The organism is Nesterenkonia alba DSM 19423 (assembly GCF_000421745.1).
Taxonomy (GTDB): Bacteria; Actinomycetota; Actinomycetes; order Actinomycetales; family Micrococcaceae; genus Nesterenkonia; species Nesterenkonia alba.
Window position 1 is genome coordinate 1 of record NZ_ATXP01000004.1, and the last position, 57671, is coordinate 57671.

The window sequence follows — 57671 nt, forward strand, 5'->3', positions numbered from 1 at the left end:
GAAGGTTCCAGGCCACGAGCTTCTCCTCATCAATTGTGGAGTCCTGTCACCACCCAGAACGGGGCGCCTGGGCAGCCAGCTGCCCAGCCCTGCCAGCCCCAGGCCCTGGGGTGGAGTCGGTGGGCGGTTCATGCTCGGCATCCACGTTAGAAAACAAGCCCTCAACACTGGGACTGTCGTGCCTCTATCAGCGATCCACGATCCGCCCGTGACCAGCTCCTGGGTGACAACACCCCCCGGATCATCACATGACTGGGGGCAAACGATCATGCCCAGAAGCCGGACCGGACAACACCACTTATCCTGCCGGAAAACTGGTGCCCCTAGAAGCTAACGGGTGTCAACTTCTCTGTGTAAGGCCTGGTGGTGGGCCTTTCGAGAGGAGCATGTGTGTCTGTGACGGACGAGAAGAAGGACGCGACGGCGGCGATGGCTGCCGATCTGGTGGCATCGGGCGCTTTGGACGGGTTGTTCGCCAAGATCGATGCCGGCGAGGTGCAGCTGACCGGTGATGGTGGGATGCTGCCGGCGATGATCAAGGCCGCGCTCGAGCGCGGGCTGGCCGCCGAGCTGTCCGACCACCTCGGTTACGACAAGGGCGACCCGGAAGCGAAGTACTTCCCGAACTCGCGCAACGGCACGACGCCGAAGACGGTCGCCACCGAGGTCGGTGACGTGGCCCTGGACGTGCCGCGCGACCGCGACGGGACGTTCACCCCGATGCTCGTGCCCAAGGGCGCCCGCCGCCTGGGCGGGCTGGATGAGATGATCATCAGCCTCTACGCCGGGGGGATGACGGTCCGCGACATCGAGCACCACCTCGCTTCGACGGTCGGCACCGAGTTGTCCCACGAGACGATCAGCAACGTCATCGACGAGATCCTCGATGAGGTCATGGCCTGGCAGAACCGGCCGCTGGAGGCGTTCTACCCCGTCATCTACCTCGATGCGATCGTGGTCAAGGTCCGCGAGGGGGCGCACGTGCGCAACAAGGCCGCGCACATCGCCGTCGGGGTCGACATGGACGGCGTCAAGCACGTGCTGGGCATCTGGATCGAGAACACCGAGGGCGCGAAGTTCTGGGCGAGCGTGTGCGCCGAGCTCGCCAACCGCGGGATCCGTGATGTGCTGATCGTGTGCTGCGACGGGCTCAAAGGGTTCCCCGAGGCGATCGAGGCGACCTGGCCCGACAGCCTCGTGCAGACCTGCGTGGTGCACCTGATCCGCTCGTCCATGCGGTTCGTGTCCTACTCCGACCGCAAGGCCGTCACCGCGGCGCTGCGCCCGATCTACACCGCAGCGAACGCCGAGGCTGCCGAGCAGGCGCTGGCGGCGTTCGAGGCCTCACCCCTCGGGGCGAAGTACCCGCACGCGGTGGCGACGTGGAAAGCGGCCTGGGAGCGGTTCACACCGTTCCTGGCGTTCCCGCCCGAGCTGCGCCGGGTCATCTACACCACAAACTCGATCGAATCGCTGAACTACCAGCTGCGCAAGGTGACCAAGAATCGCGGACACTTCCCGTCTGACGACGCGGTGCGCAAGCTGCTGTGGCTGGCGATCTGCAACATCGAGGACAAACGCGCCCGCGAACGGGCGAAGGAACGCGGCCTACCGGCCAACAAGCGCAGAGCCTCCGGCCGGCTCGTCCAGGGCCAGGTCACCACGAACTGGAAACAAGCCCTGGCCCAGCTCGCACTCGCCTACCCCGAGCGAATCAACCCCTACCTGTAACCCCACCTGACCAGCGCACTTACACAGAGAAGTTGACAGGCTCCCGTCGGGCGCAGCGCACGATCCGCCCGCGCTTCCGTGCACGCCTCGGACTCGCCGGAGCCCCCCTGCTCGGCCTCGCGCTCGGCATCGGCTGGACTCCATGCATCGGGCCGACCCTCGCCGCCATCCTCTCCGTCTCCTGGAACCTCGGCGACCCGATCCGGGCCGGCGTTCTCGGCGTCTCCTACTCGCTGGGTCTCGGCATTCCCTTTGTTCTCCTCGCGCTCGGTCTGGGCTGGGCGGCCCGGTCGATGACGTTCCTGCGCCGTCACATTCGGGGTATCAACATCGCGGGCGGCGTTGTGCTGGTACTGCTCGGACTGCTCATGGTGACCGGGCTCTGGACGCGGCTGATGTCGTCCTTGCAGGGGGTGATGGCGAATGTCCAACTCCCGCTCTGAATCGGACACCCTGCCGGCACGACCGAGCGACCACGTCGACTCGGTCGAGCGGGGTGCTCCCGAAAGTGGTCTCGGCTGGCGCGCCTGGCTGCGCTGGGCCTGGCGGCAGCTCACCAACATGCGCACCGCGCTGATGCTGCTCCTACTCATGGCCGTCGCCGCGATTCCCGGATCGCTGTTCCCGCAACGACAGGCCGACCCGAACGGTGTCGTCCAGTATTACGATGACAACCCCGAGCTCGCTCCCGTGATCGACAACTTCCAGCTGTTCGACGTCTACAACTCGGCCTGGTTCTCCGCTATATACCTGTTGCTGTTCGTCTCTCTCATCGGGTGCATCATCCCGAGGATCAAACACCACGCGAAAGCGTTGCGCTCTCCAGCGCCGAAGACGCCAGCGCGCCTGGAGCGGATGGCCGCCCATTCCTCCCACGAACTGCATCTGGTCGAGGGGCGTACCTCGGACGCGGATATCGAGCAGGCGATCACGATCGCGGCCACCGAGCTGCGTCACCGCGGATACCGCACGGCCCGCTACGATAACGCAAAGACCTGGTCGGTGTCCGCTGAACGCGGACACTTGCGCGAGACGGGCAACCTCGTCTTCCACTCCGCCCTGGTCGGTGTACTCGTAACTGTCCTCCTCAGCAGCGGACTCAACTACACCGGCGACCGTGTCATCGTCGCCGGCACCACTTTCGTGAATGCTGAGAGCGCCTACTCTTCCTTCGCTCCGGGCCGCTTCTTCGACAGGGACTCGCTCACTCCCTACGCGATGACCCTCGACGGGTTCGATGTCGAGTACGTTGAACCCGGCAGGCCTGGTGCGGGGCAGGCGGGGAATTTCGCCGCGCATCTCACCTTTCGAGAGCCCGGCAGCGAGGAGACCCGGGCTGAGACGGTGCGCGTCAACGCTCCCATCACCGTGGACGGCGATCGGGTCTACCTGCTCGGAAACGGGTATGCACCGTTGATCACGATCCGCAACGCGCAAGGCGATATCGTCTACCAGGAGCCGCAGCCATTCCTCCCGCAGGACTCTGCCATGACGTCGCTCGGGGTGGTGAAAGTCCCCGACGGGCTGCCCGAGCAGGTCGGGCTCATCGGGTTCCTCTATCCGACTCAGAGCACGCTGGAAAGCGGGGCGTCCTATTCGGTGTACCCCGACCTCATCAACCCGCGCGTCACGTTCAACGTCTTCACCGGCGATCTCGGCATCGACGACGGCACCCCGCGCTCCGTCTACCAGCTCGACACCGAATCCATGACTCAGATTACCGGCGGGGACACGGGCGTCGACTCGATCGAGCTCACGCCCGGCGATACCGCTGACCTCCCGGATGGGATGGGCACCATCACCTTCGAGGACCTCACCGCGACCGAGGGCGCCGATGAGCCGGTGAAACGATTCGTCTCGCTGCAGATCCAACGCGACACCGGCGCCACTTGGGTGCTCATCTTCTCGATCCTCGCAACAGCGGGGCTCATCACCGGGCTCCTCGTCCCGCGCCGACGGCTCTGGGTGAAAGCCTCCCTCATCACCCCCGCCATTGGCGACCGCAAGCTCCGGATCGAATACGCGGGCCTCGCCCGCGGCGAGGATCCCGGCCTCGAACGCGCCGTCACACAGTTCAGCGAGACCCACCTCTCGATGATCGCCGAGCAGTCGCCGTCACCGCTTTTCAAGAAGGGAACCCCATGACCCAGCACATCGTCCAGAAACCCAAGAAGAAGATCAGCACCTCGATGAAGGCCGCGCTGATCACGATCCCCACGCTCCTGCTGGTCTTCCTGATCATCATCCTCGTCACGCTGCTGAACCGGCCCGAGCGCGCGGTGCCTGAAGGGGCACCGGACAGCGCGGGGAAGGCCACGGTGTCGTTGGTGCAGGAGAACTCGCATGTCCTCGACGATGCCGGGGAGGGGGCGCCGGTGCTCGTCGAGTTCCTCGACTTCGAATGCGAAGCGTGCGGGGCCGTCTACCCGGTGATCGAGGACATCCGGAAGCAGTACGACGGCGAGATGACCTACGTCGCTCGCTACTTCAACACCAACCACGCGAACTCGATGAACGCGGCGCTGGCGGCCGAAGCCGCCGCCCAGCAGGGGAAGTTCGAGGCGATGTACCGCAAACTCTTCGAGTCTCAGCCCGAGTGGGCGGAGCAGCAGGAGTCCCAGGCCGACAAGATCCGCGGCTACGCCGAAGAGCTCGGGCTCGACATGCAGGCCTACGACCAGGCCGTTGCCGACCCCGCGACTCAGCAGCGGGTCGAGGAAGATCACAACGCCGGCCTCTCGCTCGGCGTGCAGGGCACCCCCACCTTCTTCCTCAACGGCGAATTGCTCCAACCCCAGTCAGTCAACGACATCACCGACGCACTCGACGCGGCGATCGCGGAAAGCGAGGGATAGCCGTGGATCTCGAACTGCAGGCTGCACTCGACGAGTTCTCCGTGATCGCCGTCTGGTCCGCGATCACGCTGTATGTACTCGCGTTCATCGCCTTCGCCTACGACCTCTCGCAGCGCGCATCCCTCGCCCCCACCAAGCAGCGCGAGACGGTGCTCGTGGGTGCGGGGGCGAGCTCCGCGCCGCCCGCCCGCGAACCGGCTGAACCGAGCCTGCGAATGCCGGCGTCGTAGCGGTCTCGCCGATACTGGGCGCGCCTCGCCATCGCGTTCACCGGGCTCGGCTTCACTCTCCACCTCGCCGCAACGATCACGCGCGGCGTGGCGGCCGAGCGGGTGCCATGGGCGAACATGTACGAATTCGCGCTCATCGGAACCCTGCTGATCATCGCCGTCTACCTGGCGGCCCTGCGCTGGTTCGACCTGCGGTTTCTGGGGGTGTTCATCGCGGGCATGGTCGTGTTCTTCCTCGGCGGATCTGCGATGTCCTTCTACGTCGAGGTGACGCCTCTGATGGATCCGCTCAAGAGCATCTGGCTTATCATCCACGTCTTCGTCGCATCGCTCGCGACCGCGCTGTTCGCCATCGCAGCAGGACTCTCCACCATGCAACTGCTGCAGGCACGGCGGGAACGACAACGGGCGCGGGGCGCGGGTCTCGCCGGTCTCGGCCGCGGCTACCTCCGCACGCTCCCGAACTCCGAGGCACTGGAGACCCTCGCCTACCGCTTCGCGATCCTCGGGTTCATCTTCTGGACGTTCACCCTCATCGCCGGGGCAATCTGGGCGAACGAGTCATGGGGACGCTACTGGGGCTTTGACGTCAAAGAGGTCTGGACGTTCGTCATCTGGGTGCTATACGCAGGCTACATCCACGCCCGCGCTACGCGCGGCTGGCGCGGCACGAAGTCCGCCTGGCTGTCGCTTATCGGGTTCGCCGCGGTGCTCTTCAACTTCACGATCGTCAACCTCCTATTCAAAGGTCTGCACGCCTACTCGGGCATCAGCTAAACGGTGGCGAGACTCCCCATGTCGAACCAATCACGAAGCTGCGCGGTGCTATCCGCGACAAGTGCCTGGACCGGTGTAGTGTCGCAATCCGCAGGCCCGTGCTCGAATCGACGAGTTGCCATCATGTCAGTATTGACTGTATAGTTCAGTGCATGCTGACCATTGCTGCACGCCTCGATGTCATGAACCGGCTGGGCCGGGCCATGGCAGACCCGACGCGTTCCCGGATCCTGATGTCCCTGCTTGATGCTCCGAGCTACCCCGCGGTGCTGTCCCGTGAATTGGAGCTGACCCGTTCGAATGTCTCGAACCATCTGACGTGTCTGCGCGACTGTGGGATTGTGGTTGCGGAGCCTGAGGGCAGGCAGACGCGATACGAGATCGCTGATCCGCATCTAGCGGCGGCGCTCGTGGCGCTGGTGGATGTGACGCTGGCTGTGGACGAGCACGCTCCGTGCGTGGACGCGGCGTGCACGGTGCCGGGCTGCTGCGCAGCGGGGGCGGACGCGTGAGCGCGGCGTGCGGCTGCGACGAGCCGACCATGACATCCGTCGGCGAGGCTGAGGAGGTAGCGCGTCCGTGGTGGAGGGACCGCGGGATCTTGATGCCGGTGTTCTCCGGTGTCGCGTTTCTCGCCGGCCTGATTACCGAGTGGGCGGGAGCGGACACCCCGGCTCTGGTGCTGTTCTGGATCGGTCTGCTGCTGGGGGCGTCGACGTTCACGCCCGGCGCGATCCGGAATCTTTTCACGAAGGGCAAGCTCGGGATCGGGCTGCTGATGACGATCAGCGCGCTCGGGGCGGTCATCCTCGGCTACGTCGAGGAAGCGGCGGCGCTGGCGTTCCTGTACTCGATCGCTGAGGCGCTGGAGGACAAGGCGATGGACCGGGCCCGCGGGGGCCTGCGGGCGCTGCTGAAGCTTGTGCCGGAGACCGCGACGGTGCTGCGTGACGGGGAGTCGGTGGATGTCGCCGCGAAGGACCTCACGGTCGGGCAGGTGATGCTGGTGCGTCCCGGGGAGAGGATCGCGACCGACGGCGTCGTCCGGGCGGGCCAGTCGAGCCTGGACACCTCGGCGATCACCGGCGAGTCGATCCCGGTCGAGGTCGCACCCGGCGATGAGGTCTCCGCCGGCGCGATCAACGTTGCTGGCGCCTTGGAGGTCGAGACGACCGCGGCGGGCACCGACAACTCGCTGACCACGATCGTGGGGCTGGTCGAGCAGGCCCAGGCCGAGAAGGGCGACCGTGCCCGCATCGCCGACCGGATCGCCCGTCCCCTTGTTCCGGGCGTGCTGATCCTCGCAGCGCTGGTCGCGATCATCGGCTCGCTGTTGGGCGACCCGGAGATGTGGATCACCCGCGCGCTCGTCGTCCTGGTCGCCGCCTCACCGTGTGCGCTGGCGATCTCGGTGCCGTTGACGGTCGTCTCCGCGATCGGCGCGGGCAGCAAGTTCGGCGTGATCATCAAGTCCGGCGCGGTCTTCGAGCGCTTCGGCACGATCCGGCACATTGCCGTCGACAAGACCGGCACCCTCACCCGCAATGAGCCCGCCGTCACCGCGGTCCTCACCGCTGACGGCGTGGGTGACGCACAGGCGCTGGCTTGGGCGGCAGCGCTGGAGCAGCACAGCACGCACCCCCTTGCCGCAGCGATTACCGCCGCCGCACCGGAGGCTCCCGCGGCTACAGATGTGACCGAACTGGCCGGGCACGGCATCGAAGGCACCGCAGGCGGGGCGCGGATCACAGTCGGCAGTCCTCGTTGGCTCGATGCCGGCGGACTTGCAGGCCGGGTCGAGGGCTTGGAGGAGCAGGGTATGACCGTCGTGATCGTCCACCGCGACGGGGCACCTGTTGCCGCGATCGGTGTCCGTGACGAGTTGCGTCCCGAAGTCCCCGAGGTCGTGCGCACCCTCGCCGCTCAGGGCATCGGCGTGACCATGCTCACCGGCGACAACGCCCGCACCGCGCGTGCCCTCGCCGCGCAGGCTGGGATCGACGACGTGCGCGCGGAGCTGCGCCCCGAGGACAAGGCGACCGCGATCGGCGAGCTGTCGAAAGCGGGATCGGTCGCGATGATCGGTGACGGCATCAACGACGCTCCGGCCCTGGCTGCCGCGGACATCGGCATCGCGATGGGGGCGACCGGCTCCGACGCGGCGATCGAGTCCGCCGACGTCGCCTTCACCGGCCACGATCTGCGCCTCATTCCGCGCGCGTTCGACCACGCCCGCCGCGGACGGCGCATCATGAACCAGAACATCGTCCTGTCGCTGCTGATCATCATCGCGCTGCTCCCCCTCTCCCTGTTCGGGGCCCTCGGGCTCGCCGTCGTGGTCCTGGTCCACGAGATCGCGGAGGTCATCGTGATCCTCAACGGGTTGCGCGCTGCCCGCACCCGCACTCCACGGTTGGCGAGCTGATGCTTGCGACCATCGGATCCGCGATCGGCCTGTTCGCGGCGACCAACATCGACGACATCGTCGTGCTCACCGTGCTGTTCCTCGCCTCCAGCCGCGGGAAGCCGCGACCGTGGCAGATCGTCGCGGGCCAGTACCTCGGGTTCATCACCCTGGTCATGATCAGCGTGATCGCCGCACTCGGCCTGACCATCGTCCCCGACGAATGGGTGGGCTTCCTCGGATTGATCCCGCTCGGCATCGGCATCTGGACCCTCGTGCGCGGCCTGCGCCGCAACGGCGACGATGATGACGACGACAAGATCACCGCGGTCGGGCTATGGGGCGTGGCCGGGATCACGATCGCCAACGGGGCTGACAACATCGCCCTCTACACGCCGATCTTCCGCACCAGCACCCCCGCCGACGTGGCGATTATGATCGTCGTGTTCCTCGTTCTCGTCGCCGTCTGGTGCGTCGCCGGACGCCTGATCGGAACCCACAAGGTCGTCACCGAGACGCTGGAGCGGGTCGAGCACTGGCTCGTTCCGGTGGTGTTCATCGGGCTGGGCCTGTTCATCCTGATCGAGTCCGGGGTCGTCTCCCGCCTCGTCGAGGTCATCGCATGACGCCGCCCACGATCACCGGCCATGAGCCCGCGGCCCCATCATCTCCGCACCCGCGGCGATGGCGGCTCGTCGCCGGGGCCTTTCTGCTCGGCGGGCTCGTCATCGCCATCGACCAGGGCACCAAGGTGTGGGCCGAAGCCGCCCTCACCCGAGGAGAGCGCATTCCGCTGATCGGCGACCTGCTCGGGTTGCAACTGGCATACAACCCCGGCGCGGCCTTCTCCTTCGGCGAAGGCTTCACCTGGGTGTTCGCGGTCGTGGCCGCCGCCGCAACAGTCGCGGCGATCGTGTTCGCGTTCCGCGTCCAGCGACCCGCGTGGGCGATCGTGATCGGTGCGCTCGGGGGTGCCGCCGCATCCCACGCCTTCGACCGGCTCTTCCGTGAGCCCGGGTTCGCCCGCGGTCACGTCGTGGACTTCCTCGCCTACGGCAACTGGTTCATCGGCAACATCGCCGACATCGTCATCGTCACGGCCGCGATCGCCGGAGCGTTCCTCATGCTCCGCGAACCCCCAGCCCGTCACCACGACGGTGCCACTCCCGAGGAGTGAAACCCTGTCAGAGTTTCTCCGGTACGGGGTGCTGACCTCGAGTGGTGAGAGCCAGGAGCCTAGCGCCGCGCACACCGCGAAAAGTGCTAACGAAAGTGCTAATGAACCTGTAGGTCGGGGTATCGCGGTGGAGTTATCCACAGGTCAGATGCCGTAGATCGTTGATTTCATGCGGCAGAACGCTAGGTCGAGATTCGCGGCGCGAGGGGGTCGAGGTCAGTTCAAGTCCCCCTCCGCGCACGAAAACCCTGGGCAGCTCTGGGTCAACCAGAGCCCCGGGGTGTTTTCGTCTCAGCACGGCGGCAGCCCAGATGGTGGTGCTAGTCATAGCCCCCGGCCTCTTCGTGTTGGGCCACTTGCTCTTCGCAGGTTCCCTCATAGCCGGGCCAGTCCGCCCTGGACTGAGACATGTTCCAGAGAGCTTCGCGAAGGTCAGCTTCGGTTTCGAACTGTTCGACGCTGTAGGGAAGGCTTGTCTGTTCGCCCTCCCAGCAGGCAGTGAAGGACTCGAACTGATCCCACTCCAACATTTCGATGTAATCGGGGTGGCACTCCGGTTCAGGCATGGCACCTTCGCCGTCCCAATCCTGCGGCCACCCGGCAGGTTCGTGGCCCTCATTTTCAGCCAGCGCCTCGGGATCATCGCACTCAACCCATATCTCGACTGGAACCGGGCCATGGATCATCTCGCCGTTATCGGTGATGACGTCAACCGTCTCCCCGGAGACTTCCGGAGGCCGCTTGGTGGGGTCGTCTGATTCCTCGGTCTCCTCAGAGTTCCCTTCGCCCTCTTCCTCTGCGTCTTCTGTAGCCGCTGAGGTCGTCTCAGCCCCATCCGCGGCGGGGGCGTTCTCATCTTCGGGAGTTGCTTCCGCTGCGCAGGAGGCGACCAGTAGGGCCACTCCCAGCACGGAGAGAGCCGGTGTCAAGGCTGTGTTACGCATATCTCTCACCTTACGTTGCCAGAACATCACGACTCGGGGATATGACAAGGCCCCTCGGCTTGAATCTAGAGCCGAGAGGCCTGATGGCCCTGCTGTTTCTTTCTGCCGGCCCATCCTGCCGAGTGCATACACAATGGCCCTGGGAGTTCTGCTGGCGGCAGGACTCCCAGGGCCGGATGCGTTACCTCACCGCGAGGGTCAGTTATCGACCTTCACAATGTCACCGGTGGCGACGTCGACGTAGACCTCCACGTCATTGCGCAGCTCGATCTCCCAGACGACGACGCCGTTTTCGGTGTCGAGATCAGCTTCGTAGAACTCCGAGTCACCTTCAGATTCAGCGATCTGCACCGCCTCAGTGAATTCGATCTCCACCGACTCCGCCTTGGCGCGGTCGTCACCGTCCAGGGATTCTTCCTCGTAGTCCCAGATGTCGAAGCTCTCCGGGTCGAGCTCGAACTCGTACTCCACCTCAGCAGCGGGGTCGAAGATCTCCACTTCGAAGTAGGCGCCTTCATCCTCTAGTTGCCCGATGACGCCGTCGGGGTACTCTTCGGCGAGGAATTCGGCGACGTCGTAGACTGCACCTTCACCGGAAGCCGCCCCGGTATCGGAGTCATCGGCGGTGTCCTCGGCCTCGTCCTCATCGGTAGCGGCACCGGGGTCCTCGTTCTCTTCGGTGTCCTGGCCTTCAGCCGGTTCATCCTCGGTGCCCTCATCGACGGTTTCGGCCTCTTCTGCGTTCTGGTTCTCTTCTTCAAACTGCGCGGCCTCTTCCGGGGCGCAGGCGGCCAGCGTCAGGCTTGTCACCGCGGCCACCGCAGTCACGGCGGGGATCAGGGGCTTACGAGTGGTCACTGTGCGGACAGTCATGGGAACTCCTTGGGATGTCTCGTTGTTCATGATGACACCAGTGAGTCGTGATCGGCTGTCAAAAAGTTGCAATCGGAGGCAGCCTGTCGTGTTCTTCCCGTCGAAGAGCGGGCGTTGCCGACAGTCTCATCAGTCCGTCTGCCCAGCGGCAGTACAGTGGGAACTATGACTGAGACACCTGCCCAGCTGGCTGAGACTGAGGTCGTTGACTTCTGCTGTGACCTCATCCGTTTTGACACCACAAACTGGGGAGAGGGCCGGTCCAAGGGGGAGCGGGAAGCCGCTGAATACGTGGCCGAGGCACTGCGCCGGGCCGGACTGGAACCGCAGATCTACGAATCTGCACCGGGGCGAGCTAACGTCGTGGCCCGGATGCGGGGTACGGACCCCGACGCCGGCGCATTGGTTGTCCACGGCCACCTCGACGTGGTGCCTGCTCAAGCAGAGGACTGGCAGGTCGATCCCTTCGCCGCGGAGATCCGTGACGGCCTGGTGTGGGGCCGCGGCGCGGTGGACATGAAGAACATGGACGCGATGATCCTCGCCGCAGCCCTGCGGATGAGCCGCGAAGGTCATCAGCCGACCCGTGACATCATCTTCGCCTTCTTCGCCGATGAGGAAGACAACGGAACCTACGGGGCCGGCTGGATGGTGCAGAACCATCCAGAACTCTTCGACGGTGCGACCGAGGCCATCAGTGAAGTGGGCGGGTTCTCCGCAGATATCGCTGGCACCCGTGCTTACCTCATCCAGACCGGAGAGAAAGGTCTGCACTGGACCAAGATGACCGCAACCGGTACCGCCGGGCACGGTTCGGCCGTCCAGCAGGACAACCCGGTGGTCACCTTAGCTGAGGCGGTTGCAGCGATTGGCAACCACACCTGGCCCATTGAGTACACCAAGACCACCCGCGCCCTGTTCGAGCAGCTCAGCGAACTCACTGGGATTCCCTTCGACGAGCACAACCCACAGCAGCTGTTGGAGGCCACTGGGTCCACGGCGAAGTTCATCGCTGCCACCTTGCAGAACACCTCCAACCCCACACTGTTGGAGGCTGGGTATAAGCACAACGTGGTCCCCGGGGAAGCCTCCGCGCTGGTGGACGCCCGCACTCTGCCGGAGCAGGATGAGAAGGTCGCGGCGGTGTTGCGTGAACTCGCCGGGGAAAAAGTGACCTTCGAACTGCTGAACGCGGGGCCCTCCATCGAGCTGCCATTCTCCGGGGCGCTGGTGGAGCAGATGGTTGCGGCCCTGCACGCTGAAGATCCCGAGGCGAAAGTCCTGCCTTATATGCTCGGCGGCGGAACGGACAATAAGCATTTGGCTCAGCTTGGTATCGCCGGTTATGGGTTCGCCCCCTTGCAGTTGCCCCCGGAACTGGACTTCACCGGCATGTTCCACGGCGTGGACGAACGGGTCCCGGTGGATTCACTGCGCTTTGGAGTGCGGACACTGTACCGGTTCCTCGCCGCCCAGTGACTCGGTGAGCTATGGTGGTGCGCCAACGGAGCACACCCCGACGCTTCAGGAGGCAGAATGGCCCACCAGCAGGGAGCCTCAGCATTGACCGCCCACTACACCGAGCACCAGGCCAATGGCACCGGATGGGAGTACCTAGTGGTGACCTGTCAGCCACGGGAGTCCCTGGCCGAAGTGCGGCGGAAGGTGATCGATGCCGCCGAGTACGGGCGGTGGGAACTGCGTCGCTCGGCGCTGTACACCGGCGGGGTGCGCAAGTACTGGTTGCGCCGGCGGATCATGCGTGTCGCCAAAACCCTGTAAGTGTCTTTCTGCGCGGTGCTGACGCGGCGGGTGCGGCGTTGATACTGTTGTCTTCATGAAGACTGATCCCCGCGTCGCACTGAGTGCGCTGACGAATGCTCTCGAAGAGCACCTCTCCGCCGCTGTGAACCGACGTGGAGACGACGATCCCGCCGTCGAGACCGCGTTCTACAGCATCGCTGACGCCTTTGAGGCCTACGAAGACGCGCTTTTTGCCGCCACCGGTGAAGTCACTCCGCTGGATCTCTACGATGAAGAGAACGACGTCGACGATGTCCTCGACGATGAGGACGAAGACGACGACCTCGATGAAGCACCCAGCGACGACTGAGGCGCCTGACACCCCGTGAAATCTTGGCCTCGCCCCGCTGTGCCCGCGATCCCCTCCCTGGGGGAGACCCTCGAACTGACAGACACCCCCACCGGAACCACCACTGCGGTGAACTCCCGCGGAAATCTGGCCTCCCTCTACGTCTGTGGGATCACCCCCTATGACGCCACCCACCTGGGCCACGCCAACACCTATGTGCATTTCGACGTATTAGTGCGCTACTGGCTGGCCTGCGGGGTGGAGGTCAACTACGTGCAAAACGTCACCGACATCGACGACCCCCTGTTGGAGCGAGCCGAGGCCACCGGGCAAGACTGGCGAGAACTCGCCGCGTCTCAAACCGACCTGTTCCGCGCCGATATGCAGGCTCTGCGGGTCATTCCACCGACCACCTACATGGGAGCGGTGGAGATGATCCCCGGAGTGGTCGCCGATGTCGAGAAACTCCTCCGGCTGGGGGTCGCCTACCCTGTGCCAGCCGAAGACGCCGCCGGTGACGACTACTACTTCGACATTGCCGCCGCAGAGGCGAACACTTCCTGGCGGCTAGGAAGCGTGGGTGGCTATGACCGTCCCACCATGGAGGAGCTCTTCCCCGACCGCGGGGGCGACCCGCAGCGCCGAGGAAAGCGTGACAGCCTGGATCCGCTTCTGTGGCGGGCTGCCCGCCCGGGTGAACCCCAGTGGGATGGCGGGAGCCTAGGTGCCGGTCGGCCGGGCTGGCACATCGAATGCTCGGTGATCGCCCGGCGGCACTTGCCGGCCCCCTTTACCCTGCAGGGCGGGGGCTCCGATTTACGGTTCCCGCACCATGAATTCTCCGCCGCCCACGCCACCGCTTGCGACGGGGTGCCATTGGCCGAACACTATATGCACACCGGTATGGTCGGGCTGCACGGGGAGAAAATGTCGAAGTCCCGCGGCAACCTCGTCCTGGTCTCCGAGCTGCTCGCCGCTGGGACGGACCCCCAGGCGGTGCGGACTCTGCTGCTGAGCCACCACTGGCGCGAAGACTGGGACTACACGCCCGAGGACCTTGCCGCCGCTGAGGCTCGGCTACAGCGGTGGAAGACCGCCTTGGCCCGAGCCCCTGAGCACCATGGTGGAGAGCACGACGCCGCAGCCTCGGCACCCAGCGAGAAACCTCACCACGTGGCCGGGCTGGGTGAGCCTGACGAGCTCCAGTACGCACTCCATGCGGCTCTGGCGAATAATCTCAATGCACCGGCCGCGCTGGACACCCTGGATCTCTGGGCGGATGGGCACGTGGCGACCGGCACGGCGCGGGAGCGGGTGGTCGACGTCGTCGATGCCCTGCTCGGCTTGGATCTGAGCTCACCGGGTCACTAGCAGGGGGGAACCGCACGCCGCAGCGGTCGGTTGCGTCCAAGCCCGCTGCGCCCAGCCTCAGAGCTCTCCGCGGAACTCACCCCTTGGTAAGAGGTCCGGATGAGGTTAATCCTGGGGCGGACGACGACGTCGCAGGTAACGTTCGAACTCCTCCGCGATGGCTTCCCCGGAGGCCTCCGGCAGATTCGTGGTGTCGGTGGCTTCCTCTAGTCGCTTGACGTAGTCGGCGATTTCGGCGTCCTCTTCGGCCAGTTCATCGACCCCGCGTTCCCAGGCGGCCGCGTCGTCGGCGACCTCGGAAGTCTCCAGACTGATTCCCAGGATTTCTTCTAATTTACGCATCAGCGCCAATTGAGCCTTGGGGCTGGGGGCCTGCCCTACATAGTGCGGCACGGCCGCCCACAAGGACACTGAAGGAATCCCTGCCTGGTAGGCGGTATGGGCCAGGACCCCCACGATCCCCACCGGGCCCTCATAGGTGGGCTCCTCAACATCAAGCTCCTCACGGACGGATTCATCCTCTGAGGAGAACGAGGCCGGAATAGGGCGAGTATGCGGCACATCGGCCAGCAGCGCCCCCACCAGGACCACTGCGTCAGCGGAGTACTCGGCGGCCTTGGTCAGCAAATCCGCGGTGTAGGACTGCCACCGGAAACTGGGCTCCACCCCGTGGACGAAGAGCACATCGAATTCGGAGCGGGCAGGGGAGGCTTTCAAGATGGTGGTGGAAGGCCAGACGATCTCTCGGTGCCCCGCGTTGCGCACCACCTTGGGTCGGGAGAATTGGAAGTCGTAGTACTCCTCATCGGTGAGCTTCTCCACGACTTCGGCGTTCAGCGCCTGAGCGATGGCCCGTACCGCAGCGGAAGCCGCTCCACCGGCGTCATTCCAGCCCTCGAAGGCCATCACCATCACCGTGGGGCGACGGGGAGACCCGCCCTCGGCGGCGGAGAGCCGGCGCAGGTGGGCAGCAAACCGCCCAGCCCGGTCGATGCTCTCAGCCGGGCTGTCGGGGTGCTCAGAATCCGGTGTCACGTCATCGGAACTCACGTTCTTCACACTAGCGCCAGCCCATCATCGGCGGAAGCGTACGATGGTCCCATGTCAGAACTGCAGGCCGTTTTCTGGGATATGGACGGCACCTTGGTGGATACCGAACCGTACTGGATCGCCGCCGAATATGAACTCGTCGCCGAACACGGCGGGCAGTGGAGCCAGCAACAGGCTCACCAGTTGGTCGGCCAGGCGTTGACCTACAGCGCCGGGATTCTTCAGGAAGCCGGGGTGGACCTTCCTCGGGATGAGATCGTCCACCAGCTGATGGGCCGGGTCATCGACAAATGTGCTGAACGTATTCCGTGGCGTCCAGGTGCCAGAGAACTGCTCACCGAGCTCAATGACCACGGCATCCGGTGCGCGCTGGTGACGATGTCCTGGAGGCCGCTGACCGAGGCAGTGCTCTCCGCACTGCCGGAGGGACACCTGGAGTTCGCCATTACCGGGGACGCCGTCTCCGCGGGGAAACCCGACCCGGAGGCCTACCACGTTGCTTTTGAACGTATGGCTGCTGACCACCCCGCGCGCACCGGGGAGCCGCTGCAGCGTCAGCGGTGCATCGCCATCGAGGACTCGGTACCCGGCACTGCTGCAGCAGCCGCTTCAGGGTTGGTGACCCTGGCAGTACCGCACTACTCGCCGCTACCGCAGAGCTCCGACTGGCACTTAGCCGAGACCCTCGCCGGTCTCGGTGTATCTGAGCTGACCGAGCTGTTGCCGAAGACCCCCGCGGCCGTATGAGTTCACCTGCTCGCGCCATCGGCGCTCACCTGCGTACCGGTGTGCTCAAACCCGGCGAACGGGTCCAGCTCACCGATCCCAAGGGCCGTAAGTCCACTATCACCTTGGCCGAAGGTGGCCAGTGGCACACACACCAGGGTGTACTGCGGCACGAAACGCTCATTGGGCAGCCCGAGGGCATTGTGGTGACCAATGACGCCGGCCAGCCCTACCAGGTGTTGCGTCCGTTGCTCAACGACTATGTGCTCTCGATGCCGCGGGGGGCCACAGTGGTCTACCCCAAGGACTCCGCCCAGATCATCCAGGTCGCTGATATTTTCCCCGGGGCTCGGGTCGTGGAAGCCGGCGTCGGCTCCGGAGCCCTGTCTATCTCCCTGTTGCGTGCGGTGGGGGACACCGGCACCCTGACCTCCTACGAACGGCGGGAAGAATTCGCTGAGATCGCCCGCGGCAATGTCGAAGGGTTCTTCGGCGAGGCCCACCCCGGGTGGAGCATCCGGCTCGGTGACCTGCAGCAGCAAGCCCCTGAGCATCAGCAGCCCGGCAGCGTGGACCGTGTGGTCCTGGACATGCTCGCCCCCTGGGAGTGCTTGGAGGCGGTGAAACACATGCTGGCCCCTGGGGGAGTATGGGTCAGCTATGTGGCGACTGTCACCCAGCTGAGTCGGTTGGCTGAGCAGATCCGCGCCTCCGAAGGATTTACCGAACCGGAGGGCCACGAAACGATGCTCCGCACCTGGCACCTCGACGGTCTGGCGGTCCGTCCCGATCACCGCATGGTCGCTCACACCGGGTTTCTGCTCTCCACCCGGCGTCTGGCTGACAACCAGACCCCGTTGCAGCTGAAGAAACGCGAGAAAGCCAGCGAACCGGCCCCGGAGGACAAAGCCGCCTGGCCCGCTTATGACGAGGATGTGAGCTGGACCGAAGACAGCCTGAAGGCTCGCGTGGTATCGAAGAAGAAAGCCCGGCGCGCCGCCGCCCAGGCGACGCAGAATGCCGAGAAGGCCAAGGAGGTGCCCCGCGATGACCGATGAGACCAGCACCGCGACCGAAGAACAGCTGAAGCACTTGCGTTCCCAACTGAAACGTGCGCACCGTCAGCTCGAGGACCTGCGCTCCCGCTACCGGGAGACCGAGACCCAGCTGCGTGCCGCCGGACGCAACAATGAACGGCTCTCCGGGATGCTGGAGGCTACCCGTGGGCAGATCAGCGAGCTGAAACAGGCTCTGGAGTCCGACGGGCAACCGCCCTTTACCTACGCCACAGTGGTCGCTTACCGTCCGGCCCGTGAACGCACCGAGGGCAAGGAGATCGAAGCGACCACGGCCGCCGGCTGCGATGTGCTGCACTCCGGACGGAAACTGCGGGTGACGATCTCCCCGCTGATCGATCCGGAGCAGCTCATCCCAGGTTCCGAGGTGCTACTCAACGAGAACCTCACTGTGGTTGCCGTTTTGGATCCTGAACGCACCGGGGAGATCGCCCGCGTGAAAGAGGTTCTGCCTGACGGGCGCCTGGTGATCATCGCTCGTGGGGAAGAGGAACGCGTCGTCGAACTCTCCGAGGCTGCTCGGCGTGCCGCAGAAGAGCACGACGACGCCGGCTCGCCCGACCGACCGGGCAGAGACCGTCAGCACCCCGTCCAGTTGGGTGACGCCGTCGTCGTGGATCTACGCACCGGCACAGCCACCGAGGTGGTCCCGCTCTCTGAGGTTGAAGACGTGGTCCTGGAGGAATCACCCGATGTCTCCTACGAGGACATCGGCGGCCTGGCTGAGCAGATCGATCAGATCCGCGACGCCGTCGAACTACCGTTCCTCCATGCCGACCTCTACCGGGAGCACGGGTTGGCCGCACCGAAGGGAATCCTGCTCTACGGCCCACCGGGCTGCGGGAAGACGATGATCGCCAAAGCGGTCGCCTCTTCCTTGGACCGGGAATCCACGGGAGCGAGTTTTCTCAATATCAAAGGTCCCGAGCTACTCAATAAATACGTGGGGGAGACCGAACGTCACATCCGGGTCATTTTCGCTCGCGCCCGGGAGCGCGCTTCGGCCGGCCGACCGGTTGTGGTGTTTTTCGATGAGATGGAGGCGTTGTTCCGTACCCGTGGCTCCGGGGTGTCCTCTGATGTGGAAACCACCATTGTGCCGCAGCTGTTGGCCGAGATCGACGGGGTGGAGTCCTTGGACAACGTCATCATCATCGGTGCCTCCAACCGGGAAGACATGATCGATCCAGCGATCCTGCGCCCCGGACGGCTCGACGTGAAGATCCGGGTTCAGCGCCCCGGGCTGGCCGGAGCCAAAGAGATCCTGCGCATTCACCTGTCCTCCACTGTGCCGTTGCGAGCCGATCTGGTCGCCGAGCACGGCTCCGCCGAGGCCGCCCGGGAGGCACTGATCGACGCAGTGGTCACCCGCCTGTACAAGCAGTCACGGGCCCTGCTGCGGCTGATCCATGCCGACGGGTCCACCACGACCTTCGGTTCCGAGGAGTTCATCTCCGGGGCGGTGCTGAGTAATATTGTCGATCGGGCGAAGAAAGCCGCTATCAAAGAGTTCCTGGCCGCCGATGAAGATCCCCGGGCTAAGGGTCTCACCGAGGCTCAGCTCATCGCCGCCGCTGAAGCTGAACTCGCCGATCAGGTCGAATTGGTCAACACCGCCGATCCCAGTGAATGGGCCCGAATCCAGGGGGTGCCGCCCACTCCGGTGCTGCGGGTGGAGAAGCTCATCGACGCCGCGGGGCTGCGGCAGGCGGTGGGTACATGAGCGTGCGTCGGCTCATCGGCATGGAGACTGAGTACGGGATCCACGCACCCTCGAATCCACGGGCTTCCCATGTGGCGTTGAGTATTGAACTGGTCAACGCCTACGCGGCGGCCGTGACCGAGGCCGGAGGAGCGGTGGCCGGAACCGAATGGGATTACCAGTCTGAATCTCCGCTCGTCGACGCCCGAGGCTGGGTGTTGCCCCGCTCGGCGGCTCACCCCACTCAGCTGACCGACACCGACGAGGCGGTCTCCTATGCGGCCGAACAGGAACCCGGTGCCGGTCCGTTGCGTGATGTGCTCGGCAATATCAGCGGTGGGGATCCCAGCCCGGCAGACGCCGCCGAACGTTCAGTCTTCGACCACGCTCCAGGCTCCGCCCACTGGCGGGGAGACTACTTTCAGCTCAAACCCGGTCAGCCGCAGTTGCTGATGAACCTGGTGTTGGCCAATGGGGCCCGGTTCTATGTGGATCACGCCCATCCTGAGTACTCTGCCCCAGAAACGATCGGGGCCAAACGGGCGGTGCTCTACGACATCGCCGGGGACCGGATCGCCCGTACTGCCGCCCAGCGTCTTTCCCGCGAAGACGGCGCTCCAGAAGTGCTGCTGTACAAGAACAACACGGACAACAAGTCCGTCTCCTACGGCGCCCACGAGAACTACCTGGTTCCGCGGTCAGTGCCCTTCGATGACCTCATCACTGGGCTCATCCCGTTCTTCGTGTCCCGACAAATCCTCTGCGGCTCCGGACGGGTCGGCATCGGCCAACGCGCTCAGACCGCTGGCTACCAGATCAGCCAGCGGGCTGATTTCTTCGAAGAACAGGTCGGCCTGGAGACCACGGTCCGCCGGCCGATCATCAACACCCGGGACGAACCGCACGCCCATCACGACTCGTGGCGACGGCTACACGTCATCATCGGTGATGCCAATATGAGCGAGTACTCCGCCTGGATGCGTGTGGCGACCACTGCCCTGGTCTTAGACCTCATCGAATCCGGACAAGCCCCGAACCTGCGGTTGGCCGATCCGGTGGCTGCCTTAAAGACCATCAGCCACGACCCCGACCTCACCGCCACCGTGCGTACCGACCGCGGGCCCATGACCGCACTGGAGATCCAGCAGGTCTACCTCGAAGCAGCCCGGCAGCGGGCGGCCCAGCTGACCGCACCCTCTTTGCCGCATATCGCCCCGGACACTGAGACTGCTGAGACCCTTGAAGCCTGGGAGGAGTTGCTCAGCGACCTCAGTGAGGATCCCTCCCGCGCCGCAGACCGGGTGGACTGGGTCGCCAAGCTCCAGCTCATTGAGTCCTACCGCCGCCGCGACGGGCTCAGCTGGGATTCGCCCCGGCTGGGCATGATTGACCTGCAGTACCACGATCTGCGTGAGGATAAGGGTCTCTACTACAAGCTGGCCCGGGCCGGGCGGCTGCGCCGGCTCTTCACCGACGACCAGATCGCCTGGGCGGCCCAGCACCCCCCGGAGGAGACCCGGGCCTGGCTCCGCGGGACCCTGGTGGAACACCACAATGACATCGTCGCGGGGGCTTCCTGGGACCAGATCCTGCTCCGCGAGGACCCCGCCAGTCCACCAGTGCGCCTGCACCTCAGTGAGCCCACCGCCGGTTCCCGCGTGGAGGCCGAACCAGTGTTACATCGCGCAGGCACCCCGCGGGAACTCATTTCGTCGCTGGCAGAGCTACTCGAAGGCTCCGACACGTCACAGCACCGGCACTAGCGGTGTGGCCTCTGTGCGCCCGGTGAGGGGACGGCACAGCGGAGACCCTGCGGGAATACCGCAGCCGGCCGATGACCTCTACCATGGGCAGATACCTCGACGGGTTCTCGACGGGTTCAAGGAGACGCAGTATGGCAGCACAGCCGCAGAAGCAGCCGCACCGGTCTGGCGGATCAGACGACGCCGACCAGGCAGACCAGTCCCAGCTGAAGGCCAACCCTCAAGCCACCCAGCGTGCTGAGGAACTCGACTCACTGCTTGATGAGATCGACACCGTCTTGGAGACCAACGCCGAAGAGTTCGTCAAAGGTTTCGTCCAGAAGGGCGGAGAATAAGGCGTGGACCGTCGCGTCTACGGCGTCGAAACGGAGTTCGGCATCACTCACCGGCCCACCGCGGGCCGGGGCCTACCACCCGATGAGCTGGCCCGCTATCTCTTCCGTCCGGTCGTGGACTTCGGCCGCAGTTCGAACATCTTCATCCCCAATGGTGCCCGGCTCTACCTCGACGTCGGCTCCCACCCGGAGTACGCCACCGCCGAGTGCGCTGATCTCATCGACCTCATCGCCCAGGACCGGGCGGGCGAAGCCATCATGCATGACCTCGCCGTGGAGGCCGAGCGGCGCATTGCCGCCGATGGCTTCACCGGCCAGATCTGGGTGTTGAAGAACAACGTGGACTCCGCTGGGAACTCCTACGGCAGCCACGAGAACTACCTCATTCCGCGCACCACCCACTTCCGGCGGCTCTCCGGGATCTTGCTGCCGTTCTTGGTCACCCGCCAGATCCTCGTCGGCGCCGGACGGGTTGTCCCCAGCGACGATCAACGTCCAGCCCACTACGCGTTCTCTCAGCGGGCGGATCACATGTGGGAGGGCATCTCCTCGGCGACCACTCGGTCGCGGCCGATCATCAATACCCGCGACGAGCCCCACGCCGATGCTGCAGCACACCGGCGACTCCACGTCATCGTCGGTGATTCCAATATGTCGACGACGACGTCGCTGCTGCGTTACGGCTCCACAGACCTGGTGCTGCGCATGATTGAAGCGGGTGTGCCGATCGGTGATTTTGAACTGGAAAACCCCATCGGGGCAATCCGGCACATTAGCCACGACATCACCGCACGGGCCGAGGTCCGCATCCGCGGCGGAGAGACGATGACCGCGGTGCAGATCCAGCGCGGCCTGTTTGAGCGGGCTCAGCGGTTCGTGCGTGAACACGGAGCCCACCACGATCACGTCGAAACCGTTTTGGAACTGTGGGAGCGGACACTGACCGCAGTGGAGACCGGGGAACACGCGCTCATTGACCGGGACATCGACTGGGCGATCAAAAAACGGCTCGTCGAGGATGTCGCCAACGCCCGTGGTCTGGGCTACGACCACCCGCGCCTCGAGCAACTCGATATGGCCTACCACGACGTCAACCCCGAGCGGGGACTTTTTCACCTACTGGTCCGTCGGGGGCGGGCAACTGACATCCTCAGCGCTGAACACGTCCGGCAGGCGATGATGACTCCGCCGCGGACCCGGGCGGCGGTGCGCGGCGAGTTCCTCTCCACAGCTCGGGCTTTCGGTGCTGAAGCCACCGTGGACTGGGTGCATCACAAACTGGTGGACCGTCCGCTGGAAGCAGTGATGGTCAAAGACCCCTTCGCCCCTGAAGACGCGCGAGTTGAGGCTCTGCTGGACAAACTCGGCGATCGCCGCACCCAGCTGCGGGAAGTCAGTGCGGAAGAACGCCGTCGCAGTGGTGTCTGCCCGGCGCTGACTGATCGGTACGTGCTGGTCTCCGGTGGCACCACCGAGGACCCACCGGTGATCTGAATCCCGCGGCTATGGTCTGAGACACATCTGGTGCGCGGCGAGGTGCCGTGTTCAGCCGGACGCGGTACAGTTCCCTGCGATGCCTACTGCACGTACCACCACCAGAACCCTGGCGCTGAGCGCCGCCGCTGCCCTCATCCTCACCTCCTGTGGCGACGCCGCCGGGGAGGGGCAGGGTGACACCGATGCCCTCTCCGGGATCGAGATCAACCATTCCGAGGATGGCGCCCCCGAAGTCCTCCTCCACGACGCGGTGGAAACTGACGAGTACTCCACCCGGGTGGTCAATGAAGGTGACGGTGATGAGATCGAGCCCGGCCAGGTGGTCGGGATCCAGCTCGCCGCCGTGGACCCTGAAGAGGGCGGTGTTCTCCAGCACACCTATGACATGCCCATCTCCGAGCTGATGTGGGTCGCTGACCCCGAGGCAGAGGAGGACGACGAGGACGAAGCTGCCCCGCCGAACCCACTGCTGGCCCTCCAGGAGACTTTCGGCATGGGTGGGGTGACCGTCGGCAGTGACCTGGCGTTCTACGTGCCCGCTGACCCGGAAGCCGGTGCTGCCACCGAAGAGCTCTACGCGGTGCACATCAACGAGCACTACCCACAGCCCTACGCCACCGGTGAAGAAGAAGAGCAGTCCGGGGAGCTGCCCGAAATCGACAGCACCGAAGGTCAGGCTCCTGAACTCACCGGCCACGATGGCGATGAGGACGCTCCGGAGGAACTGGTCTCCGAGGTGCTCATCTCCGGTGATGGGGACGAGATCGAAGCCGAGGACTACCTCTACGTCCAATACCGCGGATGGCGTTGGTCTGACGGAGAAATCTTCGACGAGTCCTGGAGTGAGGAGGAAGAGGGCCCCGTTGACTTCGCCCAGTTCTCCCTAGACCAGGTCATCGAAGGCTGGACCGAGGGCATCCCGGGCCACCGTGTGGGTGACCGAGTCCTGCTGGTGATTCCCGCCGAACAGGCTTACGGGGAAGCCCCCGAAGAGGACGAGGACGATGACAACGACGACGAACTGGCCGGTGAGCCGCATGAACTCGCCGGAGAGACGCTCATTTTCGTCGTCGATATCTTCCACCGGATCGACGGGGAGACCCTCGATGAGGTCCAGGCCCAGCAGGCTCCGCCGGAGCAGCAGCAGCCTGAACAGCCCGACTTCACCGATATGTCGGACGAGGAACTCGAGGACTTCGCCGATCAGATGGGCATGAGTGTCGAAGAGCTCGAAGAAATGCTCGGGCTCGACGCTCCCGACGAGGAGGATGCCGACGGCGAGGATGACGAGGCCGAGGACGAGGCTGACTCCGATAACGCCGACGATGAGGCCGACACCGGTGAGGAGGACGAGTGATGTCATTCGGCCAGCGCAATTACGACCGCAGCCGCCCCGAGATCGACTTCCCCGGTGACACCCCGCCGGAGGAACTCGTCATCGAGGAACTCATCCCCGGCGGGGGGCCCGCTGTGGAACCCGGCGATCAGGTGTCCTGCCACTACGTGGGTGTTGCGTGGTCCACCGGTGAGGAGTTCGACGCCTCCTGGAACCGCGGCCAGCCATTGGACTTCACCGCCGGGGTCGGGCAGGTGATCCCCGGCTGGGATCAGGGCCTCATGGGCATGCAGGAGGGCGCGCGGCGTCGTCTGGAAATCCCGCCCCACCTCGCCTACGGAGAAGCCGGAGCCGGGGGAGCGATCGGCCCGAATGAAACGCTGCTGTTCGTCGTCGACCTTGTCAGCGTGCGCAAAGGCTGAACACCACCACACCAAGGGGGAGCCACTGTGGGGTCTGAACCGGCCGAGGACGTCAAACAGGATGTCCGCGCCGATACTGGTGTGGCCCGGGCACTATCGGTGGCCAAGACGATTCTCGACGCCGGCCAGGCCGGACTGACCAAGGAGCAGATCCGACAACGGGTCGAGTTTTACCGCGACGCCGCCCGCGAAGGCCAGGACTTCGAGAGCTGGGACCGGCAATTCGGCCATGACAAGGCCTACCTGCGGGCCTCTGGGGTCCCCTTGCCGGAACCGAGTCCGGAAGACAACCGGTACCGGATCGACCCAGAGGAATACGGGCTGGCCGATTTGCACTTGACTGCCGCCGAGCGGCTTGCGCTGCACCGGGCCCAGCTGATCTTCGCCAACAGCAATATCCGCGGGCTCGACCACGCTCTCTGGGCACTGAACCCGGGAGCCGAACCTCCGCGCGATGACGAGTCCCCCGAGGCACTGCAGGCCTCCATCGGTTCTGACACGGAGATTGAACGGCTGATGCAGATTGCTCGCATCGGCATGCGCCAGCCGGTGCGCTTTGACTACACCTCCCGGGGCAAATTGCACGCTGAGACACGGCGGGTCATCACCCTGGGCACCGGGGCCCGCGGGCACTGGTATCTGATTGGCCATGATCTCGACGCCGGTGAGATACGTACTTTCCGGCTAGACCGCATCCGGGAGAAGGTCACCTCCCTGGCACTTCAGGACGAAGAGGACCGCCGGCAAGCTGAGCGCATCGCCACCGGGCAGGACTACGCTGATGTTGACATCGCAGCGGTGGTGGAAAAGCTCCCGCACACCGAATCCCGGCAGAGCGTGCTCGAAGGCGCGTTCACCGCTCATCAGGGTCCGGCTCCGACCCGCCCTAAGCTGCGGCCGGTAACTCCTGGGCGAATCACCGACGCCGCCGAGGCGAAAGTCGACCGGGTCATCAATATGGCCGCCTACCTGCTCTCCAGCGGTGGGGCCCGGCCCAGCGAACTGATGCGTCGCTACGGCATCAGTGACAAACAGCTACAGCGGGATCTGCTCAGCCTGCAGCAGACTGGAACCTTCACCTCCCAGTTCGGGGAGTTCACCGACGTCGAACCCATGCCGCCGCTGACGGTCGAAGAGTTCCGCACCGAATATCTCGCTGAGGATCCCGTCATTACCCTCACCGACCCTGGAGGACGCTCCGCGGAGGCGATGTCCCGGCCGGTGTCATTGACCAAACCCGGCGCACTCGGACTGCTCATCGCGCTCAAGGCGCTGATTGATGTGTGCCCGCCCGGAGAAGATGAGATCGTCGCCGCGGCGGAATCGCTGCAGCGCAAACTCACAGCGATCGTGCCGGAGAAGCTCAGCCAGGCCGCCGAGACGATGGCGCTGGCCCGCACCCCGGCTGATGCGCGGGTGCTGGCGGCAGCCCGTTCTGCCATCCACGACGGTACGTGCCTGCACATCGAGTACACCGACGCTGAAGGTCGCCACTCATCCCGGGTCATTGAACCGGTTCAGGTGGTCTACGACGGTCCCGACACCTATTTGCGGGCCTGGTGCCGTCAAGCGGAGGCGGAACGGTTCTTCCTGCTCTCACGTATCGATAGCATCGAGGCGTTGCCTCACCAGCGCCGTGGTCGCCAGGCCGAACACGTGGAACTGACCGATGCGGTGCGACCCACCCCGCCGCGGACTGAGGACGCCGTGGATGTTGTGCTGCGCTTCGCGCCGGCGGCAGCTGGCGTGGCCGAGCGTTTCCACCCCCAGCGGGCGGCATGGGAATCAGACGGCGCCCGAGTGATCGCCACCTATTTCCGCTCCGAGGAAGCCCTCATACGCCGGGTCATCGAATCCGGTGGTGACATCGAGGTCCTCGCCCCTGAGACCCTGCGGACTGAAGTGCTCCGCCGAGTCTCAGCACAGCTTCTGGGCTAGACTGGTTCGGACCACGAAAGGAACAGTGCTATGGGACTTCAAGGCTGGCAGTGGGCGATCATCGCCCTCATCATCCTCCTGCTCTTCGGTGCGCCCAAGCTGCCGAAGCTGGCACGGTCCGTCGGTGAGTCCATGCGGATCTTTAAATCCGAGGTCAAGACGATGCGCGACGACGGCGGCAACGAGGGTACCGACGCCTCCGACCCCACTGCCGTCGAAGGGCGGGTGGTCGACCCCACCGCACCGGAGGGCAGCCACGACCCGCGGCGTGACCACCAGACGTAAGCATGGTCACCGCGGCTGAGGAGAAGCCCAGGAAGAAGAAACGCCGCAAGCGCAAAGATCCCGAGGGGACGATGTCCCTGCGGGAACACCTGCGGGAACTGCGGCGCCGGTTCATCATCGCCGCAGCAGCTGTTGTGCTCGGCTCCGTGGTGGGTTTTGTCCTCTACGACGAGATGTTCTCCCTGCTCGCCGATCCGGTTCTCGCCTACTCCGGAGGCGAGGACGGTCGGATGACCGAGATCGCCTTCAACGCAGTGGGTCAGCCACTGGACATGCTGATCCGGATGTCGCTTTTTGTCGGCGTCGTCGTCTCTTCCCCAGTGTGGCTCTACCAGATCTGGGCGTTCATCATGCCGGGCCTGAAGAAGACTGAGAAGCGCTATGCCATCGGGTTTATCGCCGCCTCCGTGCCCCTGTTCCTCAGCGGCATCTTGCTGGCCTACTTGGTGCTGCCGCAGGCGATCCGATTCTTCTTCGGACTGAATCCGGAAGGCACCTCCAACTTCATCGCCCCGGATATTTACTTCACCTTCGTGCTGCACCTGTTCCTAGCCTGCGGGATCGCCATGGTTCTGCCGGTCATCCTGGTGGGGGTCAACATGATGGGTCTGGTCTCCGCCCAGCAGATCCTGCGCTCCTGGCGGTGGGTGGTCATGCTCATCGCCGTGATGTCCGCCATTGCTGCACCGGGCGGGGAGATCGTGACGATGTTCCTCATCATGGCGCCACTGACCGTCTTCTTCGGGGTGGCGATCCTGCTGTGCTTCCTCAACGACCGGCGCCGGGCCAAACGAGAACAACGGGAACGCGAAGAACTGCTCGGCAGCGCCTGAACCCGTTGCTGAACGATTTTCGTGGTGACCCGGTGCTGGAGCAGATATTCCTCCCGCCCCCGCTGGGTCTCAGCGGCTGCGGGCGGTCTGCTGAGCCCGTAGCGCCCGGAGCAGGTGGTCCTGTTCTTCAAGGATGATCCGCCGCAGCGCCCGGGGGCCCGGGTTCTCATCCAGCCAGTGTGCCGTCATTTCCACCACCGGGTGGTCTGCCGGGTCCTGGCCGGGGGAGAGGTCCTGAACCGCGGGGAAGAGACCGCGCACCACACGGGTGGCCTGGCCCTGGGTCATCGCCTCCCACACCTGAGTCAAGGCGCTGAAATAGCGCGTTTCGTAGCCGGATGTCAGCCCCGTGGGGTCATCGGTATAACCGGCGATGAGCGCGGAGAGGTGATCGTTGGAAAGTTCGGCGCCGTCGTCGTCGGTTCCTGTCAACGCTTGCTGGAGGAGCTGTTCTTTCCGTCGGGCATCGGGAAGGGCAGCACTGGCCCGACGGTGGGCGATCTTCGCCCGGGTGGTGGTCTGCTGTTGCAACGCGGTGTCGAGCTGGTCGGCAGTGACCCGCCCGTGTGCGGCCAGGGCGGTCAGGAAGGCCCACCGTAGTTCCTCGTCGACATCGAGACCGGCAATCCCTAACTCCTCGGCCCGCCCATCGAGTAGATCTGCCAGCAGGTCCAGTTGGCTGCCGTGGCGCACTGACAACGAGGCCAGCGTACGTGCCACTGCCCGCTGGGTGTCCCCGCCGTCGGCCTCGGTGAGGAACTCCGCTAGCCGAGCGGCGAACCGGGTTTGAATCTCCCGGCGGTGCTCGGCGGGAGTGTAGCGTTCAGCGGCCAGATCCGCCTGACGCAGCAGCGTGGTCACCACAGAGGCCTCAGGCACCTGCAGACCTAAGTGCATCACCGCGTCGACGAAACGGCGGGCCGAAAGCTCGCCGTCGCGCACCATGGACCATAGTGCTGCCCATACTGTGGCTCGACCCAGGGGATCGGCCAGCGGGTAGCTCAAGGCCGCGGCTACGGAGTCGGCATCGAGACTGAGCTTGGCGTAGGTGAGGTCCTTCTCATTGGGCAGGATCAGTCGTGGCTCGGCCGAATCCGGCAACCACAGCCCGTCGATCTGGGTCAGACCGCCCTCGGCATCTGCGGGCAGTTCTGCTGGCACCGACGAGTGCAGCACTAGCTGGTCACCGTCGAGCACATAGAGCCCAACCTCGATGACGTGCGGGCGGGCGACCTCCTCCCCAGTGGTCGGGTCGATGCCGCTTTGCCGGATAGCCAGCCGGGTTCCGTCGGTCTCCACACTGAGCACAGGGATCCCGGAGGTTTGCAGCCAGGCGGCGGCCCAGGAGTGCATATCCCGTCCGGTGACCTCTTCCAAGACTCCGAGGAAGTCGGTCAGTGAGGCGTTACCGAAGGCGTGGCGGGCGAAGTACCGCCTGGAAGCCTCCCGGAAAGCATCCTTGCCTGCATAGGCTGCCAACTGTTTCAGCACACTGGCGCCCTTGGCGTAGGTGATGCCGTCGAAGTTCTGGTCGGCGGCTTCAAGGTCCGGGATATCGGCGACGATCGGGTGAGTGGTGGGCAACTGGTCCTGGACATAGGCCCAGCCCTTGCGACTGTTGGCGAAACTCGTCCAGGCCGTGGTGAAATCGGTGGCCTCGTCCACGGCCAGAGTGCCCATGTAATCGGCGAAAGATTCCTTCAGCCACAGGTCGTCCCACCAGCCCATGGTCACCAGGTCACCGAACCACATATGCGCCATCTCATGCAGGATGGTGTTGGCCCGGTTCTGATGCTGGGCTTCGGTGGCTGCAGTGTCGAAGATGTAGGACTCCGTGAACGTCACCAGTCCGGGGTTCTCCATGGCCCCGAGGTTGTACTCCGGGACGAAAACCTGGTCGTACTTACCGTTGGCCCCGCCGCTGCGACCCCACGGGTAGGGGTAAGCGAACTCGTGGTGGAAGAAGTCCAAGCCCTGTTTGGTGACAGTGAAAATCTCCTCGGCATCGAGGTGCTCGGCCAAAGCGGCCCGGCACAGCAGAGTGAGGTCGACGTCGAAAGCTTCCTCACCGGGCACCCCACCGGTCCAGGTATCGGTGACGGTGACGTAGGGTCCGGCCAGCAGCGCGGTGATGTAACTGGAGAGCACTTCGGTCTCGGCGAAACGCACTCGCACCAATCCGACGCCGTCGAGACCTTCAGCCTGCCCGGGAACCTCCTCACGGGCAACTTCCCGACCGTTGGAGCGCAGTTGCCAGGTCTCCGGGCCGGTGATGGAGAAGCGGAACCGGGCTTTGAGATCGGGTTGATCGAAGACGGGAAAGACCCGGCGGCAGTCGGCCGGCTCGTACTGGGTGTAGAGGTAGACCGCTCCGTCCTGCGGGTCGGTGAACCGGTGCAGACCCTCCCCGGACCGGGAATATTTCGATGTGGAAGACACCTCAACCGTGTTTTGCCCCTCGACCAGACCCGGCAGTGCGATCCTCCCGGTGGTGACGTGCTCGGCCGGGTTGAGTTCCTCGCCGTTGATGATGAGCGTTTCGACTGAAACACCGATGTAATCCAGAAATGGCACACTTCCGGCACCGGCCGCGGCGTCGAAGGATAACTCCACCCTGGTGTGTACCGGGTAGGTGGTGGCCCCTTCCGCTGCGGCCCGGGACAGGTCGACGTCTACGGCATAGGAGGAGACGGTGATCGCCGCAGCGCGCCGGGCAGCATCCTCACGGGTCAGATTTGTCTCAGTCATGGAGCTATCTCATCACAATGTGCAAAGGTAAGGACTATGGCTGACCTCTTCGCCGGGTATGCGCAGGCTATGGAGCAGTCCACTGCCTTCGACGAGATGTTCACCCGCCACGGCACCCTCCGGGAGGATTACAGGCGGGTCCACGACGTGCTGCAGTCACTGACCCTGGCCGATGTCACCGCCCGGGCGGAGACCATGTCACGGACCTTCCTCGACCGCGGGGTGACCTTCGACTTCGCCGGCGAGGAACGGGCGTGGCCGCTCGATGTTGTCCCACGGATCATCCCAGCCGGGGAGTGGGATCGCCTCTCGGCGGGAGTGGCGCAACGGGTCAAAGCCCTGGAGTGCTTTCTCAACGATGTCTATGACCGGATGGAGATCGTCCGCGACGGGGTGCTGCCCCGCTCACTCATCACCACCAGTGCCCACTTCCACCGGGAGGTTTACGGCTTCGGCACCCCCGGTGGGGTTCGGGTGCACATCTCCGGGATCGATCTGGTCCGTGACGATACCGGTGAGTTCCGCGTGCTCGAAGACAACGTCCGGGTCCCCTCTGGTGTCAGCTACGTGCTGGAGAACCGGCGCGCTATCGCCAAAGGGCTTCCCGAAGCCTTCGCTGGGGCCGGGATCCGCCCCGTGGAGGAATACCCCCGTCGGTTGTTGTCGGCCCTGCGTAAAACCGCGCCGGAAGGCGTGGATGACCCCACCGTGGTGGTCCTCACCCCCGGGGTGTATAACTCCGCTTACTTTGAGCACACTCTGCTGGCGGGAATGATGGGGGTAGAGCTGGTCGAGGGCCGGGACCTGCTCTGCCGGGGCGATCGGGTCTACATGCGCACCACCGAAGGTCAGCAGCGGGTCGATGTCATCTACAAACGTCTCGACGACGATTTCCTCGACCCCCTGCAGTTCCGCGCTGACTCCATGCTGGGAGTTCCCGGGCTGGTCAACGCCGCCCGCGCCGGCCACGTCACCATCGCCAATGCAGTGGGCAATGGTGTGGCCGATGACAAACTCATCTACACCTACGTTCCAGAGATCATCCGGTACTACCTGGGCGAAGAACCCATCATCCCCAATGTGGACACCTACCGGTTGGAAGAGCCGGAGGCCCGCGAGGAGGTCATGGACCGGCTCGAGGAGCTGGTGGTCAAACCTGTGGACGGCTCCGGCGGCAAGGGTCTGGTTATTGGGCCGGCTGCGACACGTGAAGAGCTCGAAGCCCTGCGGCAGAAGATCCTCACTGACCCGCGCGGTTGGATCGCCCAACCGGTGTTACAACTCTCCACCGTTCCCACTCTGGCTGAGGACACCTTCGGACCGCGGCACGTGGACCTGCGTCCCTTTGCGATCAATGACGGAGAAGACGTGTGGGTCCTGCCCGGCGGACTGACTCGCGTGGCCCTGACCGAAGGTTCCCTGGTGGTCAACTCATCCCAGGGTGGCGGGTCCAAAGACACCTGGGTCATGGACCCCGAGGCTGACAGTGCCGAGGAATCCGCCAGCCGAGCGGTGCCGTGGCGGTGGGGACGCCGACGTCGCACGGTTCCCAGAGTCTGGCCCAGCACCTACGAGACCTCTCGCCGCCTCACCGAGGAGTACGACGAACAGCAACAGCAGCGGAACCAGCAGGAAGACCAAGGGGGCCACCCGTGCTGAGCCGTATCGCTGAGTCCCTGTTCTGGATTGGCCGCTATGTGGAACGCGCCGACGGCACCGCTCGTATCCTTGATGTCCACCTCGAACGGCTTAACCAGTTGCCGGTGCATGAACAGCGCACCGTCTCCGCTAACCTGCTGGCCGTGATGGGCGCCTCCACCGGAGAGGAGGACGACGACGTCGCGGGGCTAAAAGATCTGCTGACTCGCCTGGCCTTCGACCTCAGTCAGCCCAACTCGATCGCCGGGGCGCTCTCTGCCGCCCGGGAGAACGCCCGCCGCGCCCGTGAAACGGTCTCCGCCCCGGTGTGGGAGTCACTGAACGCTACATGGAACGGGCTGACCGGTCACCGGCAGGACGTGGTAGGTACCTACCGGTTTTGCACCTGGGTGATTGAACGCACCGCCACGGTGCAGGGCCTGGCCGACTCTACGATGAGTCGGGATGATTCCTGGCAGTTCCTCTCCTTGGGGCGGTCCCTGGAGCGGGCGGATATGACCGCGCGGATGCTCGCCACGGGGGATGAGGACGCCTTCAAGCTTTCCTGGGCGAATATGCTGCGTTGCGCCGGTGCCTATGAGTCTTTTCTGCGGAGTCGGCGTGCGGCGTTCGGGGATTCTTTCGCCGTGGAGTTTCTGTTGCTGGATCGGCTCTTCCCCCGGTCGGTGGTTTCCTCACTTCGGCAGGTGGAGGCCGCCTTGATCGCCCTGGATCCCGAATACAGCCGCACCGGGAAGATGGATGCAGCTCGCCGGCTGGTGGGTCAGGCGCGTACATTCTTAGAGTTCCACCACACCGATGATCTGATGGGGGAGTTGCCCGAGCATCTTGAGCGGGTCCAGGCGGCCTGTTCGGGCGCCTCGGACGCCATCACCGCGAAGTACTTCTATCGGGCGAGCGACCACGCCTGGACTGGGGAGAAGGTGTAACCATGGCCCGCCTGTACGTCGAACACGTCACCACCTACCGGTACGACGAACCGGTGACCGTCTCCTACAACGAGGCCCGGATGACTCCGCAGACCGATGCCGCACAGGTGGTCCTCGACACTGAGCTGCGTATCCGCCCCCACGCCACCACCGACTCTTTCTACCGGGATTATTGGGGCACCAAGGTGCACGTCTTTGACCTGCACACCCCTCACGATGAGCTGACCATCACTGCCAGCGCCACCGTTGAGGTACACCGCACGGAGAAGCAGCACGAGGCCGAAGATCTGCTCGACTGGCACGAGCTGAGCGAATCGGAGATCTTCGAGGACTTCAGCGACTACCTGCCGCAGTCCCGGCTCTCCGAACCCGGGGATGAGCTGAGCCAGGCGGCTGCGGAACTGGCTCGGGGGAAAACCCCGCACCAGACCGCGCACGCGGTGTTCTCCTGGCTGCGCCAACAGATGGAGTACCAGCCCGGCACAACCGGGGTGCACTACAACGCCGCGGCCTCGTTCGCCGAGCGGCGTGGGGTCTGCCAGGACCTCTCCCACGTGGCGATCGGGGCCCTGCGCAGCCTGGGTCTACCCGCCCGCTATGTCTCCGGCTATATTCACCCGAACCCCGAGGCTGGGATCGGTGCGGCGGTGGAGGGACAGTCCCACGCCTGGTTGGAGTGGTGGGACGGCCGGTGGCACACCTGGGATCCCACCAATCACCAGCCCGCCGGGGAGTACCACATCCTGGTGGGCCGCGGCCGGGATTACCACGACGTCACTCCCTTTAAGGGGATCCTCTCCGGGGGTGGGACCACAGAGCTCGACGTCGAGGTCACCATTACGCGGCACGCTTAGCCAATACGATCCTCTCCTCCACCGGCGCCTGGGCTGAAGCGCGCAACCGGCGGTAGTATTCCTCGGCTTCGTGCTGCCGTTGTGCCTCGGCCTCTGTGGTCAGCTCCATGCGGAGGTGTTCAGGCTGGTAGCCGAAGGCATCCACGACATCCTGCACATGGGGTCGCAGTCGAGCCAGGAGCCGGTTGATGTAGGGACCGAGGGTCCTTGCCCGCTGTGCGGAGATCCGCCCGTGGCACAGGTACCAGCTGAGGTTGGCTTCCACTCGAGTCAGAGCGTAGAGATCCCGCAGCCAGGTGAGGACCTCGGCGGTGCCGGCGTCGTCGACCTGACTCAGCGCCTCCGTGAAGGACTCCCACAGCAGCAGGTCTGCATGGGCTTTCGCCGCCTCGATGAGCTCGCTCTGGTGGGCATTGAACACCGCCGCCCGCTCCGTGCTGGAGAGCTTGGTAGCATGCCGTAACTCTCCGGCGAGGTCTGCGACCATCTGGCGGACTCGGGAGCTGAGCAAACTTCGCTGCACAGTGGTCTGTTTGAACCAGTTGGCACTGCGGCGCTCATCCCCGGTGTCCTGCACCGACTGGAGAGTCCGGCGCAGGCCGAAGCGGTGCATTACTGCGGAACCGGCAGTGGAGGCGACATAGTTCGCCATAGCGGCCACATCGGCGTCGGCGAACTCTGCGGCATAGTCGGTCAACAGGCGTTTGGCCACCAGTTGTAACAGCACGTGGTTATCGCCTTCGAAGGTGACCCAAATGTCAAGGTCCGCACGCAGGCTGGTCAGCCGGTTTTCGGCCATGTATCCGGCTCCACCGCAGGCTTCGCGGGCAGCCTGCAGGGTCTCCACCGCGTGCCAGGTGGCGATGGGTTTCACCGCGGCAGCCAAGGTTTCTAGCTCCTGGCGGTTCTCCTCGGAGTCGTCCCGCCCGGAGAGAACGTCATCGAGTTTGGCGAGTAGTTTCTCGTGGGCGAAGCTGATCGCCAAGGTGGCGGCCAGCCGGGGGATGAGCCGGCGTTGGTGGAGCTGATAGTCCAACAGCACCTCTTCCTGAGTGCTGGAGGTCGCGTGGAATTGCCGGCGGGCGTTGCCGTAGGTCACCGCACCGATGAGGGCGAGTTTGGCAGCCGCCGACGCCGATCCACTCAGTGAGACCCGCCCCTGCACCAGAGTGCCCAACATGGTGAAGAATCGGCGGCCAGGGGAGGAGATCGCCGAGGAGTAGGTGCCGTCGGCGTCGACATCGGCATACCGGTTGAGCAGGTAATCGCGTGGGATCCGTACATGATCGAAGCGGAAGCGGCCGTTATCCACCCCGTTGAGACCGCCTTTGAGACCGTCATCGGTGATGGTGATCCCGGGTAGGGGCTCCCCGTCGTCGTCGCGGATGTGCACATAGAAACAATGCACCCCGTGGTTGACTCCTCTGGTGATGAGCTGGGCGAAGACCACAGCGTCTTTGGCGTCCTCCGCCGCGTTGCCCAGGAACCGTTTGGTCGCGGCGGTGAAGGGGGTATGGATGATGAACTCTTCGGTGTCGACGTCGTAGGTCGCGGTGGTGCCGAGGGAGGAGACATCTGAACCGTGGCCCATCTCGGTCATCGCGAAGGCCCCAGGGATGCTTAAGTCCATGATGCCCGGCAGCCAGCGTTCATGGTGGTGGGTCGAACCCAATTGCTGGACCGCAGCACCGAAGAGCCCGAACTGCACCCCGGCTTTGATCTGCAGGGAGGGGTCGGCAGTCACCAGTTCTTCGAAAGCGGCGATATTGGCCCCGGGGGCCTCACTACCGCCGAAGCGCCGGGGAAAGGCCCGGTGTACGGCGCCGGCGGTGACCAGACCCTGTAGTTGGTCACGGACCCGCTGGCGGTGCTCATGGAGGGTCAGTCCCGGCACGGAGTGGAACTGTTCATCGGTGAGGGTTGCGCGGGTGGTCAGACGGGTCTGTGCCCAGCGCCCCAACAGAAGACGCTCGAGGCTCTGGGGATCGACGGTGGGTTCCTCCGCCATGGTTCTCTCCTGACGTGTGATGACACACCGCATCTAGTGATGCAGCTCACACCTAGTGTAAACTACTCATCAGTAACGAATCTAGACGCGCTGTCGCCGGCAGCCCACCCAAGACCCGCTGCAGGAAGAGTGATCCCATGAGTTCCAGCCCCAGCACACCCCGCGAAGCCCTCATCCTCGGCGGTAACCGCATCCCCTTCGCCCGAGCCCACGGCCCCTATGCCGCTGTCTCCGCCCAGGACATGCTGACCGCCACGTTGGAGGGACTCATCGCCCGTTTCGGTCTACAGGGTGAACGTCTCGGTGCCGTCGGCGGGGGAGCGGTCCTTAAACACCCCCGGAACTTCAACCTGGTCCGCGAATCTGTACTGGGCACCGCCTTGGACCCCACCACCCCGGCCTATGACGTCCAGATGGCGTGTGCCACCGGTATGGAAGCCATCGGCTCAGTCGCCGATAAGATCCGACTGGGCCGCATCGATTCCGGGGTCGGCTGCGGAGCGGATTCCATCTCCGATGCGCCGATCGTCGTCACCGATGAACTGCAGGCAGTGCTGATGAAAGCCTCCCGCGCCAAGACAGCCGCCAGCCGATTGGCCGCCCTGTCCACACTGCGCCCGGGCCACCTGCTGCCCCAAGCCCCGGGAGTCGATGAGCCGCGCACCGGGATGTCCATGGGGGAACACATGGCGGTGACTGCCCACCGTATGGGCATCAGCCGTGAAGACCAGGACGCCATCGCCCTCGCCAGTCACCGTCGTCTCGCCGCCGCCTACGACGCCGGCTTCTTCGATGACCTCATCACCGCCTTCCGATCAGTCACCCTAGACACCATCCTGCGGCCGGACACCACCGCGGAAAAGCTCGCCGGACTCGACCCGGTCTTCGGCAAGGACCTCGGCGAGGAGGCGACCCTGACTGCCGGAAACTCCACCGCCCTGACCGACGGGGCAGCCGCAGTGCTGTTGAGCTCGCAGGATTGGGCAGAAGAACACAACCTGCCGGTGCTGGCCAGCTTCCTCGACTACGAACAGGCCGCCGTGGACTTCGTCGACGGCGCAGAGGGGCTCCTCATGGCTCCGGTCCAGGCAGCCGAACGCTTACTACGCCGGCATGACATGCAACTGGAAGATTTCGAATACGTAGAGATCCACGAAGCTTTCGCCGCCACCGTGCTGGCCCACACCACCGGCTGGGAAGAGCGCGGCCTGGGACGCGCCGATCCCGAACGCATCAACGTAGTGGGCTCATCCCTGGCCGCTGGGCACCCCTTTGCCGCGACCGGCCCGCGCATCGTCGCCACGACGGCGAAGCTCCTGCACGGTCAGCCCGGTGCCCGGGCCCTGATCTCAGTCTGCGCCGCCGGAGGCCAAGGCATCACCGCAATCATCGAAGGACGGTAGTCATGGACACCTACACCCAGTTTGCCAACAGCATGGTGGGACAGCAGCTCACTAAAACCCTGGGTCTGCCCCAGCCGGCGGTGCTGCGCCGTTACGACCCAGACACACCTCTGCTTCCAGGACCGGTGGTCCTCCTGGGGGCCTCCTCCGCCTCAGAGGCCGTGGCCGAACACTTACTTCAGTGGGACCTTGACGTCCGCCGCCACGTAGCACCGAACGAGCGCATCGCCGGCATCGTGGTGGTCCTTGATACCGTCGCCACTCCAGGGGACCTGGGCAGCACCGTCCTGGAGCTGGGGAGCCTACTGCGCCAGCTCACACCCTCGGCCCGAGTCGTGATCGTCTTCAGGGACCCGGGCGGCAGCGAAGACCCAGCCACCCGAGCCGCCCGACAAGGCATCGAAGGGTTCACCCGATCGCTGGCCAAAGAAATGCGCCACGGCGCCACGGCCAACGGGCTGGTACTCCACGAATCTCTCGATGCCTCCGCGCCCAGTGTCGCCGGTGCCCTGCGCTTTGTCCTCTCCGGACGCTCCGCATTCGTCTCCGGACAAGTCCTCCGCGTCTCCACCGTCAATGGAGCACTCCCGGGAGACTGGAAGCGGCCCCTGGAGGGAAAAGTCGCCGTCGTCACCGGTGCTGCCCGCGGCATCGGAGCCGCCATCGCCACAGTATTGCACCGCGACGGGGCGCAGATCATCGGTGTTGACGTTCCCGCCGCCGGAGAATCCCTCGCCGAGGTCATCAACTCAGTCTCCGGCACCGCACTCCAGGTGGACATCACCAGCCCCGAAGCCGGTCAGCGCATCCTCCAGCACGCGGAGGAACGTTACGGCCGCCTCGACGTCGTCGTCCACAACGCCGGCATCACCCGGGACAAGCTGCTGGCTAATATGGACCACCACCGGTGGGACTCCGTGCTCGCTGTCAACATCGAATCCCAGTTACGGATCAACCACGACCTCCTCGCCTCTGAGCTGTTCTCCCGACCGGAGAAGGGCTCGGGGCCGCGGATCGTATCCCTGGCATCGACCTCCGGTATCGCCGGGAACCGAGGCCAGACCAACTATGCGGCCTCCAAGGCAGGGGTCATCGGGATGGTGGCGGCAAGCGCTGCCCAACTGGAGTCCCGGCACGGCACGATCAACGCGGTGGCGCCCGGGTTCATCGAAACGGAGATGACGGCGAAAATGCCTGCCTTGCCACGGGAGGTCGCCCGCCGGCTGAGTTCACTCAGTCAGGGTGGCCAGCCGGTTGATGTCGCCGAGACAGTTGCCTTCCTGGCATCCGACGCGGCCGGGGGAATCAACGGGGAGACCCTCCGGGTCTGCGGGCAGAACCTGGTGGGAGCCTGAGATGGTCACCAGGATCGAGCTTCCCCAGCTGGGACGCCTGTACCGTCACGCCGCCCTGGACGATGCCCGTCGACGGATCACCGGACGCAGCGCTGAAGGGGGGCTTCCCGAAGAACCCGTGCTGGTCCGGCATCCCGGGATTTCGGTGGACAAGGCAGACCAGTACCGGGCGCTGATCGGCTCAGAAGTCATCGATGGCGTCCACCGGCGGGCAGTGCCCTCAGTGCTGGTCCACATTGCGGTCTTCCCGGTTCACGTCGCGCTCATGACCCAGGACTCCTCCCCGCTGCCGCTGATGGGAATGGTCCACTTGGCCAATGACGTCACGTGTCACCGGCCGGTGTTGCCGGCTGAACCCTTCCAGATTTTGGTGTGGGCGGAGAATATGCGCCCCCACCGCCGTGGCACTCAATTGGATGTGGTCGCTGAGGTGTACCCAGAAACCGCGGATGTGGAGGCCGCCGGAGCCCAGACGCTGTACCGAGGTGTCTCGACGTATTTAAGCCGGGGTGTCTATGCGGCCGGGCACGTGGAGCCAGATGAGGCACGTGGTGCTGGCGGGACCTCAGAATCCCCACGAGGATCAGAGGCGCCAGTGGGGGAGAAGACCGGTCTGTGGAAGCTTGGCGCTGATGCCGGTCGGAAATACGCTGCTGTCTCCGGGGACTACAATCCCATCCACCTCTCTGCTGTGACAGCCCGTGCACTGGGGATGCCGCGACCGATCGTCCACGGGATGTACTCGGCCGGGCGGATGCTCGCCGGACGGGAACCGGAGCAGGCAGGCCACCGGTGGACCATCACCTTCGGGGCCCCTGTCCGGCTGCCCGGCACTGTGGCCTTTTCCGCGAAGCAGCTGGCCGAATCCCACTGGCGGTTCACCGGGTGGCATCCACGGAAGAAACTGCAGCACTTCAGGGGGGAATTGCACCTGCTGACTGAGCACCGGTGAGGCCCCGGTGGGAACAGTCGCGTTTGGAAGGCACTGTGTCCGCGGTCAGTCGCCAGAGGGGCGCCAGCAGCGATAGAGTTCCCTCTCGTGAGTTTGGGATCTTCCACAGCAGAGCAGAGCAACCACGAGTCCACCCCGCGCGGGTGGCTAGACCGCTACTTCCACGTCACCGAACGCGGTTCCACCTATGGTCGGGAAATCCGGGGCGGGTTGGCGACGTTTTTGGCGATGAGCTACATCATCGTCCTCAATCCGCTCATCATCGGGGCGGCGGCTGACTCCACGGGTCAGTACCTCGGGGGAGGGACGGAACCAAACCTGCCCGCCGTGGCTGCGGCGACCTCGTTGATTTCCGGTGTGTTGACCATTGTGATGGGGGTGCTCGGCAAATTCCCCATGGCGGTGTCGTCGTCGTTGGGACTGAGTGCTTTCATCACCTACGGCATTGTGGTGCTGCCGGGGATGACATGGGCCGATGCGATGGGGCTAGTGGTCATCGAAGGTGTCATTCTGCTCATCCTGGTGCTTACCGGTTTCCGCTCGGCGATCTTCAATGCTGTCCCCACACCGCTGAAGACCGCGATCAGCGTGGGCATTGGGCTGTTCATCGCGCTGATCGGCATGATGAACGCCGGGTTCATCCAGAACACCGGTGGTACCGGGCTGGAACTCGGTGTGGACGGATTCGTTTTTGGGTGGCCGCTGCTGATCTTCCTGGTGGCACTCTTTGCGCTGTTCGTGATGTGGTCAGCCCGGGTGCGCGGTGCCATCCTCTACTCGATCGTCGGGGCCACCGTGCTGGCCATCACACTGGAGTCAGTGCTGCGGGTGGGGCCGGCCAGCGAAGACCAGCCCTATGGGTGGGACCTCACCGTGCCGACCCTGGATCAGGAATGGTTCACTCTGCCGGACTTCTCCCTGCTGGGGGAGTTCAACCTGCTCGGCTCATGGCAGAGCATCGGTATTGTGGCCGCGACCCTGCTGGTCTTCACACTGCTTCTGGCGAACTTCTTCGACCTGCTCGGCACCATGGTGGGAGTCTCTAACGCCGGTGGCATCCGGGATAGCCGGGGCGAGATCCCGTACTCGAAGCGCATTATGGTCTCCGATGCCATCGGCACGATCGGCGGAGGGATGGGCTCGACCTCGGTGAACTCCGGTTTCATCGAGTCCACCGTGGGTGTCGGTGACGGTGCCCGCACTGGGCTGGCCAACGTGGTCACCGGGACACTCTTTCTTGCCACGATCGTGCTGGCACCACTGGCTGCGGTGATTCCCACGGAGGCGGCTTCGGCCACTTTGGTGCTCGTTGGTTTCCTCATGATGCAGCAGATCGTGCGCATCGACTGGAAAGACGTCGAAATGGCCATTCCCGCGTTCATGACCGTGGTCATCATGCCGTTCAGTTACTCGATTACCAATGGCATCGGCGCCGGGTTCATCACCTACGTCGTCATCAAGGTGCTGCGTGGTAAGTGGCAGGAAGTCCACCCGCTGATGTATGTCACCGCGGTGATGTTCGTGTTGTACTTCGTCTCCGGACCGATCCAGGACGCCCTCGGCGTCAGCTGACCGGTCAGCCTGCCCCGGTATCGGTGGAAGCTTTAAAGCCTGGGTGTCATGTATGTGGGCCCTGCCGGGATCGAACCGACGACTCTCGCGGTGTAAACGCGATGCTCTACCAGCTGAGCTAAAGGCCCGTGCACCAATGGGGACCATCCCATCCGGCACGACTATCCACTATAGAACACAAAGGCGCCGGGGCCGATCCTGCCAGGGATCAGTACCGGCGCCGTGCGGCGGAGAAGGCAGTGCTCAGAGGCTCAAGCCGGTGAAGTCCCGGGGGCCCCGCATCCGAGCAGCCGCCTGGCTGGCGCGGATGTCGCGCTCGCGGCGGTCGGCGGCGGCGTTGAGCATTGCGAGGATGCGGTGGTTGGCGTCACTCTTTGCGCTGCGGTTCTTGAAAATCTTCTGCTTCAGTACGGTCATCGGTGCGTCCTTCAGTGTGGTAAGTGGTTTGTCCTTTCGCGAGCGTCCAAGCGGTCGCTGCGCAGGAAGAACCTCGACCGTACCCGAAACATTCCTGTAACACCGAGTTTACATGGCAACTGTGAGTGAATTCACAGGCTATATGTGACGACAAACACCACCGGGTGATTCATGACACACCAGTCGCGCTAATAACATATTCCGCCCCATGAAAACCAGCATCACGTGACGGGGGTCTCACGAGGGGATCTCACCGAAGTGCATCAGCTGCGCGAGCCTGCTCAGCCGCATACAGTGCGGCACCCACGATGCCCGCGTTATTGACCAGTTTGGCGGGCACGACGTCGGCGCGTAGCCCAGTCACATACGGCAGGAAATCGTCACTGCGTCGAGAGACGCCTCCACCGATGATGAATTGATGCACCGGCTGAATGCGCCAAATATAGGCTAGATACCGGCGGAGAACTTCTCCGTATTCGTCCCACGGCATATCGGCACGCTCGCGGGCCGCCGCAGAAACCTTTTTCTCCGCCGCCACGCCTTCGAACTCAGCGTGGCCCAGTTCAGAGTTGGGCACCAGCACACCGTCATGCACAATCGCGGTCCCTACCCCTGTACCGAGGGTGACCATCATCACCGTGCCGGGCTGACCGACTCCTGCCCCGTAACGGACTTCGGCTAAGCCGGCGGCGTCGGCGTCGTTCAATGTAGAGATCCGCCCCGGCAGGTGCTTGAGCAGGGCATGGGCATCGCACTCGATCCACGAAGGGTCGATATTCGCCGCTGAGAGCACCACATTGTCGATCACAATCGCCGGGAACGTCACCCCCACCGGTGGCACATCCTCCACAGGGGCCTCGTCCCGGCTGCGCAGCTCAGCCAAAATCTGCTCCACGACACCGGCTACTGCCTGCGGTGTGGCCGGTTTCGGGGTGTCCACCCGGAATCGTTCGCCCACCAGTTCACCGGTGGTCAGGTCCACGATTCCGCCTTTCATCCCGGTACCACCGACATCGATGCCGATGGCCTTCTCCGGTAGGGCATCCACCGCGGCAGATCCAGGAGCGATCACACGGGTGGCGAGGGAACGTGCTTCAGGGTGCGTCATGCGGAGGCTCCAGAGGATGAGGTGGCCTGGCTGGACTGGTCACTGGGCAGGGTGAGGATCTCGGCGCCGTCGTCGGTGACGACCAGCGTGTGTTCGAACTGTGCGGTGCGTTTGCGGTCCTGGGTCACCGCGGTCCAGCCGTCCTCCCACAACTCGAAGTGCCGGGTGCCCAAAGTCAGCATCGGTTCGATGGTGAAGACCATGCCCGGTTCCATGGGTTGGGAGTACTCGGGGGCGGCGTCGTAGTGAGGAATGACCAAACCGGTGTGGAATGCCGGACCAGTGCCGTGGCCGATGAATTCCCGCACCACCCCGTAGCCAAACCGTTTGGCGTAGGACTCGATGGCCCGCCCGATGACGTTGATTGGTCGGCCCGGCTTCACCGCGCGGATACCGCGCATCATCGCCTCGTGGGTACGTTCCACCAGCAACTGTGACTCCTCATCCACGGTGCCGACCAGAAAGGTCACATTGTGGTCCCCGTGGACTCCGTCGAGGTAGGCGGTGATGTCCAGGTTCACAATGTCACCCTCGGCCAGCACTGTGGAATCCGGGATGCCGTGGCAGATGACCTCATTGACAGAGGTGCAGATGGACTTGGGGAATCCGCGGTAGCCCAGGCACGAAGGGTAGGCCCCACGGTCGATGAGGTACTGGTGGGCAAAGGCGTCCAGCTCATCTGTGGTGACCCCGGGGGCAATCAGCTCACCAGTGGCCACCATGCAGTCAGCGGCCAACTGCCCGGCACGGCGGATCCGCTCGATGGTCTCCGCATCGAAGGCGTCAGGCCCGGTGTATTTCGGTGGGGCATCCCGGCCCACATAGTCCGGTACGGCGATGTGGTCGGGGACTGTGCGCTGTGGACTCAGGGTGCCTTTGGTGAGCGTGCCGATGGGGGCGTTCTTCGCCGGAGTGACCATGTGTACAGCCTATCGAGTGTGGCGCGTACTCTGATCCCATGAGCACCGAATACTGGTACAACCTACGCACCGGGACAGTGGAGAAGGGGCCACAGTCGTCCTGGCAGCAGCTGCTGGGACCGTATAAGAGCTACGCCGAGGCCGCCGCGGCCCTGGACCGCGTCCGGCAGAACAACGAGCGGTGGGATGACCAAGACAAGGACGACGACGCCGGGTTTCTCGGTTTCATGCCCCGCGATGATGACGAGGACACGTCGCCTTAAGCGGGCCCGCGTTCTTCACCGGTTTCAACCGCACCAGCAGCTCGGTTTCAGAAGCTGTGTTCCTCGCCGGGGAAACGTCCGGTCACCACATCTTCACGGTAGGTCGCCACCGCCTGGGTCATCACTGAGCGCAGATCCGCGTACTGCTTGACGAACCGCGGCACCCGCCCGGAGTTCAGACCCAGCATGTCCTGCCAGACGAGAACCTGCCCGGTGGTGGCCGACCCCGCTCCGATGCCGATGGTCGGTACCCGCAGCGTGCGGTCCACCTCGGCGGCAACCTCGGCGGGAACCATCTCCATCAACACACTGAAGGCCCCAGCGTCCTGGAGAGCGACGGCGTCGTCGATCACTTTCTGCCGCGCTTCACCCCGCCCCTGGACTCGGTAGCCGCCCAAAGCGTGCTCGGATTGCGGGGTGAAGCCCACATGCGCCATCACAGGGATACCCGCGGAGACCAGCGCCTCGACGTGCCCAGCTAGCGACGCATCGCCTTCGAGTTTGACGGCCGCGACGCCGGCTTCTTTGAGAAAGCGCACAGAGGTTTCCACTGCCTGCTGCGGGGAAGATTCGTAGGAACCGAAGGGTAAATCCACCACGACCAGTGCGCGTTGGGCCCCGGCCACCACCGAGGTGGCGAAGACCAGCAGCTCATCGACAGTGATGGGCAGGGTCGTCTTACGACCCATCACTACGCTGGAGGCCGAATCGCCCACCAGAAGGACCTCCACACCGGCCTCGTCAAAGACGGCAGCGGTCATCGCGTCATAGGAGGTCAGCATGGCAAAACGCTCCGAGGCGTCCTTGAACCGCTGGAGGTGATGGGTGCGGATGCGGCGTGGTCGGTGGGTCGCATCGTCCTGCCCCGCACCGGTGTATGGGGGTGTCTGCTCGGCAGATGACATGCTTCTTACAGTAGCGCCTCACCGGTAAGCGTTAGAGTGGTCACGGCGTCGACAAGCACTTCTCAGGAGGCCTTTGAGCATGGACCGTCAGCAGGAATTCGTACTGCGCACCATCGAGGAGCGTGACGTCCGTTTCGTCCGCCTGTGGTTCACCGACGTCGTCGGGTCCCTGAAGTCGGTGGCGCTGGCCCCCGCGGAAGTCGAAGCCGCGTTCAGCGAAGGCCTGGGCTTCGACGGGTCCTCCATTGAGGGGCTGTCCCGGATCTTCGAATCCGACATGCTGCTCAAACCCGACCCGTCCACCTTCCAGATTCTGCCCTGGCGTGGCGATGAGGAACCCACCTCCCGGATGTTCTGCGACATCCTCACCCCGGACCAGGAACCGGCAGCCGGGGACCCCCGCAATGTGCTGCGCCGTCAGCTCGACGCGGCCGCGGAGATGGGGTTCACCTGCTACACCCACCCGGAGGTGGAGTTCTACCTGCTGGACTCTGAACAACCAGACGCCAATGGCCAGCCGGTGCCTGCCGACCGGGCCGGGTACTTCGACCACATCACCGGCAAAGTCGCCCAGGACCTGCGCCGCCACACGGTCAATATGCTGGAGGCGGCCGGGATCTCCGTGGAGTTCAGCCACAACGAGGTCGGCCCGGGCCAGAACGAAATTGACCTGCGCTACGCTGACGCGTTGACCACCGCGGATAACATCATGACCTTCCGCACGGTGGTGAAGGAAGTGGCCCTGGCTCACGGCAAGTTCGCCACCTTCATGCCCAAGCCGTTCTCCGAGCACCCCGGTTCGGCCATGCACACGCATTTCAGCCTCTTCGAAGGCGATACCAACGCCTTCTACGCGCCAAACGCCGAGTACAACCTCTCCACTACGGCCCGGCAGTTCATCGCCGGAGTGTTGCACCATGCTGCGGAGATCACCGCGGTGACCAACCAGTTCGTGAATTCGTATAAGCGGCTCTGGGGCGGGGGAGAGGCACCCAGTCACATCTCCTGGGGGCACAACAACCGCTCGGCCCTGACCCGAGTCCCGCTGCATAAGCCCACCAAGGGCGGTTCTGCCCGTGTGGAGTTCCGCGGCATCGACTCAGCAGCCAACCCGTACTTGGCCTACGCCGTGGTCATCGGAGCTGGGTTGAAGGGCATTCAGGAAGGCTACGAGCTCTCCGAGCCGATCAGTGAAGACGTCTGGAGCCTGACGACCGCCGAACGCAAAGCACTGGGGATCAAACCCCTGCCCGGCACCCTGCACGATGCGATCCGCCAGATGGAGGACTCCGAACTGGTCGCCAGTGTGCTCGGTGAGCAGGTCTTCGACAATTTCCTGCGGAACAAGCAGCAGGAATGGGATGGTTACCGCGTCAACGTCTCCCCCTATGAGGTCCAGCAGTACCTGGGTGCTGTCTGAACCGAGGGTGTTATGGCAGAACCTGCGGCACGTGAGCTGATCGCCTCCGGGTTCCAGGAGATCGAACGCGCCCAGGCGTTCTTCCAGGACCCGCAGCTTGCCGGACTCGATGCTGGAGAGCTGGCTGGTCTGCTGAAGCATTCCCCGGATCCGGATCAGGCTCTGCTGTTGCTGATCCGGTTGTGCGAACGGGCCCCCTCAGCGCGGGAGATTGTCGCCCACGGTGGTGAATGCGCCGTCGGGTTACTCCGTCTGCTGGGAGCATCTCAGGCCCTGGGCGAGTTCCTCATCCGGCACCCCGAATGTATTGAGGTGGTCACCGAGGCCCGGAGGGAGGACGCCTCAGCCCAGGATCTACGTGAGGTGTTCTTTGCCGCGGTCGACGCCGATGCCGAGGCTGAGCGCCCCACCGCCGCTTTGAGTGAGGATTTCACCGCAGAAGATGCCGGTCTGCGTCTGCGGGTGGCCTACCGTCGGGAGATTCTCGCTCTGGCTTTGCGAGACCTCACCGCGGAGGATCCGTTGGCTTACCAACCGCTGGCCTCCCGTCAGCTGGCTGACGCTGCAGCTGGGGTCATCGATGCAGCTCTGGCGGTGGCCCGTGCCGAGGTCCAAGCCCGCCGCCAGGAAGCCGAGCAGGTCGATCTTGCGGTGATCGGTATGGGCAAATGCGGGGCGCGGGAGTTGAATTACGTCTCCGACGTCGATGTCATCTTCGTCCACGCCGCCCCCGATGGCCTCGACGCCGACGCAGCCCAGACCGCGGCGGTGGACTTAGCGGCCGGGATTTCCAAAGTGCTCGGCTCAGCACGGGGTGAACCCGGGCTCTGGGAGGTGGATGCGAACCTACGTCCTGAAGGTCGAGATGGGCCGTTGAGCCGCACCCTGGATTCACACCGTGAGTACTACGCCCGCTGGGCCCACGGATGGGAATACCAGGCGCTGCTGAAGGCCCGCCCCATCGCCGGGCACGCTCAGCTCGGGGCGGACTACATGGCCGCAGTGGAGCCCCTGGTGTGGCAGTCCTCCACCCGGGAAGGGTTCGTGGCGGATGTGCAGGCCATGCGTCGCCGCGTCTATGACAACATCCCCGCCTCCCACGCTGACCGAGAGATCAAACTGGGCCGCGGTGGACTGCGGGACATCGAGTTCACCGTCCAACTGCTGCAGCTGGTGCACGGCCGGGTCGATGAATCCATCCGTGCCAAGGACACGCTCACCGCGATTGAGGCTCTGCAGGTCGGGGAGTACGTCTCCAGTGCCGATGCTGAGCAGATGTCCCGGGCCTACCGACAGCTCCGGCTCATCGAACACCGCATCCAGATGACCAATATGCGGCGCACCCACCTGATGCCGGAGAAGGAAGAGACGTTGCGTAGCTTGGCCAACGCAGTGCGTCCGCCCGGGGAGAGCCGCCGGGCCACCGGTGAGGAACTGGTCAGCCTGTGGCGCAGCACGGCCCGGGATGTCGCCGGATTCCACGAGCGGATCTTCTACCGGCCTTTGTTGTCCACGACGGCGGTGCTCAGCGACGACGAAGTCAGGCTCTCGGCGGAAGCGGCCCAGGCCCGGCTCTCCGCTCTTGGCTACAGCGATGCGGCCGGAGCGGTCCGGCACATCGAAGCACTGACTTCTGGGGTCAGCCGTCGGGCCACCTTGCAGCGCCGGGTCCTGCCGGCGATGCTGGGGTGGTTGGCAGATGGGGTCGATCCCGATGGCGGTCTTGTCGCCTTCCGACGACTCTCCGATTCACTGGGCAAGAGCCCTTGGTACATGACGATGCTGCGGGACTCCTCGGTGGCGGCCGAGCGGCTGGCTACCATCCTCTCCGGGTCCCGGTTCATCGCCGATATGCTCGAGCACTCCCCGGAGGCTGCCAAATGGCTGGGTGACGACGCCGAACTCAAGCCCCGCAGTTTTGAGGCCCTGTGGACCGAAGTGCAAAACTCGCTAGCCCGGCATGAGGGTGAAGCCGAGACCGCAGTGCGGCTGGTCCGACTCATCCGCCTGCGGGAAGTGCTCCGCACCGCTGTGGCGGAGGCGGTGGGTGTCATCGAGGTCGACGCTGCCGGTCGGGCTCTCGCCGAGGCAGACCGAGTAGCGACCCTGGGGGCTTTGCGGGTCGCCGAGGAGGAGATCTTCGCCGGTGAGGGGCAGAAGACGAGGTTCCTCGTGGTGGCCATGGGACGGCAGGGTGGCCGGGAAATCGGCTACGGCTCGGACATGGATGCCATGTTCGTTCACCGTCCTGTGGCGGAGGACCCTTCGGGTCAGCAGCAAGCCGAGGCGGCCCAGCAGGCACAGAAGTTGGCGCAACGGCTGCGGCAGTTGCTGTCCGCCCCGGTGAAACCCGCTGTGCGAGGGGAGTACCCGCTACAGCTTGACGTCGATCTACGTCCCGAGGGGAAATCCGGACCCCTTTCCCGCTCTTTGGAATCTTACGAGGAGTACTACCACCGGTGGATGGAAGTCTGGGAACGCCAGGCCCTGCTGCGCGCCCGGCCGGTGGCCGGCTGCCCCCAGTTAGCTGAGGATTTCCAGGCGCTGATCGACCCCATCCGTTATGGCCCAGCGCCTACGGCCTCCCAGGTGCGGGAGATCCGCCGCATCAAAGCCAGGGTGGAGTCCGAACGACTCCCGCGGGGAGCTGACCCCACCCGGCACGTCAAACTGGGCCGTGGGGGCCTAAGCGACGTCGAGTGGATGGTGCAGCTGCTGCAATTGCAGCACGCCCACGAAGTCCCCAAACTGCGGACCACTTCGACACTGGGGGCACTCAACGCTTTGATTGATGAACAGATTCTGGGTCCGTACGACGCCGGCGTGCTCGCCGAAGCGTGGACCCTGTGTACTCGAGTGCGTTCGGGGAACAAGATCTGGTCCGGGCGGCTCTCCGATGTGCTACCGACTGCACGGCGGGACTTGGAAGCGGTCTCCCGGTGGTGCGGTTTCGGCCCGGGACAGGCCAGTGAGTTCGAAGAACACTACCTGCGCACCACCCGCCGGGCCCGGCAGGTCTACGAGCGGCTCTTCTACGAGGACTGAGGCGCCAGCAGCTGCAGAGTGCGGTGCTGGACGGCTTCCTCCGGGGCCATATTGACCAGAATCAGCTCATCGGCCGAGACACTGTTGGCGAAGTCCTCCAACCAGGTGGTCACCTCATCGGGTGAACCGGCGGTGGTCTTCGCCAGCATGGCAAGCACCTGCTGACCGGCTGGATGATCCCGGAGCTGTTCGACGTCGTCGTCGGTGAGTTCCCGGTTCCGGCCCAGCATCCGTTTAATCCAGGTGTTCTCCGCCTGGCGCAACTGTTCCCGGGCGAACTCGGCGTCGTCGTGAACAATGACATTGGCCGCGGCGATGAAGTGCGGCTTGGCCTCCGGTCCGTTGAGGGAACCGGCGGCGTTGAAATTCTCCCGGTAGACCCGCGAAGCCTCGTGGAGCATCTGCGGGGCGAAGTGCGAGGCGAAGGAGTAGGGCAGCCCCAGTTCGGCAGCTAGCTGGGCGCCGAAGAGGGAGGAACCCAGAATGAACAGCGGAACCTCGGTTCGCCAACCGGGGTAGGCGTTGACACCGGGGACCCGGCTGCGACCGGTGAGATATCCGTGCAGTTCCATCACATCTGAGGAGAACCGGTCGGCTTCGGTGCCATCGCGGCGCAGCGCGCGCATCGTCACCGCGTCGGTTCCCGGGGCGCGGCCGAGACCTAAGTCGATGCGATCGGGGTAGAGGGTCTCCAAGGTGCCGAACTGTTCGGCGATCACCAGAGGGGAGTGGTTGGGCAACATGATCCCGCCGGCCCCCACCCGCAGGTTCTGCGTCTGGGAGGCGATGTGCTGGATGAGCAGGGAGGTCGCTGAACTGGCCACATGCGGCATGTTGTGATGCTCGGCGAACCACAGGCGCCGGTAACCCAGGGTGTCAGCGGTCTGGGCCAGCCGCACGGAGCGAGCGATACCTTCGGCGATGCTTTCGCCATCACGGACGGTGGCGAGATCCAGCAGGGACAACGGGCGGGTCAATGAGGTCATACTTGAGCCAACGCCGGTCAGGTGCTGTGTCATCCCGTCAGGAGTCTGAATCTCCACAGGCCTGGTCTCTGGGTTGTTTCAGGCTGGTGAGTCAGCAGGGTCGAGGATGCCTGACGGCGCCCACGGGCACTGCCTGTGGTGGGTCAGCGCTCGGTGGAGTGGTCGTCGTAGACGGCGATGCTGCCGTCGTAGTTGGCCACCCACACGGTGCCTGTGTGGGCGTCGTAGCTCACCCCGATGGGGTGACCGCCCTGACTGGGGAGCCGCTCGATCTCCTCGAGGGTCTCGGCGTCGAACTTAGAGACGGTGTTCTCGTTGTAGTTGACCACGTAGAGCGCGGTGCCGTCGGCTGAGATGTCCATGGTGCGGGGTTCAGCGCCGGTGGCCACCCGGTCGACGACCTCGTCGGTACTGGGGTCGAAGCGGATGAGCTCATTGGCACCAGCCACCGTGATGTAGAGGTTTTCCCCGGTCTCATCGAGCACCAGGTGGCGGGGACGCTCCCCGGTGGTGAGGATGACTTCGGAATCTCCGCTGTCCAGGTCGACTTTGTACACCTCGTTGGCGTACATGGCGGTGACATACGCGGTGGTGTTATCCGGCATGACGGCGATACCGCGGGGTTGGGAATTCAGGGGGATGCGCATCTGCTCTTCTCCGGAGGCGACATCGACCACGGACATATCGTGGTCGCACCAGTTGGACACCAGCAGTGTGTTCCCATCCGGGGTGAGTTCGACATACTTGGGCACTCGGCCGACTTCAATGAACTGGTCCCAGTCGCCCTCGGCCGTGCTGTAGCGGTAGACCGCAGACGGTTCGATCGCCTCACCGTTGGAGCAGTCGTCATCGGCGAACGCGCCGTCGAGTCCGGTCAGTACATAGTTGGTGACGTAGGCGTACTCACCATCTTCGGTCCACACCACCTCCACCGGAGCCCCGGTGACCGCTTCCGGGTAGCCCTCCACGCCGTAGTCGGCCGGGTTGACGGTGTCGTCGAGTTCGTGGAGGAGTTCGCGCTCCTCAGTGTCGTAGACGGTGATGGTGTGCTGGTACATCATGTTGTTGGCGATGGCCAGGCCCCGGTCATTGGACACCACGGACTTCGGTGAGATCACCGGATCGGTGATGGTGGTCTCGTGGACCATCGTGGTGGTGTTCGACGCCGGCCATTCGGGCAGCTCTGCCTCCTCGGACTCGGTGTCCTCGCCCTCGTCTGAGTCGCCGGCTGCTGAGGTGTCAGAATCCTGCTCATCGGCGCTGCCGACGTCGTCGTTCTCCCCTTCCAATGTGGGACCGGGGATACTGCCTTCGTCCTGAGGATCATTGCCGCCACAGGCGGCGAGCCCCAACAGCAGTGCCAGTGCTGCGGCGGTCGAGGAAGCCAGTCGGGTGGTCGTCATTGTGTCCTCACCGGGTCTCACATTCGCACTTGGACGGTTCCAGCAATTCTGTCATGGGCACCGCGGCCATCCGGGGAAATCACCACAACCGGCAGGATCGCAGTCAGCAGCAGGGTGCGCAGGCCCGCCCAGTGCACACCGGGGATGGTGGCGGGTCCGTCGGTCCGCAGGCGGACCACCTGGATGCGGACCAGACGCTTACCGATGGTCACTCCGAGCAGTCCCACTAACAGGATGTGCATCGCCACGAAGATGCCCCAGGTGACCCAGACGTTGTAATCGAACCATGTGACAGAGATCAGCGAGGCGATGCCCCAGTCGATGAACAGGGCCAACAGGCGGCGCCCCCAGGGAGCCAGGGAGCCGGGGCCGTCTGCGGGAAGCCCCAGCTCATCGCCGGGATAGGGTCCGGTGCGGTCATCAGGTGTCACAGCCAGCCAGTCTATTGAATCCGCCCTGCGGAGCGTCTGTAACGTGCCCGAAACATTTGTGTGACCCCGCAGAAACCTCGATCTCTGTAGGGTTGAGCTGAGAACCCCGGACGGTCATGAGGCCGCTGCGGGGTGTCCGTATCACTCATGTCCGAAGGAGCTAAGGCCCCCATGTTTTCAAGCCCCGAAGAAGTCCTGAAGTACATCGAGGAAGAGGATGTGAAGTTCGTCGACATCCGCTTCACCGACCTTCCCGGTCTGCAGCACCACTTCAACGTTCCCGCCCACACGGTCGACCTCGACTTCTTTGAGAACGGTCAGCTCTTCGATGGTTCCTCCATCCGCGGGTTCCAGGGAATCCAGGAATCGGACATGCAGCTGATTCCCGACGTGGCCACCGCGTTCGTCGACGAGTACCGTGTGGAGAAGACCCTGGCGATGAACTTCAGCATCGTCAACCCCCGCACCGGTGAGCCCTATGGGCGTGACCCCCGTGGCGTGGCCAAGAAGGCCGAGGAATACCTGGCCTCCTCCGGTATTGCCGACACTGCATTCTTTGGTCCCGAGGCGGAGTTCTTCCTCTTTGACAGCGTGACCTGGAAATCCTCCCCGGAGGAGTCCTTCTACTCGCTGGACGCCCGGGAGGCGACCTGGACATCCTCCGAGGAGAGCCTGGACGGGCCCGGTGGTCACAAGCTGGCGACCAAAGGCGGCTACTACCCGGTCTCCCCGCAGGACAAGACCGCTGAGGTTCGCGACGCGATCGTTATGGCGTTGGAGCGTTCCGGTATTTCTGTGGAGCGGTCCCACCACGAGGTGGCGGGCCCCGGTCAGCAGGAGATCAACTACAAGTTCAACACCCTGGTCCACGCTGCCGATGACGTGCAGAAGTTCAAGTACGTGGTGAAGAACACTGCCGACCAGTACGGCAAGGCTGCCACTTTCATGCCCAAACCGATCTTCGAAGAGAATGGCTCCGGTATGCACTGCCACCAGTCGCTGTGGAACGGTGGGGAGCCACTGTTCTACGACGAGAAGGGCTACGGCAACCTCTCCGACACCGCTCGCTGGTACATCGGTGGTCTGCTCAAGCACGCCCACGCGGTGCTGGCCTTCACCAACCCCACCGTGAACTCCTACAAGCGCCTGGTCAAGGGCTACGAGGCCCCGGTCTCCCTGGTCTACTCGCAGGGCAACCGGTCGGCCGCGATCCGTATCCCGATCACCGGTTCCAACCCCAAGGCCAAGCGCATCGAGTTCCGCGCGCCGGACTCCTCCGGTAACCCGTACCTGGCGTTTGCCGCCATGCTGATGGCTGGTCTGGACGGGATCCGCAACCGGATTGAGCCCCACGAGCCGGTGGACAAGGACCTCTACGAGCTGCCCGCCGAGGAGCTCAAGGACATCCCCCAGGCCCCTGGTTCCCTGGAGGAAGCACTGGATGCCCTGGAGGCCGATCACGAGTTCCTGCTCGAAGGTGGCGTGTTCACCGAGGAGCTCATCGAGGCCTGGATCGAGTACAAGCGGGAAGAGGAGATCCTCCCGCTGCACCTGCGCCCGAATCCCTATGAGTTCGAGCTGTACTTCTCCGTGTGACCCCTGTGGCCTGATTCAGGCCCGGAATAACGCGGGAATAGACTCAGTGAGCTAGGAAGCTCCCAACAGATTCCCAACATTTGAATCCTCTTTGGATGAGGCCTCGCGAGCGGCGAACAGTTTCTGGACTGCTGCTCTCGGGGCCTCATCCGCGTCTGGCCACAGGTGGGAATAGGTTCGCAGCGTGGTGTTGGGAGTCGAATGCCGCATGCAGTGCTGAACAGTTACAACGTCGAGGCCTTCTGAGATCAGCATGCTGGCGTAGAAGTGTCTGAGGTCATGGAAGCGGAACTTCTCATAGAAGCCGAGTGCATCTGCGGACTTCTTGACCACGACTTGCATCCGGTTCGGCGTGATCGACTGACCGTAGGCTGAGCGCACCAGCGTGTTGGAGTGACCCTGGTCGACGTAGAGAGAAAGCTCCAGGGCCATTTCCTCAGCGATGGGCACCTGCCACTCTGAGGAGTCTGTTTTCAGCAGGACACCCCCATGCTGGAGTTTGGGCTTCACTAGCCCGCGAGCGTAATCAATGTCTCGCCTTTCATCGATGGCAACTACTTCGCTGGCACGCAGGCCCGAAAATGCGCCGAGCAGAACAGCAGGTTTCAGGCCGTCGGGCACATGGTTATAGAGATCCCACACCTGCTTCACAGTGGGAATCTGCTGCTCACGCTTGCCCATACCGGGAGTGGTGCTCTTGGTACAGGGAGACCGGACCAGGATGCCTTCCTCGACTGCAGCGTCCATGATCTGCTTGAAGCGGCGGTACTTCGCGTAGATGGTTGTCTGCTCCAACCCCTCTGCCTTCATGGAGGCTACCCAGGTCTTGACCTCCGAGACGGTGATGGAGCGCAAGCGCCTCTCACCGAAAACGTCGTTGAGACGTTTCAGGTCGGTCTCCACCTGGCGGTAGGTCGATTCCCGGTTGACCCGCTGCCCTTGCTTCCACTCCTCACTCCAATCCTGGAACGTCTTACGGAGCAACTTGAGGTCGACTTCGTATCCTTCGTTCAGCTCCGCTTCAACTTTGGCTTTGAACTCCTTGGCCTTGCGCTTCTCGTTCTTATTAAAGGTCTTGGAACGCTGCTTCTTATTCAGCGTGCGCCACATGACCTCGTGCTTACCGTTGGGAAGGGTTCTGATCGATGCCATTAGTGAACCTCCACATTCATTCCATCTTCAGCGAATCCTTGTTCTGCCCGCTCCCGTGCTCGCTCTGCGAGTTGCCTGACGGACAAGGCCAGATGTTCGCTGAGCCATTTGTCGAGCGCGCTAATCTCATCGGCCTCTGACTGCGTGAGGCCTCCCTCGCGCTCGCCAAGGTAATCCTGGACGTACGAGCGCACGGCCAGATAGTCCTGCTGTGCTGTGACCCTTTCGCGAAGTAGATCAGCGAGGCGCCCCTCGATACCTTCCAGCACCTGCTTCTGTTGGCGCAGGTTGATGAGCACCTGGTTCGCCTCTTCCGAGGCCCACAGTGATGCTGGGGCGATGCCGAAGTAGTCAGCGAGTGCTTTCAGCTCTGCGGCGCGAAGGGGTCGTTCGCCCTTCTCCACGTTCCACACAGTGCTCTGGACCCATTTGAAGCCGCAGCTGCGCATGTGGTCTGCGATCTCATCCTGTGAACGCCCTGCACGAAGCTGGCGGATGTTCTTACCAATGAGCCTGTCTGTATCTGCTGGATTCTCAGTCATAGTGACACCATACCGCACATTATCGGTTTACACAGTATTGCGTGACCGCGTAATGAGGTCTACAGTGGGACTGCAAGATCGAATACGAAAAACATGTGAAAGGAGATAGAGGGTGTTTACCGAACCTATCGAGAAAGCCCGGGGCAACGTCCCCAAGAGTGAGCTGCTGTACGTGCGTGACATCGCCGAACGACTTGGCCGCTCGGTCGCGCAGATCAACTACATGATCTCGACTGGCCAGCTCCCCGGGACGGCCCTTGTGGCCGGACGCCGCTGCATCAAAGAGTCAACCTTGGAAGCGTGGATCGACGCGCACTTCGAGGAGGCGGCCTGACGATGCGGCAGAAGATCACTAATGAAGAGAAGCAGCCCGGCCCCACGTCGCCAAACATGAGCCGGACCGCTTCCTATGAGACGCCCAAGGAGGGTATCGATATGTCTGATTCTAGCGAACTTGCGCAAGCTTCGACGAAACCTGCGCCGAGGGTGTACTCGGCGTCAGTTGATGTCGATTGGCTTCGCGAAAAGGCGACCTCCTATAAGGGGCAAGTTCGTCTGGGGTTCGAGGTCGCGGCAGAGTTCCAGCTCCGCGTCATGCACATTTCAGGCCTCGGGTGGTTCCACTGGACGGGAAAGCACTGGGAGGAGGACCTCGGAAACAAGTGGGCAACTAACGCTGCCCTTGCCACCATGCACAAACTTCAGGAAAGGCATCCTGGGGATAAAGACCTCTCGAATGCGATTCAGAGCTGTCAGAGCTCCTCAGGAATTAAGGGGATTCTGGACGTTCTCTCTTCTCTGCCTGGAATCGCCGTGAAAGCTAAACAGGTTGACGCCGACCCATATCTCCTGAACTGCGCGAATGGGACGCTAGACCTCCACACACTGGAGCTCCGTCCGCACAACCCGGCTGACCGATTGACGAAGATCACTAGAGCTGCCTATATGCCCGGTCTCCGTTCCGCGCTCTGGTTGGACTTTTTGGACCAAGTGTTGCCGGATAAACCGGTGCGAGATTTTCTGCAGCGCGTTGTGGGTCTCGCGCTGATCGGTAAGGTGCTGGAGCACATTTTCCCCATACTGACCGGTACAGGGGCCAACGGGAAAGGAGTCTGGTACGGAGGCATCAATTTCGCACTCGGTGACTATGCGCATATTGCTGAGCCAAGCCTGTTTGATGCGGTTAGGAAAAATCCGAACTCTCCGAGCCCCGCTTTTGCGGACTTAAAAGCAATAAGAGTCTCGTTTTTATCGGAGACAGAGGAGGGTGCTGAACTGGCGCCGGCGGTGTTGAAGCGTCTCACTGGTGGGGACACCCTGAAAGCTCGGAAGTTGTACCAGAACCTCATTGAGTTCGAGCCCTCCCATACACCCCTGATGATTACGAATCATTTGCCGAAGCTTCCGGCAGACGATCCTGCCGTCTGGCGGCGTGTACGGGTCGTCCCGTTTGATGTGGTGGTTCCCGAGGACGCCCGCGACCCTCATCTGCCGGAGAAGCTGGAATTGGAAGCTGACGGCATTCTGACATGGGCAATAGAAGGGCTAGCAATGTATCTCGCTCATGGACTAGGTGAGCCCACCGCGGTCCATCAGGCGACCTCCACGTATGCACAGTCCCAAGACGATGTGCAGCGGTTCGTTGAGGATTCCTGCACCACCAGCCCTTCCCATGATGGTGACACCACGAAGGTGCTCCACACCGCCTACCTGGAATGGGCAGAAAGTGAAGGCATGCACAAAGCTCACCAGCTTGGTCAGAGGAAGTTTGGGGAGGCGTTAGACCGCCTCGGATTCGTTGCGAAGAGGACGAATCGCGGAGCCGTCCGAACCGGCCTGGCTGTGGCTCAGGACCCAGTGGTGATTCCGCCTCCGGTCCTCGGGCCTCAGCCAGCTTCGGAGGAAGATCAGCCGTTCTGATGCTTACACCGGTGGTCCTGCCATCGCTCAGGGTCACCGGTGAAACCTCCCCGTATTTCGAGAACCATTAGGAGGATTTGATGAGCAGCATAGAAGCCGAGATCGCGGCGGTGAAGGCTAAGGCGGAGGCGCGAGTGCGTCGGCTGCGTGAGCGCGAGCGAAAGCGGCAGCGAGATCTAGACCTGCGGGTCGCTTCCCTGCTGCGTGAACACGATGCAGACACCTATGTGGCGCTGAGCCAGCGGGCTCGGGCTCAGCAGGAGGATGAGCAGGCCAAGCGATCAGCGAAGGCGCGTGATGCTGCCCGGGCTCGGGCAGGTTCACGATCAACCGGCGGCACCGGTGACAGCCATGTCGCTACCCCCAGCGAGCACGGTGGGGGTGAGTCGCGGTGATGGGCGCGGGGCGCATCACCGCCGGGTACGGTCCCGGGCGCGGAAGCAGCCGGGCCGTGGCCGCCCCTGGGTTTGGGGGTCGAGGGGGAAGGGCGCAGCCCAGCCCCCTCGCAAGCGGCCCTTGGCAGACTGAGCGCAGCGAGCGTCTGACAGGGTGCCTGCTTGCGGGAGCTGTCGCCTGGGTCATGCCGTGCTCACCTTCGCAGGAGGTGTGCTGATGGGCAGGATGAATCAGGAGTCAGCTCCGGCGGCGAGGGACGCGCGACTCACT

General features: G+C 64.1%; 51 protein-coding genes, 1 tRNA gene and 2 pseudogenes (1 of these 54 running past the window's edge). 39 read left to right on the forward strand and 15 right to left on the reverse strand.

Translation table 11 applies throughout. The features are described 5' to 3' along the window. Positions 1-429: 429 nt before the first annotated feature. The 9 genes and pseudogenes from H578_RS0104080 to H578_RS13185 all read left to right on the forward strand — a co-directional run bounded on the left by H578_RS0104080 (position 430) and on the right by H578_RS13185 (position 9174). Positions 430-1731, forward strand: a complete 1302-nt coding sequence (locus H578_RS0104080) for an IS256 family transposase (protein ID WP_051130783.1) — start codon at positions 430-432, stop codon at positions 1729-1731. Between the two features lie 50 nt (positions 1732-1781). After that, positions 1782-2174, forward strand: a pseudogene (locus H578_RS13175) (cytochrome c biogenesis protein CcdA); the annotation flags it as partial. Next, the gene (gene resB / locus H578_RS0104090) at positions 2155-3876 is read left to right on the forward strand and encodes a cytochrome c biogenesis protein ResB (RefSeq protein WP_022872430.1); all 1722 of its coding nucleotides are present in this window, start codon (positions 2155-2157) and stop codon (positions 3874-3876) included. The pseudogene H578_RS13175 and the gene resB, both read left to right, overlap by 20 nt. Further along, positions 3873-4586: a DsbA family protein gene (locus H578_RS0104095; protein WP_022872431.1), complete on the forward strand. Its 714-nt coding sequence runs from the start codon at positions 3873-3875 to the stop codon at positions 4584-4586. The genes resB and H578_RS0104095 overlap by 4 nt, the downstream gene beginning before the upstream one ends. Positions 4587-4588: 2 nt before the next feature. Beyond that, positions 4589-5593, forward strand: a pseudogene (gene ccsB / locus H578_RS15205) (c-type cytochrome biogenesis protein CcsB). 152 nt (positions 5594-5745) lie between these two features. Then, on the forward strand, positions 5746-6105 hold the full coding sequence (gene cmtR / locus H578_RS0104105) for a Cd(II)/Pb(II)-sensing metalloregulatory transcriptional regulator CmtR (protein WP_022872432.1): 360 nt from the start codon (positions 5746-5748) through the stop codon (positions 6103-6105). Continuing rightward, entirely contained in the window at positions 6102-8018 is a 1917-nt protein-coding gene (locus H578_RS0104110; protein ID WP_200867943.1) for a heavy metal translocating P-type ATPase, read from the forward strand. The genes cmtR and H578_RS0104110 overlap by 4 nt, the downstream gene beginning before the upstream one ends. Further along, positions 8018-8623: a cadmium resistance transporter gene (locus tag H578_RS0104115; protein WP_022872434.1), complete on the forward strand. Its 606-nt coding sequence runs from the start codon at positions 8018-8020 to the stop codon at positions 8621-8623. Before H578_RS0104110 ends, H578_RS0104115 begins: the two co-directional genes overlap by 1 nt. Next, complete coding sequence (locus H578_RS13185; RefSeq protein WP_022872435.1) at positions 8620-9174, forward strand: signal peptidase II; 555 nt, start codon at positions 8620-8622, stop codon at positions 9172-9174. Before H578_RS0104115 ends, H578_RS13185 begins: the two co-directional genes overlap by 4 nt. Before the next feature lie 320 nt (positions 9175-9494). Here H578_RS13185 and H578_RS0104125 read toward each other — a convergent pair whose 3' ends face one another. Next, complete coding sequence (locus tag H578_RS0104125) at positions 9495-10118, reverse strand: hypothetical protein (RefSeq protein ID WP_022872436.1); 624 nt, start codon at positions 10116-10118, stop codon at positions 9495-9497. A 198-nt stretch (positions 10119-10316) separates the two neighbouring features. Further along, positions 10317-10991, reverse strand: coding sequence for a PepSY domain-containing protein (locus tag H578_RS0104130; protein WP_022872437.1), 675 nt, complete (start codon positions 10989-10991; stop codon positions 10317-10319). Positions 10992-11156: 165 nt separating this feature from the next. Between H578_RS0104130 and H578_RS0104135 the strand changes: the two genes are divergently transcribed. The 4 genes from H578_RS0104135 to mshC are packed head-to-tail and all read left to right on the forward strand — an operon-like array spanning position 11157 to position 14454. Further along, entirely contained in the window at positions 11157-12470 is a 1314-nt protein-coding gene (locus tag H578_RS0104135; RefSeq protein WP_022872438.1) for a M20/M25/M40 family metallo-hydrolase, read from the forward strand. Between the two features lie 57 nt (positions 12471-12527). Continuing rightward, positions 12528-12773 (forward strand): DUF5703 family protein, encoded by a 246-nt coding sequence (locus H578_RS0104140; RefSeq protein WP_022872439.1) that lies wholly within the window; start codon positions 12528-12530, stop codon positions 12771-12773. Between the two features lie 55 nt (positions 12774-12828). Beyond that, the gene (locus H578_RS0104145) at positions 12829-13104 is read left to right on the forward strand and encodes a hypothetical protein (protein WP_022872440.1); all 276 of its coding nucleotides are present in this window, start codon (positions 12829-12831) and stop codon (positions 13102-13104) included. Between the two features lie 15 nt (positions 13105-13119). Then, positions 13120-14454 (forward strand): cysteine--1-D-myo-inosityl 2-amino-2-deoxy-alpha-D-glucopyranoside ligase, encoded by a 1335-nt coding sequence (gene mshC / locus H578_RS0104150; protein ID WP_028463926.1) that lies wholly within the window; start codon positions 13120-13122, stop codon positions 14452-14454. Between the two features lie 105 nt (positions 14455-14559). Here the strand turns inward: mshC and H578_RS13190 are convergent, their stop codons facing one another. Further along, positions 14560-15417 carry a PAC2 family protein gene (locus H578_RS13190; RefSeq protein ID WP_245554905.1) on the reverse strand — a complete coding sequence of 286 codons (858 nt, stop codon included), beginning with the start codon at positions 15415-15417 and terminating at the stop codon, positions 14560-14562. A gap of 138 nt (positions 15418-15555) precedes the next feature. Between H578_RS13190 and H578_RS13195 the strand changes: the two genes are divergently transcribed. The 11 genes from H578_RS13195 to tatC all read left to right on the forward strand — a co-directional run bounded on the left by H578_RS13195 (position 15556) and on the right by tatC (position 27417). Continuing rightward, the gene (locus H578_RS13195) at positions 15556-16251 is read left to right on the forward strand and encodes an HAD family hydrolase (protein ID WP_022872443.1); all 696 of its coding nucleotides are present in this window, start codon (positions 15556-15558) and stop codon (positions 16249-16251) included. Continuing rightward, positions 16248-17288 (forward strand): tRNA (adenine-N1)-methyltransferase, encoded by a 1041-nt coding sequence (locus tag H578_RS13200; protein ID WP_022872444.1) that lies wholly within the window; start codon positions 16248-16250, stop codon positions 17286-17288. The genes H578_RS13195 and H578_RS13200 overlap by 4 nt, the downstream gene beginning before the upstream one ends. Further along, the gene (arc, locus tag H578_RS13205) at positions 17278-19029 is read left to right on the forward strand and encodes a proteasome ATPase (RefSeq protein WP_022872445.1); all 1752 of its coding nucleotides are present in this window, start codon (positions 17278-17280) and stop codon (positions 19027-19029) included. Before H578_RS13200 ends, arc begins: the two co-directional genes overlap by 11 nt. After that, entirely contained in the window at positions 19026-20771 is a 1746-nt protein-coding gene (gene dop, locus H578_RS13210; protein ID WP_022872446.1) for a depupylase/deamidase Dop, read from the forward strand. Before arc ends, dop begins: the two co-directional genes overlap by 4 nt. Positions 20772-20902: 131 nt before the next feature. Continuing rightward, positions 20903-21106, forward strand: a complete 204-nt coding sequence (locus H578_RS0104180) for a ubiquitin-like protein Pup (protein ID WP_022872447.1) — start codon at positions 20903-20905, stop codon at positions 21104-21106. Between the two features lie 3 nt (positions 21107-21109). Further along, on the forward strand, positions 21110-22600 hold the full coding sequence (gene pafA, locus H578_RS0104185; protein WP_022872448.1) for a Pup--protein ligase: 1491 nt from the start codon (positions 21110-21112) through the stop codon (positions 22598-22600). A 79-nt stretch (positions 22601-22679) separates the two neighbouring features. Continuing rightward, entirely contained in the window at positions 22680-23960 is a 1281-nt protein-coding gene (locus H578_RS0104190) for an FKBP-type peptidyl-prolyl cis-trans isomerase (RefSeq protein WP_022872449.1), read from the forward strand. Further along, entirely contained in the window at positions 23960-24361 is a 402-nt protein-coding gene (locus H578_RS0104195) for an FKBP-type peptidyl-prolyl cis-trans isomerase (protein ID WP_022872450.1), read from the forward strand. The genes H578_RS0104190 and H578_RS0104195 overlap by 1 nt, the downstream gene beginning before the upstream one ends. 27 nt (positions 24362-24388) lie before the next feature. Continuing rightward, entirely contained in the window at positions 24389-26299 is a 1911-nt protein-coding gene (locus tag H578_RS0104200; RefSeq protein WP_022872451.1) for a helix-turn-helix transcriptional regulator, read from the forward strand. Positions 26300-26329: 30 nt separating this feature from the next. Next, positions 26330-26584, forward strand: coding sequence for a Sec-independent protein translocase subunit TatA (gene tatA, locus H578_RS13215; protein WP_022872452.1), 255 nt, complete (start codon positions 26330-26332; stop codon positions 26582-26584). A gap of 2 nt (positions 26585-26586) precedes the next feature. Then, the gene (tatC, locus tag H578_RS0104210) at positions 26587-27417 is read left to right on the forward strand and encodes a twin-arginine translocase subunit TatC (protein ID WP_022872453.1); all 831 of its coding nucleotides are present in this window, start codon (positions 26587-26589) and stop codon (positions 27415-27417) included. A 69-nt stretch (positions 27418-27486) separates the two neighbouring features. Here the strand turns inward: tatC and pepN are convergent, their stop codons facing one another. Then, complete coding sequence (pepN, locus tag H578_RS0104215; protein WP_022872454.1) at positions 27487-30165, reverse strand: aminopeptidase N; 2679 nt, start codon at positions 30163-30165, stop codon at positions 27487-27489. A gap of 36 nt (positions 30166-30201) precedes the next feature. Between pepN and H578_RS0104220 the strand changes: the two genes are divergently transcribed. From H578_RS0104220 to H578_RS0104230, 3 genes are read left to right on the forward strand one after another with little or no spacing between them, the layout of a single operon-like run. Then, positions 30202-31824, forward strand: a complete 1623-nt coding sequence (locus H578_RS0104220) for a circularly permuted type 2 ATP-grasp protein (protein ID WP_022872455.1) — start codon at positions 30202-30204, stop codon at positions 31822-31824. Continuing rightward, positions 31818-32753 (forward strand): alpha-E domain-containing protein, encoded by a 936-nt coding sequence (locus H578_RS0104225; RefSeq protein WP_022872456.1) that lies wholly within the window; start codon positions 31818-31820, stop codon positions 32751-32753. The genes H578_RS0104220 and H578_RS0104225 overlap by 7 nt, the downstream gene beginning before the upstream one ends. 2 nt (positions 32754-32755) lie before the next feature. After that, on the forward strand, positions 32756-33607 hold the full coding sequence (locus H578_RS0104230) for a transglutaminase family protein (protein ID WP_022872457.1): 852 nt from the start codon (positions 32756-32758) through the stop codon (positions 33605-33607). On the opposite strand, the gene H578_RS13220 is transcribed toward H578_RS0104230, so the two are convergent. Continuing rightward, on the reverse strand, positions 33591-35615 hold the full coding sequence (locus H578_RS13220) for an acyl-CoA dehydrogenase family protein (protein WP_022872458.1): 2025 nt from the start codon (positions 35613-35615) through the stop codon (positions 33591-33593). The two genes, H578_RS0104230 and H578_RS13220, sit on opposite strands and share 17 nt — an antisense overlap. A gap of 137 nt (positions 35616-35752) precedes the next feature. On the opposite strand from H578_RS13220, the gene H578_RS0104240 reads away from it, so the two are divergent. From H578_RS0104240 to H578_RS0104255, 4 genes are all read left to right on the forward strand, one after another. Beyond that, on the forward strand, positions 35753-37018 hold the full coding sequence (locus H578_RS0104240; RefSeq protein WP_022872459.1) for an acetyl-CoA C-acetyltransferase: 1266 nt from the start codon (positions 35753-35755) through the stop codon (positions 37016-37018). 2 nt (positions 37019-37020) lie between these two features. Then, positions 37021-38373, forward strand: a complete 1353-nt coding sequence (locus tag H578_RS0104245) for a 3-oxoacyl-ACP reductase (RefSeq protein WP_022872460.1) — start codon at positions 37021-37023, stop codon at positions 38371-38373. A 1-nt stretch (position 38374) separates the two neighbouring features. Beyond that, positions 38375-39325: a MaoC family dehydratase gene (locus tag H578_RS13225; protein WP_022872461.1), complete on the forward strand. Its 951-nt coding sequence runs from the start codon at positions 38375-38377 to the stop codon at positions 39323-39325. Positions 39326-39412: 87 nt separating this feature from the next. After that, positions 39413-40897, forward strand: a complete 1485-nt coding sequence (locus tag H578_RS0104255) for an NCS2 family permease (RefSeq protein WP_022872462.1) — start codon at positions 39413-39415, stop codon at positions 40895-40897. Between the two features lie 55 nt (positions 40898-40952). Here the strand turns inward: H578_RS0104255 and H578_RS0104260 are convergent. From H578_RS0104260 to map, 4 genes are all read right to left on the reverse strand, one after another. Continuing rightward, positions 40953-41025: transfer RNA gene (locus H578_RS0104260), tRNA-Val, on the reverse strand. Between the two features lie 115 nt (positions 41026-41140). Then, a complete protein-coding gene (locus H578_RS16165) occupies positions 41141-41314 on the reverse strand; it encodes a hypothetical protein (protein WP_022872463.1) in 174 nt (57 codons plus the stop codon). Between the two features lie 250 nt (positions 41315-41564). Beyond that, entirely contained in the window at positions 41565-42422 is an 858-nt protein-coding gene (gene ppgK / locus H578_RS0104270) for a polyphosphate--glucose phosphotransferase (RefSeq protein WP_022872464.1), read from the reverse strand. Further along, positions 42419-43342: a type I methionyl aminopeptidase gene (map, locus tag H578_RS0104275; protein WP_022872465.1), complete on the reverse strand. Its 924-nt coding sequence runs from the start codon at positions 43340-43342 to the stop codon at positions 42419-42421. Before map ends, ppgK begins: the two co-directional genes overlap by 4 nt. A gap of 38 nt (positions 43343-43380) precedes the next feature. On the opposite strand from map, the gene H578_RS13230 reads away from it, so the two are divergent. Next, positions 43381-43605, forward strand: coding sequence for a hypothetical protein (locus H578_RS13230; RefSeq protein ID WP_022872466.1), 225 nt, complete (start codon positions 43381-43383; stop codon positions 43603-43605). A gap of 47 nt (positions 43606-43652) precedes the next feature. Here the strand turns inward: H578_RS13230 and panB are convergent, their stop codons facing one another. After that, complete coding sequence (gene panB / locus H578_RS0104285) at positions 43653-44510, reverse strand: 3-methyl-2-oxobutanoate hydroxymethyltransferase (protein WP_022872467.1); 858 nt, start codon at positions 44508-44510, stop codon at positions 43653-43655. Positions 44511-44589: 79 nt separating this feature from the next. On the opposite strand from panB, the gene glnA (H578_RS0104290) reads away from it, so the two are divergent. Next, positions 44590-45930, forward strand: coding sequence for a type I glutamate--ammonia ligase (glnA, locus tag H578_RS0104290; RefSeq protein ID WP_022872468.1), 1341 nt, complete (start codon positions 44590-44592; stop codon positions 45928-45930). A 12-nt stretch (positions 45931-45942) separates the two neighbouring features. Then, on the forward strand, positions 45943-48975 hold the full coding sequence (locus tag H578_RS0104295; protein ID WP_022872469.1) for a bifunctional [glutamine synthetase] adenylyltransferase/[glutamine synthetase]-adenylyl-L-tyrosine phosphorylase: 3033 nt from the start codon (positions 45943-45945) through the stop codon (positions 48973-48975). On the opposite strand, the gene H578_RS0104300 is transcribed toward H578_RS0104295, so the two are convergent. The 3 genes from H578_RS0104300 to H578_RS0104310 all read right to left on the reverse strand — a co-directional run bounded on the left by H578_RS0104300 (position 48963) and on the right by H578_RS0104310 (position 51795). Beyond that, a complete protein-coding gene (locus tag H578_RS0104300; protein ID WP_033420268.1) occupies positions 48963-49994 on the reverse strand; it encodes an LLM class flavin-dependent oxidoreductase in 1032 nt (343 codons plus the stop codon). The genes H578_RS0104295 and H578_RS0104300 overlap by 13 nt on opposite strands. Before the next feature lie 110 nt (positions 49995-50104). Then, complete coding sequence (locus H578_RS13235) at positions 50105-51364, reverse strand: YncE family protein (RefSeq protein ID WP_022872471.1); 1260 nt, start codon at positions 51362-51364, stop codon at positions 50105-50107. Positions 51365-51381: 17 nt separating this feature from the next. Then, positions 51382-51795 carry an RDD family protein gene (locus H578_RS0104310; protein WP_022872472.1) on the reverse strand — a complete coding sequence of 138 codons (414 nt, stop codon included), beginning with the start codon at positions 51793-51795 and terminating at the stop codon, positions 51382-51384. 171 nt (positions 51796-51966) lie between these two features. Here H578_RS0104310 and glnA (H578_RS0104315) point away from each other — a divergent pair, with 171 nt between their 5' ends. Then, positions 51967-53391 (forward strand): type I glutamate--ammonia ligase, encoded by a 1425-nt coding sequence (gene glnA / locus H578_RS0104315; protein ID WP_022872473.1) that lies wholly within the window; start codon positions 51967-51969, stop codon positions 53389-53391. Positions 53392-53442: 51 nt separating this feature from the next. Here the strand turns inward: glnA (H578_RS0104315) and H578_RS13240 are convergent, their stop codons facing one another. After that, positions 53443-54501, reverse strand: a complete 1059-nt coding sequence (locus H578_RS13240; protein WP_169558498.1) for a tyrosine-type recombinase/integrase — start codon at positions 54499-54501, stop codon at positions 53443-53445. Positions 54502-54542: 41 nt separating this feature from the next. After that, positions 54543-55085 carry a helix-turn-helix domain-containing protein gene (locus tag H578_RS13245; protein WP_022872475.1) on the reverse strand — a complete coding sequence of 181 codons (543 nt, stop codon included), beginning with the start codon at positions 55083-55085 and terminating at the stop codon, positions 54543-54545. A gap of 112 nt (positions 55086-55197) precedes the next feature. Between H578_RS13245 and H578_RS15450 the strand changes: the two genes are divergently transcribed. The 4 genes from H578_RS15450 to H578_RS0104345 form a co-directional block, all read left to right on the forward strand. Further along, complete coding sequence (locus H578_RS15450; protein WP_022872476.1) at positions 55198-55419, forward strand: helix-turn-helix domain-containing protein; 222 nt, start codon at positions 55198-55200, stop codon at positions 55417-55419. Positions 55420-55421: 2 nt separating this feature from the next. After that, positions 55422-57005, forward strand: coding sequence for a DNA primase family protein (locus H578_RS13250; RefSeq protein WP_022872477.1), 1584 nt, complete (start codon positions 55422-55424; stop codon positions 57003-57005). A gap of 80 nt (positions 57006-57085) precedes the next feature. Next, the gene (locus tag H578_RS0104340; protein ID WP_022872478.1) at positions 57086-57400 is read left to right on the forward strand and encodes a hypothetical protein; all 315 of its coding nucleotides are present in this window, start codon (positions 57086-57088) and stop codon (positions 57398-57400) included. A gap of 217 nt (positions 57401-57617) precedes the next feature. Then, on the forward strand, positions 57618-57671 hold the start of the coding sequence (locus H578_RS0104345) for a plasmid mobilization protein (RefSeq protein WP_169558499.1). It continues 351 nt past the right edge of the window; the window shows 54 of its 405 coding nt (coding positions 1-54); the start codon lies at positions 57618-57620; its stop codon lies beyond the right edge, outside the window.

Coding starts and splice junctions, on each gene's coding strand:
- panB (WP_022872467.1), bottom strand. CDS start 44,510: ATGTCATCTGCCGAGCAGACACCCCCATACACCGGTGCGGGGCAGGAC.
- glnA (WP_022872468.1), top strand. CDS start 44,590: ATGGACCGTCAGCAGGAATTCGTACTGCGCACCATCGAGGAGCGTGAC.
- H578_RS13245 (WP_022872475.1), bottom strand. CDS start 55,085: ATGACTGAGAATCCAGCAGATACAGACAGGCTCATTGGTAAGAACATC.
- H578_RS13235 (WP_022872471.1), bottom strand. CDS start 51,364: ATGACGACCACCCGACTGGCTTCCTCGACCGCCGCAGCACTGGCACTG.
- ppgK (WP_022872464.1), bottom strand. CDS start 42,422: ATGACGCACCCTGAAGCACGTTCCCTCGCCACCCGTGTGATCGCTCCT.
- H578_RS0104340 (WP_022872478.1), top strand. CDS start 57,086: ATGAGCAGCATAGAAGCCGAGATCGCGGCGGTGAAGGCTAAGGCGGAG.
- H578_RS0104240 (WP_022872459.1), top strand. CDS start 35,753: ATGAGTTCCAGCCCCAGCACACCCCGCGAAGCCCTCATCCTCGGCGGT.
- H578_RS0104190 (WP_022872449.1), top strand. CDS start 22,680: ATGCCTACTGCACGTACCACCACCAGAACCCTGGCGCTGAGCGCCGCC.
- H578_RS16165 (WP_022872463.1), bottom strand. CDS start 41,314: ATGACCGTACTGAAGCAGAAGATTTTCAAGAACCGCAGCGCAAAGAGT.
- H578_RS13220 (WP_022872458.1), bottom strand. CDS start 35,615: ATGGCGGAGGAACCCACCGTCGATCCCCAGAGCCTCGAGCGTCTTCTG.
- dop (WP_022872446.1), top strand. CDS start 19,026: ATGAGCGTGCGTCGGCTCATCGGCATGGAGACTGAGTACGGGATCCAC.
- H578_RS13185 (WP_022872435.1), top strand. CDS start 8,620: ATGACGCCGCCCACGATCACCGGCCATGAGCCCGCGGCCCCATCATCT.
- H578_RS13230 (WP_022872466.1), top strand. CDS start 43,381: ATGAGCACCGAATACTGGTACAACCTACGCACCGGGACAGTGGAGAAG.
- H578_RS0104125 (WP_022872436.1), bottom strand. CDS start 10,118: ATGCGTAACACAGCCTTGACACCGGCTCTCTCCGTGCTGGGAGTGGCC.
- H578_RS0104135 (WP_022872438.1), top strand. CDS start 11,157: ATGACTGAGACACCTGCCCAGCTGGCTGAGACTGAGGTCGTTGACTTC.
- H578_RS0104140 (WP_022872439.1), top strand. CDS start 12,528: ATGGCCCACCAGCAGGGAGCCTCAGCATTGACCGCCCACTACACCGAG.
- H578_RS13225 (WP_022872461.1), top strand. CDS start 38,375: ATGGTCACCAGGATCGAGCTTCCCCAGCTGGGACGCCTGTACCGTCAC.
- glnA (WP_022872473.1), top strand. CDS start 51,967: ATGTTTTCAAGCCCCGAAGAAGTCCTGAAGTACATCGAGGAAGAGGAT.
- H578_RS13250 (WP_022872477.1), top strand. CDS start 55,422: ATGCGGCAGAAGATCACTAATGAAGAGAAGCAGCCCGGCCCCACGTCG.
- cmtR (WP_022872432.1), top strand. CDS start 5,746: ATGCTGACCATTGCTGCACGCCTCGATGTCATGAACCGGCTGGGCCGG.
- arc (WP_022872445.1), top strand. CDS start 17,278: ATGACCGATGAGACCAGCACCGCGACCGAAGAACAGCTGAAGCACTTG.
- H578_RS13195 (WP_022872443.1), top strand. CDS start 15,556: ATGTCAGAACTGCAGGCCGTTTTCTGGGATATGGACGGCACCTTGGTG.
- H578_RS0104195 (WP_022872450.1), top strand. CDS start 23,960: ATGTCATTCGGCCAGCGCAATTACGACCGCAGCCGCCCCGAGATCGAC.
- tatA (WP_022872452.1), top strand. CDS start 26,330: ATGGGACTTCAAGGCTGGCAGTGGGCGATCATCGCCCTCATCATCCTC.
- H578_RS0104245 (WP_022872460.1), top strand. CDS start 37,021: ATGGACACCTACACCCAGTTTGCCAACAGCATGGTGGGACAGCAGCTC.
- H578_RS0104080 (WP_051130783.1), top strand. CDS start 430: ATGGCTGCCGATCTGGTGGCATCGGGCGCTTTGGACGGGTTGTTCGCC.
- pepN (WP_022872454.1), bottom strand. CDS start 30,165: ATGACTGAGACAAATCTGACCCGTGAGGATGCTGCCCGGCGCGCTGCG.
- H578_RS0104130 (WP_022872437.1), bottom strand. CDS start 10,991: ATGACTGTCCGCACAGTGACCACTCGTAAGCCCCTGATCCCCGCCGTG.
- H578_RS0104145 (WP_022872440.1), top strand. CDS start 12,829: ATGAAGACTGATCCCCGCGTCGCACTGAGTGCGCTGACGAATGCTCTC.
- H578_RS0104230 (WP_022872457.1), top strand. CDS start 32,756: ATGGCCCGCCTGTACGTCGAACACGTCACCACCTACCGGTACGACGAA.
- H578_RS0104300 (WP_033420268.1), bottom strand. CDS start 49,994: ATGACACAGCACCTGACCGGCGTTGGCTCAAGTATGACCTCATTGACC.
- H578_RS0104095 (WP_022872431.1), top strand. CDS start 3,873: ATGACCCAGCACATCGTCCAGAAACCCAAGAAGAAGATCAGCACCTCG.
- H578_RS0104295 (WP_022872469.1), top strand. CDS start 45,943: ATGGCAGAACCTGCGGCACGTGAGCTGATCGCCTCCGGGTTCCAGGAG.
- H578_RS13200 (WP_022872444.1), top strand. CDS start 16,248: ATGAGTTCACCTGCTCGCGCCATCGGCGCTCACCTGCGTACCGGTGTG.
- map (WP_022872465.1), bottom strand. CDS start 43,342: ATGGTCACTCCGGCGAAGAACGCCCCCATCGGCACGCTCACCAAAGGC.
- H578_RS0104220 (WP_022872455.1), top strand. CDS start 30,202: ATGGCTGACCTCTTCGCCGGGTATGCGCAGGCTATGGAGCAGTCCACT.
- H578_RS13240 (WP_169558498.1), bottom strand. CDS start 54,501: ATGTGGCGCACGCTGAATAAGAAGCAGCGTTCCAAGACCTTTAATAAG.
- H578_RS0104180 (WP_022872447.1), top strand. CDS start 20,903: ATGGCAGCACAGCCGCAGAAGCAGCCGCACCGGTCTGGCGGATCAGAC.
- resB (WP_022872430.1), top strand. CDS start 2,155: ATGTCCAACTCCCGCTCTGAATCGGACACCCTGCCGGCACGACCGAGC.
- H578_RS0104115 (WP_022872434.1), top strand. CDS start 8,018: ATGCTTGCGACCATCGGATCCGCGATCGGCCTGTTCGCGGCGACCAAC.
- tatC (WP_022872453.1), top strand. CDS start 26,587: ATGGTCACCGCGGCTGAGGAGAAGCCCAGGAAGAAGAAACGCCGCAAG.